This is a genomic window from Paenibacillus sp. J22P169 (assembly GCF_059691995.1).
In genome coordinates, this window is record NZ_JCAUAO010000001.1 from 230686 (window position 1) to 288356 (window position 57671).

54 protein-coding genes (1 of these 54 running past the window's edge) are annotated in these 57671 nt (G+C 42.5%); all 54 read left to right on the top strand.

The genetic code is table 11. The features are described 5' to 3' along the window. Positions 1 to 158, top strand: the 3' end of a protein-coding gene (locus AC58QG_RS01185) for a FliA/WhiG family RNA polymerase sigma factor (RefSeq protein ID WP_497362752.1). 631 nt of this gene lie to the left of the window's left edge; 158 of the gene's 789 nt are visible here — the last part of the coding sequence; the start codon falls outside the window, past its left edge; it ends in the stop codon at positions 156 to 158. A 28-nt stretch (positions 159 to 186) separates the two neighbouring features. Next, positions 187 to 1602 carry a flagellar assembly protein A gene (locus AC58QG_RS01190; RefSeq protein WP_497362753.1) on the top strand — a complete coding sequence of 472 codons (1416 nt, stop codon included), beginning with the start codon at positions 187 to 189 and terminating at the stop codon, positions 1600 to 1602. Between the two features lie 19 nt (positions 1603 to 1621). Further along, positions 1622 to 1942 carry a hypothetical protein gene (locus AC58QG_RS01195; protein ID WP_497359982.1) on the top strand — a complete coding sequence of 107 codons (321 nt, stop codon included), beginning with the start codon at positions 1622 to 1624 and terminating at the stop codon, positions 1940 to 1942. A 31-nt stretch (positions 1943 to 1973) separates the two neighbouring features. After that, on the top strand, positions 1974 to 2549 hold the full coding sequence (locus AC58QG_RS01200; protein ID WP_497359984.1) for a hypothetical protein: 576 nt from the start codon (positions 1974 to 1976) through the stop codon (positions 2547 to 2549). Further along, positions 2542 to 3057: a hypothetical protein gene (locus tag AC58QG_RS01205; RefSeq protein ID WP_497359986.1), complete on the top strand. Its 516-nt coding sequence runs from the start codon at positions 2542 to 2544 to the stop codon at positions 3055 to 3057. Before AC58QG_RS01200 ends, AC58QG_RS01205 begins: the two co-directional genes overlap by 8 nt. 249 nt (positions 3058 to 3306) lie before the next feature. Next, positions 3307 to 4005, top strand: coding sequence for a 30S ribosomal protein S2 (gene rpsB, locus AC58QG_RS01210; RefSeq protein ID WP_056625008.1), 699 nt, complete (start codon positions 3307 to 3309; stop codon positions 4003 to 4005). Between the two features lie 116 nt (positions 4006 to 4121). After that, complete coding sequence (gene tsf / locus AC58QG_RS01215) at positions 4122 to 4772, top strand: translation elongation factor Ts (RefSeq protein ID WP_497359988.1); 651 nt, start codon at positions 4122 to 4124, stop codon at positions 4770 to 4772. A 92-nt stretch (positions 4773 to 4864) separates the two neighbouring features. Beyond that, positions 4865 to 5590: a UMP kinase gene (pyrH, locus tag AC58QG_RS01220; protein ID WP_310500292.1), complete on the top strand. Its 726-nt coding sequence runs from the start codon at positions 4865 to 4867 to the stop codon at positions 5588 to 5590. A 3-nt stretch (positions 5591 to 5593) separates the two neighbouring features. Next, positions 5594 to 6148: a ribosome recycling factor gene (gene frr / locus AC58QG_RS01225; RefSeq protein ID WP_056625017.1), complete on the top strand. Its 555-nt coding sequence runs from the start codon at positions 5594 to 5596 to the stop codon at positions 6146 to 6148. A 68-nt stretch (positions 6149 to 6216) separates the two neighbouring features. Continuing rightward, positions 6217 to 6990, top strand: a complete 774-nt coding sequence (gene uppS, locus AC58QG_RS01230; RefSeq protein WP_497359990.1) for an undecaprenyl pyrophosphate synthase — start codon at positions 6217 to 6219, stop codon at positions 6988 to 6990. A gap of 81 nt (positions 6991 to 7071) precedes the next feature. Beyond that, entirely contained in the window at positions 7072 to 7866 is a 795-nt protein-coding gene (locus tag AC58QG_RS01235; RefSeq protein WP_497359992.1) for a phosphatidate cytidylyltransferase, read from the top strand. Between the two features lie 25 nt (positions 7867 to 7891). Next, a complete protein-coding gene (locus AC58QG_RS01240; RefSeq protein ID WP_497359994.1) occupies positions 7892 to 9037 on the top strand; it encodes a 1-deoxy-D-xylulose-5-phosphate reductoisomerase in 1146 nt (381 codons plus the stop codon). A gap of 268 nt (positions 9038 to 9305) precedes the next feature. Then, on the top strand, positions 9306 to 10565 hold the full coding sequence (rseP, locus tag AC58QG_RS01245; protein ID WP_497359996.1) for an RIP metalloprotease RseP: 1260 nt from the start codon (positions 9306 to 9308) through the stop codon (positions 10563 to 10565). A gap of 21 nt (positions 10566 to 10586) precedes the next feature. Continuing rightward, positions 10587 to 12035 (top strand): proline--tRNA ligase, encoded by a 1449-nt coding sequence (gene proS, locus AC58QG_RS01250; protein WP_497359998.1) that lies wholly within the window; start codon positions 10587 to 10589, stop codon positions 12033 to 12035. A 66-nt stretch (positions 12036 to 12101) separates the two neighbouring features. Then, positions 12102 to 16412 (top strand): PolC-type DNA polymerase III, encoded by a 4311-nt coding sequence (locus AC58QG_RS01255; RefSeq protein ID WP_497360000.1) that lies wholly within the window; start codon positions 12102 to 12104, stop codon positions 16410 to 16412. A gap of 232 nt (positions 16413 to 16644) precedes the next feature. Beyond that, positions 16645 to 17109, top strand: a complete 465-nt coding sequence (gene rimP / locus AC58QG_RS01260; RefSeq protein WP_497360002.1) for a ribosome maturation factor RimP — start codon at positions 16645 to 16647, stop codon at positions 17107 to 17109. Positions 17110 to 17145: 36 nt separating this feature from the next. After that, the gene (gene nusA, locus AC58QG_RS01265) at positions 17146 to 18243 is read left to right on the top strand and encodes a transcription termination factor NusA (protein ID WP_497286404.1); all 1098 of its coding nucleotides are present in this window, start codon (positions 17146 to 17148) and stop codon (positions 18241 to 18243) included. Positions 18244 to 18272: 29 nt separating this feature from the next. Then, positions 18273 to 18587, top strand: coding sequence for an RNase P modulator RnpM (rnpM, locus tag AC58QG_RS01270; protein WP_065853834.1), 315 nt, complete (start codon positions 18273 to 18275; stop codon positions 18585 to 18587). Then, positions 18577 to 18906, top strand: a complete 330-nt coding sequence (locus AC58QG_RS01275) for a L7Ae/L30e/S12e/Gadd45 family ribosomal protein (RefSeq protein WP_497360004.1) — start codon at positions 18577 to 18579, stop codon at positions 18904 to 18906. The genes rnpM and AC58QG_RS01275 overlap by 11 nt, the downstream gene beginning before the upstream one ends. Positions 18907 to 18958: 52 nt before the next feature. Beyond that, positions 18959 to 21823, top strand: a complete 2865-nt coding sequence (gene infB / locus AC58QG_RS01280) for a translation initiation factor IF-2 (RefSeq protein ID WP_497362754.1) — start codon at positions 18959 to 18961, stop codon at positions 21821 to 21823. A 6-nt stretch (positions 21824 to 21829) separates the two neighbouring features. Beyond that, entirely contained in the window at positions 21830 to 22189 is a 360-nt protein-coding gene (gene rbfA, locus AC58QG_RS01285) for a 30S ribosome-binding factor RbfA (protein ID WP_310500281.1), read from the top strand. Continuing rightward, a complete protein-coding gene (locus AC58QG_RS01290) occupies positions 22186 to 23187 on the top strand; it encodes a DHH family phosphoesterase (protein WP_497360006.1) in 1002 nt (333 codons plus the stop codon). The genes rbfA and AC58QG_RS01290 overlap by 4 nt, the downstream gene beginning before the upstream one ends. Beyond that, on the top strand, positions 23184 to 24098 hold the full coding sequence (gene truB, locus AC58QG_RS01295; RefSeq protein ID WP_497360008.1) for a tRNA pseudouridine(55) synthase TruB: 915 nt from the start codon (positions 23184 to 23186) through the stop codon (positions 24096 to 24098). The genes AC58QG_RS01290 and truB overlap by 4 nt, the downstream gene beginning before the upstream one ends. Before the next feature lie 74 nt (positions 24099 to 24172). Beyond that, a complete protein-coding gene (locus AC58QG_RS01300; protein ID WP_497360010.1) occupies positions 24173 to 25093 on the top strand; it encodes a bifunctional riboflavin kinase/FAD synthetase in 921 nt (306 codons plus the stop codon). 154 nt (positions 25094 to 25247) lie between these two features. After that, positions 25248 to 25517: a 30S ribosomal protein S15 gene (rpsO, locus tag AC58QG_RS01305; protein ID WP_028558319.1), complete on the top strand. Its 270-nt coding sequence runs from the start codon at positions 25248 to 25250 to the stop codon at positions 25515 to 25517. 266 nt (positions 25518 to 25783) lie between these two features. Then, on the top strand, positions 25784 to 27886 hold the full coding sequence (locus AC58QG_RS01310) for a polyribonucleotide nucleotidyltransferase (protein ID WP_497360012.1): 2103 nt from the start codon (positions 25784 to 25786) through the stop codon (positions 27884 to 27886). Positions 27887 to 28044: 158 nt separating this feature from the next. After that, positions 28045 to 29064, top strand: coding sequence for a polysaccharide deacetylase family protein (locus tag AC58QG_RS01315; RefSeq protein ID WP_497360014.1), 1020 nt, complete (start codon positions 28045 to 28047; stop codon positions 29062 to 29064). Between the two features lie 109 nt (positions 29065 to 29173). Next, a complete protein-coding gene (locus AC58QG_RS01320; RefSeq protein ID WP_497360016.1) occupies positions 29174 to 30430 on the top strand; it encodes a M16 family metallopeptidase in 1257 nt (418 codons plus the stop codon). Further along, positions 30417 to 30872 (top strand): dUTP diphosphatase, encoded by a 456-nt coding sequence (dut, locus tag AC58QG_RS01325; RefSeq protein WP_497360018.1) that lies wholly within the window; start codon positions 30417 to 30419, stop codon positions 30870 to 30872. The genes AC58QG_RS01320 and dut overlap by 14 nt, the downstream gene beginning before the upstream one ends. A 153-nt stretch (positions 30873 to 31025) precedes the next feature. Further along, positions 31026 to 31925 carry a dipicolinate synthase subunit DpsA gene (dpsA, locus tag AC58QG_RS01330; protein ID WP_497360020.1) on the top strand — a complete coding sequence of 300 codons (900 nt, stop codon included), beginning with the start codon at positions 31026 to 31028 and terminating at the stop codon, positions 31923 to 31925. Then, positions 31922 to 32515: a dipicolinate synthase subunit B gene (locus tag AC58QG_RS01335; protein ID WP_056625070.1), complete on the top strand. Its 594-nt coding sequence runs from the start codon at positions 31922 to 31924 to the stop codon at positions 32513 to 32515. Before dpsA ends, AC58QG_RS01335 begins: the two co-directional genes overlap by 4 nt. Before the next feature lie 37 nt (positions 32516 to 32552). After that, entirely contained in the window at positions 32553 to 33590 is a 1038-nt protein-coding gene (locus AC58QG_RS01340; RefSeq protein ID WP_497360021.1) for an aspartate-semialdehyde dehydrogenase, read from the top strand. 42 nt (positions 33591 to 33632) lie between these two features. Next, positions 33633 to 34850 carry an aspartate kinase gene (gene dapG, locus AC58QG_RS01345; RefSeq protein ID WP_497360023.1) on the top strand — a complete coding sequence of 406 codons (1218 nt, stop codon included), beginning with the start codon at positions 33633 to 33635 and terminating at the stop codon, positions 34848 to 34850. 26 nt (positions 34851 to 34876) lie between these two features. After that, the gene (dapA, locus tag AC58QG_RS01350) at positions 34877 to 35740 is read left to right on the top strand and encodes a 4-hydroxy-tetrahydrodipicolinate synthase (protein WP_497360025.1); all 864 of its coding nucleotides are present in this window, start codon (positions 34877 to 34879) and stop codon (positions 35738 to 35740) included. A gap of 171 nt (positions 35741 to 35911) precedes the next feature. Continuing rightward, positions 35912 to 37588: a ribonuclease J gene (locus AC58QG_RS01355; RefSeq protein WP_497360027.1), complete on the top strand. Its 1677-nt coding sequence runs from the start codon at positions 35912 to 35914 to the stop codon at positions 37586 to 37588. A 143-nt stretch (positions 37589 to 37731) separates the two neighbouring features. Then, on the top strand, positions 37732 to 38502 hold the full coding sequence (locus tag AC58QG_RS01360) for a ClpP family protease (RefSeq protein ID WP_497362755.1): 771 nt from the start codon (positions 37732 to 37734) through the stop codon (positions 38500 to 38502). Next, positions 38499 to 38738 carry a YlzJ-like family protein gene (locus tag AC58QG_RS01365; protein ID WP_497360029.1) on the top strand — a complete coding sequence of 80 codons (240 nt, stop codon included), beginning with the start codon at positions 38499 to 38501 and terminating at the stop codon, positions 38736 to 38738. Before AC58QG_RS01360 ends, AC58QG_RS01365 begins: the two co-directional genes overlap by 4 nt. Positions 38739 to 38801: 63 nt before the next feature. Then, positions 38802 to 41351 carry a DNA translocase FtsK gene (locus tag AC58QG_RS01370; RefSeq protein WP_497360031.1) on the top strand — a complete coding sequence of 850 codons (2550 nt, stop codon included), beginning with the start codon at positions 38802 to 38804 and terminating at the stop codon, positions 41349 to 41351. Positions 41352 to 41468: 117 nt separating this feature from the next. Further along, positions 41469 to 42254, top strand: coding sequence for a spore cortex-lytic enzyme (gene sleB / locus AC58QG_RS01375; RefSeq protein ID WP_497360033.1), 786 nt, complete (start codon positions 41469 to 41471; stop codon positions 42252 to 42254). 101 nt (positions 42255 to 42355) lie between these two features. Continuing rightward, on the top strand, positions 42356 to 43636 hold the full coding sequence (gene yfmF / locus AC58QG_RS01380; protein ID WP_497360035.1) for an EF-P 5-aminopentanol modification-associated protein YfmF: 1281 nt from the start codon (positions 42356 to 42358) through the stop codon (positions 43634 to 43636). A gap of 3 nt (positions 43637 to 43639) precedes the next feature. Then, entirely contained in the window at positions 43640 to 44929 is a 1290-nt protein-coding gene (yfmH, locus tag AC58QG_RS01385; RefSeq protein WP_497360037.1) for an EF-P 5-aminopentanol modification-associated protein YfmH, read from the top strand. Beyond that, complete coding sequence (gene ymfI, locus AC58QG_RS01390; RefSeq protein WP_497360039.1) at positions 44926 to 45681, top strand: elongation factor P 5-aminopentanone reductase; 756 nt, start codon at positions 44926 to 44928, stop codon at positions 45679 to 45681. The genes yfmH and ymfI overlap by 4 nt, the downstream gene beginning before the upstream one ends. Positions 45682 to 45785: 104 nt before the next feature. Then, complete coding sequence (locus AC58QG_RS01395) at positions 45786 to 46037, top strand: DUF3243 domain-containing protein (RefSeq protein WP_497360041.1); 252 nt, start codon at positions 45786 to 45788, stop codon at positions 46035 to 46037. A gap of 93 nt (positions 46038 to 46130) precedes the next feature. Continuing rightward, a complete protein-coding gene (locus AC58QG_RS01400) occupies positions 46131 to 46979 on the top strand; it encodes a hypothetical protein (RefSeq protein WP_497360043.1) in 849 nt (282 codons plus the stop codon). Positions 46980 to 47069: 90 nt separating this feature from the next. Further along, the gene (locus AC58QG_RS01405) at positions 47070 to 47867 is read left to right on the top strand and encodes a DUF3388 domain-containing protein (RefSeq protein ID WP_497360045.1); all 798 of its coding nucleotides are present in this window, start codon (positions 47070 to 47072) and stop codon (positions 47865 to 47867) included. Between the two features lie 51 nt (positions 47868 to 47918). Then, positions 47919 to 48794 (top strand): helix-turn-helix domain-containing protein, encoded by an 876-nt coding sequence (locus tag AC58QG_RS01410; protein ID WP_497360047.1) that lies wholly within the window; start codon positions 47919 to 47921, stop codon positions 48792 to 48794. 146 nt (positions 48795 to 48940) lie between these two features. After that, positions 48941 to 49432, top strand: coding sequence for a YajQ family cyclic di-GMP-binding protein (locus AC58QG_RS01415; RefSeq protein WP_497360049.1), 492 nt, complete (start codon positions 48941 to 48943; stop codon positions 49430 to 49432). Positions 49433 to 49560: 128 nt separating this feature from the next. Beyond that, complete coding sequence (rimO, locus tag AC58QG_RS01420; protein WP_497360051.1) at positions 49561 to 50889, top strand: 30S ribosomal protein S12 methylthiotransferase RimO; 1329 nt, start codon at positions 49561 to 49563, stop codon at positions 50887 to 50889. Next, positions 50886 to 51470 (top strand): CDP-diacylglycerol--glycerol-3-phosphate 3-phosphatidyltransferase, encoded by a 585-nt coding sequence (pgsA, locus tag AC58QG_RS01425; protein WP_056625118.1) that lies wholly within the window; start codon positions 50886 to 50888, stop codon positions 51468 to 51470. Before rimO ends, pgsA begins: the two co-directional genes overlap by 4 nt. Positions 51471 to 51583: 113 nt before the next feature. Further along, positions 51584 to 52834 (top strand): competence/damage-inducible protein A, encoded by a 1251-nt coding sequence (locus AC58QG_RS01430; protein ID WP_497360053.1) that lies wholly within the window; start codon positions 51584 to 51586, stop codon positions 52832 to 52834. Between the two features lie 171 nt (positions 52835 to 53005). Continuing rightward, on the top strand, positions 53006 to 54049 hold the full coding sequence (recA, locus tag AC58QG_RS01435) for a recombinase RecA (protein ID WP_056625124.1): 1044 nt from the start codon (positions 53006 to 53008) through the stop codon (positions 54047 to 54049). A 75-nt stretch (positions 54050 to 54124) separates the two neighbouring features. Beyond that, a complete protein-coding gene (locus AC58QG_RS01440; protein WP_497360055.1) occupies positions 54125 to 54817 on the top strand; it encodes a regulatory protein RecX in 693 nt (230 codons plus the stop codon). Positions 54818 to 55198: 381 nt separating this feature from the next. Then, a complete protein-coding gene (gene rny / locus AC58QG_RS01445; protein ID WP_497360057.1) occupies positions 55199 to 56737 on the top strand; it encodes a ribonuclease Y in 1539 nt (512 codons plus the stop codon). A gap of 118 nt (positions 56738 to 56855) precedes the next feature. Further along, on the top strand, positions 56856 to 57650 hold the full coding sequence (locus AC58QG_RS01450) for a TIGR00282 family metallophosphoesterase (RefSeq protein WP_497360059.1): 795 nt from the start codon (positions 56856 to 56858) through the stop codon (positions 57648 to 57650). Positions 57651 to 57671: the final 21 nt, after the last annotated feature.

Below are 57671 nucleotides of genomic sequence, written 5' to 3' on the forward strand. Positions count from 1 at the left end.
TAGTTTCACTATTTTATTTCGAAGAATTATCCTTAAGTGAAATAGCGGAAGTTATGTGTTTATCACCATCCCGTATTTCTCAATTACATTCGAAAGCCATCTTAAGACTTAAAGGTGTGCTTGGTCGATTTAAAAATCAACTTTTTCAAGATAATTAAACTTAATCTGAAAGCATGGAAAGGTGGTATGTCCGTGAGTGAAGGGAACATGCCTTTGGATTTCTTCATTAGTATTACCGTGTCAGATGACAAGCTATCTGCTCATCTACTCATTAGTAATACGGAAGATTCGTTTAAAGTCTCTATTGGGCAATTATTAGACATGGTTCAAAAAAATCGTATTATTCATGGTGTAAATCAAGTGGTGCTTGCAGAAATTGCAGCTAACCCAAAATCTTTTTCTCTAAAAAAGACTTTAATTGCGACTGGAACTAAACCGGTTGAAGGTCAAAATGGCTATATTAAATTATCATTTGACTTTGATGACAACGAAAAAAAACCTTTGGAGCTGGAAGACGGCCGGGTCAACTATAAAGAAGTTGTTTCAATTTATAATGTAAGAAAAGGGCAATTGATCGGTCAACGATACTTAGCTACAGCTGGCACGCCAGGTCGTGCAGTTACTGGGGAAACACTTTTTTCTAAAGCTGGCAAAGAAGCTAGATTTAAAGTAGGTAAAAATGTTGTATCCGATGCGGAGCAAATGGGGCTATATGCAACCATCGATGGTATGGTAGTCAGAACTGACCGTGACAAAATTAATGTGTTCCCTGTTTATGAGATAAATGGGGATGTTGATTATAATGTAGGCAACATTGATTTTATTGGGACTGTTGTAGTAAGAGGCAATGTGCTGCCAGGCTTCAAAGTTCGTGCAGCAGGTGACATTCGTGTTACCGGTGGCGTCGAAGCCGCGGAGCTAGAAGCAGAAGGCTCGATTGAAATTTCGGCAGGTATTGTAGGTCAGAATAAAGCCTTCATTAAAGCTGGTAAAAATGTTAAAAGCTCCTTCATTCAAGATGCAACGATTGAGGTTTCAGGTGATCTGAACGTTTCTCAGAGTATTATGCACTCAACGGTGAGGGCAGGTAGAAGTGTGAATTGTGTGGGAGCCAAAGGTTTAATCGTAGGGGGGACTATTCAAGCTGGAGAACGCGTTACGGCTAGAACAATTGGTAATTCAATGTCGACAACTACAGTAATTGAAGTAGGTGTTCTGCCTGAATTGCGTAATGAAATGATTCAACTTCGTAATCATCTCAAGTCATTGAGTGAAAACATGGAGAAAACGAGTAAAGCGCTTACTTTGTTGGATCAATTGGCTGCCGCTGGTCAGCTAAGTCCAGATAAGCTCGCTATGCGTATTAAACTTAATAATACGAAGAAGCAGGCGATAGATGAGCAAATAACAATTAAGGAACGTATTTTGGAAATCGAAAAATCCCTTGAGGATTCTGAAAATGCCAAAGTTCAAATTGTTTCTACTATCTATGGTGGCACGAAAATCGTAATAGGACGTTACACGAAATTTATTAAAGATCCCACGAACCGAATGACATTCCGATTAAGTGAAGGCGATATAATCATGAGTGCTAACGTGTAAGTGAAGGAGGGAGTAAACGATGAGTTTTAAAGCCATCGATTTACAACTCGCTGTACACAAAAACGATGAAGCGGGTATTAAGCAGAATCAATTAATGCAGAAGCCGCGGCATGATGGAACTATTTTAGAAAATCAAGCTACACAATCAACGGAACGTGATCGAGGACGGTCTAGCAAACTCGAAGAGAGTGGGCGTGCAGATATTAAGGATCGTCGTGAACAGAAGAAAGCGCAAATAGGTAAAAGTAAGACAAGACGGCCAGAAGAGAGTCTTTCTAAGGATTCGGAACACCAACCGGATCATCCCTATAAAGGTCATCATATCGACTTATCCCTCTAACTTGCTATAGAAAAAGGTGAACTTTATGGTTATGCAGCCGGTGTTATATGTCATCCTGCTCGGTCTTGTACTGATTGTATATGCAAGATTTATACCGAAGGATCAAATGACGGCTTCATCCGCAAAAGCAACAGTGGTGCAAGAAATTGAAGATACGATCGAACACTTCGCTGCTGAAATGGATGAACAAAATCAAGCAATGCTTGATCTTTTTTCAAAAACTAAGCAGGATTATGAAGTTGAACTTGCTAAATTAGCGGGTCGCTTGGAAACCTTGGAGAGACAAAAGCACGAGCTTTCCAAAGAACTCACAACCTTCCACGTTAATCAGCAGACAACACTTACTTCGAATGAGATGCTAAGTGCTTTAAATAAGCCTAATTTCGAGATTCCATCAGCGACAATTGTCCAAACCATAGTTCCTGAAGTTCTGCCAGAGGAACCAGTCTATGTGGGTTTAAGCATGAAACGTAGATATGCCGAATTATTTACCTTGCATGATCAGGGGAAAAGTGTAGAGGCTATTGCCAAGAAGCTCAGTATGAATAAAGGCGAGGTCAGTTTGATCCTTCAGCTTTCAAGACAGGAGGAGCGGACCCGTGTTTAAAAATAGAGCTCTCGTTTCAGGTATTGGATTTGGTATCATTGTAGGCGCAATCCTTCTTCAAGTTATGCTGATTCGTCCAAGCAGTCCGAGTCAGTCAGGTATATCATTGGAAGAGATGGATCCTCAGAAGCTAAAGGACGAGGCGTCCAAATACTATCTAGTGCTTGATAAAAATGTAAAGATGTATACCCAAGCAGAATTGGATGCGGCTATTCAGAAGAAGCTTAAAGAGGAAGCAGACAAGTTAGCAGCTAATAAGCCGAAGGATCAACCTGTTAACTCGCAGCCACCGGCTTCATCTAAGATCGTTATTTATGTTCAGCCTAATTTAGATGCATCAACAGTTGCTGATTTACTTTTCCGGGCAGGTGTAATTTCAGATCGCAAAGCATTCATCACGGAGCTTGATAAGCAAGGTGGTAACACCAAAATACAAGTAGGCTATCATGAATTTGAAGGTAAGATGGAATTGCAGGCGATTGTAACGAATCTTATTACTGTCCAATAGTTAGTCTGACAAAAGGATCTTTTTATAGAGATCTTTTTTTTGTTTTCTTACACATAAACTATCCAATTCAAGGGAAGAATGACATTCAGGATAAAAGGTTGCACCTTGTTTTCAGTTGTGGTATATTTATTCACGGTGTTAAAAACTCACGCCCGTCAATTTGCATAATGGTGCTTACTTCGGTAGGTTTTATGCAAAGATGCGAGGGGCGGCGGATACCAAATAAACCATTTAGAGGAGGGATTGGGGATGGCAGTTATCTCCATGAAACAGCTTTTAGAAGCTGGCGTACATTTCGGTCACCAAACACGTCGTTGGAACCCGAAAATGGACAAGTACATTTTTACTGAAAGAAACGGTATTTACATCATCGATCTTCAAAAAACGGTTAAAAAAGTTGAGGAAGCTTACAACTTTGTTAAATCCGTATCCGAAGACAATGGTACTATTCTTTTCGTAGGAACTAAGAAACAAGCACAAGATTCCGTTGCTGAAGAAGCAGAACGTTGTGGCATGTACTTCATCAACCAACGTTGGTTGGGTGGTACATTGACTAACTTCCAAACAATTCAAAAACGTATCGATCGCTTGAAAACTCTTGAAAGATGGGAAGAGGATGGCACTTTCGAAGTTCTTCCTAAGAAAGAAGTTATCATTCTTCGCAAAGAGAAAGAGCGTCTTGAGAAATTCCTAGGCGGAATCAAGAACATGAAAGGTTTGCCAAGTGCACTTTTCATTATCGATCCTCGTAAAGAGCGTATTGCTGTAGCAGAAGCTCGTAAATTGGGTATCCCAATCGTTGGTATCGTTGATACAAACTGCGATCCAGACGAAATCGATTACGTGATTCCAGGTAACGATGATGCAATCCGCGCAGTTAAATTGTTAACAGCGAAAATTGCTGATGCAGTTATCGAAGCACACCAAGGCGAGCAAACAACAGCTTAAATTATAGCAATGTGAAAAGGGTGGTTGGAAGGTGTAACAGCCTGTCACCACCCTTTTTTTAAAGAATAAACTGGTGTTACATATAGACAATAACTATTTCACAGGAGGTTTCTTCCATGGCAGTTACAGCAGCACAAGTAAAAGAGTTACGTGAAAAAACAGGTGCAGGGATGTTAGATTGCAAGAAAGCACTTGAAGAAGCAAACGGCGATATCACTAAAGCAGGTGAAATTCTTCGTGAGAAAGGTCTTTCTGCAGCAGCTAACAAAGCTGGACGTATCGCTACAGAAGGCGCTGTAGAATCTTACATCCACGCTGGTGGTAAAGTTGGCGTTCTTGTTGAGATCAACTGTGAAACTGACTTCGTTGGTAAAACAGAGCAATTCAGAACGTTCTGCAGAGACATCGCTATGCACATTGCAGCAGCAAACCCAACTTATGTTCGTCGTGAAGAAGTACCAACAGAAGCTTTGGAAAAAGAAAAAGAAATTCTTCGCAACCAAGCTTTGAACGAAGGCAAGCCTGAGAAAATCATCGATAAAATGGTTGAAGGCCGTATTGGTAAATACTACGAAGAGTTCTGCTTGATGGAGCAACAATTCGTTAAAGATCCAGACAAAACAATCGACCAATTGTTGAATGAAAAAGTCTCTGCTATCGGCGAGAACATCTCCATCCGTCGTTTCGTTCGTTTCGGTCTTGGTGAAGGTCTTGAGAAAAAACAAGAAAACTTTGCGGAAGAAGTTATGTCCCAAGTTAAACTATAATAGGCATCAAAAAAAAGATGGAACACTTGGTGTTCCTTCTTTTTTAGCCCTTAAAGACATGGAGTTATGCATGGAAACGGAGGTCATACAAGTTGGGTCAACCTTTTTATAAAAGAATAGTGCTTAAATTGAGCGGCGAAGCTTTAGCAGGACAGCAGGGATATGGCATTGATTCAGAAGTGATCACCTCGATTGCTCAACAAGTGAAGGATGTTGTCGAGCTAAATGTTGAGGTTGCTATCGTTGTTGGCGGCGGGAATATTTGGCGTGGAATCGCTGGCAGTGAGAAAGGTATGGATCGTGCAACCGCAGATTATATGGGAATGCTGGCAACTGTCATGAATTCACTTGCGTTGCAAGATGCATTGGAAAACATTGAGGTACCAACTAGAGTCCAGTCCTCCATTACTATGCAACAAGTCGCTGAACCTTACATACGTAGGAGAGCAATGCGCCATCTCGAAAAAGGTAGAGTCGTTATTTTCGCCGCGGGGACAGGTAATCCTTACTTCTCGACGGATACAACAGCTGCCCTGAGAGCTGCAGAGATTGAAGCTGAAGTTATTCTTATGGCTAAAAATAAAGTGGATGGCGTCTATTCAGCAGATCCATTCAAAGATCCAACAGCGAAGAAATTCGAGACGTTAACCTATATGGAAGTTATTAGCAATAACCTTGGTGTCATGGACTCCACTGCATCTTCCCTTTGTATGGATAACAACATTCCGTTGGTTGTGTTTAACATTACGGAAAAAGGGAATATCAAACGAGTGGTCCTTGGCGATAAAATTGGGACTACAGTTAAAGGGAGCGTATAAACCATGCCGCAATCAGTGAAGAAGAATGCAGAAGATCGGATGGACAAAGCAATTGGAGCGCTAAGAAGAGATTTGACTTCCCTTCGTGCGGGACGTGCTACGCCATCGTTATTAGACCGTATTCAAGTTGAATACTATGGCGCAATGACGCCTGTAAATCAGTTAGCTAATTTGACAACACCAGATTCACGTACCCTTCTCATTCAACCATGGGATAAAAGCTCTATGTCTTCTATTGAGAAGGCAATTATGAAGTCTGATTTAGGTTTAACACCATCGAATGACGGAATCGTTATTCGTATTGTTATTCCTGCATTAACAGAAGAGCGTCGTAGTGACTTGGTGAAAATGACGAAGAAATTTGGCGAAGAAGCCAAAATTGCCATTCGTAATATTCGCCGTGATGCAAACGACGAAATTAAAAAGCTGGAGAAAGCAGGTATTTCTGAGGATGAGTCCCGTAAGCATCAAGAGGACATTCAGAAATTTACTGATAAATTCGTAGCTGAAGTTGAGAAAGTTTTGGCTGCTAAAGAAAAAGAAATCATGGAAGTATAAGATAGATATGCCCCCGGGTATTCATTCGCTGGGGGTTTTTCATCTTTCCCTAGTTGGGAGGAACAACTGTGCTCAAGCTATTTAAGAACTGGTTAAACCAAACGCGAAAGCCTGTGACTGCGGCAGCCCCTGAAATAGAACTGGACAAAGTACCGGCGCACGTTGCGATTATTATGGATGGAAATGGTCGATGGGCTAAACAAAGAGGGTTGCCTCGTGTAGCGGGTCATCATTCGGGCATGAAAAACGTAAAGAAAATTACAATGGCAGCCAACGATATTGGGGTCAAAGTTTTGACAATGTATGCTTTCTCTACAGAGAATTGGAAACGCCCGAAAGATGAAGTAGAGTTTCTAATGAAGCTTCCACAAGAGTTTTTTCCTTTGGAAATTGAAGAGTTAATTCAGAACAACGTGCGTATTCGCATGACCGGTTGGAAAGAAGGATTACCTGACTATACGCTGAAAGCGATAGAAGGGGCGATCGAGCGGACGAAGGATAACACGGGCCTTATTTTGAATTTTGCTTTAAATTATGGCGGACGTAAGGAAATCATCGCAGGTGTTCAAGATATGATGAAGGATATGCAAAACGGAAGCTTGAAGCCGGATGAGTTGAATGAATCACTCTTTTCATCCTACATGTTAACGTCTGATTTACCTGACCCCGATTTGTTGATTCGGACAAGTGGAGAATTGCGATTGAGCAACTTTTTGCTATGGCAATTAGCTTATTCAGAATTATGGTTCACAGATGCCTATTGGCCAGAATTCACAGAGGACTTATTTATGCAAGCCATTGCTGAATATCAGCGCCGCGCAAGAAGATACGGTGGTATTTAACATCTGATTGTGTAATCAATCGTTTTGTCACTAAAAATGGATGGCTTAGAGATAAACGTTGTTCATCTAGGGGGATTCAACTTGAAACAAAGGATCATCACAGGCGTAATTGCCGGTCTCGCATTTATTACACTTCTAGTACTCGGTGATTTGTGGTATGCAGGCTTAATTGTACTCGTTTCGATTATTGGATACCGCGAGTATTTACAAATGAATGGGTATATGCCTTATAAACTAACAGCTGCAGTGGGACTCATAGCACTTCTTTGTTTAACGATCCCATGGGGGTTGTTAGGAATAACATTTACTTTTTCGTTTACAGCAGTCAGCTGGTTTGCTATGTTTTTGTTGCTCTTTGCTACAGTAGCGTCCAAAAACAAAATCACGATTGACCAAGTTTCCGTGATTCTGCTAGGTGTTGTTTACATTGGGTTTGGATTTAACTATATGATTGAAGCACGTTTGGCGGAAAATGGCTTATTTTGGACGATTATGGTATTCGTTTGTATTTGGGCTTCGGATGCTGGTGCATATTTTGTCGGTTCCAAGCTTGGTAAGCACCCATTGTGGCCTCAAATTAGTCCTAAGAAGTCTATTGAAGGCGCCATTGGTGGTGTAGTCATCGCGATGATTTTAGCGTTAGGATTCGCCTGGTATTCGCCAGATCTTCTAAGTGTAGGGAAAGCATTATTATTAGGATTTGTCATAGCGGTAGTAGGACAAATTGGTGATTTAATTCAATCCGCGTACAAACGTGTAAAAGGGATTAAAGACACAGGAACACTGTTGCCAGGACATGGCGGCGTACTCGATCGGATGGATAGTTGGTTAATCGTATTTCCGTTTATCTATCTGCTCGATTTGATTCCTAACTAATTCTCATAAGCGGGGTTGAAATCATATGAAGAAAATTGCTATCTTGGGTTCGACAGGATCCATTGGGACTCAAACCTTGGATATTGTGCAGCATTCGCCTGAAAAGTTTCAAGTCGAAGCCATTTCAGCTGGGTATAACCGTGATCTCGTCATTGAGCAGGCCAAACAGTATCGTCCAAAGCTTGTGTCTGTTGCTACTAAAGAATTGGCGGAAGAGGTTGCTAATCAAATTCCTTCAGGTATCAAAGTTTTATATGGTGAAGAAGGATTATTGGAGGTCGCCGCTTCCACAGATGCGGATTTGCTTGTAAGCGCACTTGTTGGTAGTCAAGGTTTAAAACCTACTTTAGCCGCGATTGAAGCGGGCAAAGATATCGGACTTGCTAACAAAGAGACTTTAGTAAGCGCGGGTCATATTGTAACGGAAGCGGTTGCTCGTAAGGGTGTTGCCTTATTACCGATCGATAGTGAGCATTCTGCTATTTTTCAATGTTTAAATGGTGAGAAGCGATCGCAAATCTCTCAAATTACGATTACTGCGTCTGGGGGTTCCTTTCGGGATCGAACACGCGAACAATTAGTAGGCGTAACCGTAGAGGATGCACTCAAGCATCCGAATTGGTCCATGGGTGCCAAAATTACAATTGACTCTGCTACGATGGTGAACAAAGGTCTTGAAGTGATGGAAGCACATTGGTTATTCGGATTGTCGTATGAGGACATCAAAGTTATCCTTCATCCAGAAAGTGTCATTCACTCCTATATTGAGTTTGTTGATCATAGTGTCATCGCTCAGTTAGGAAATCCGGATATGAGGGTTCCCATTCAGTATGCTTTAACTTATCCGGATCGTTATCCGACACCTACCTCAAGATTGGACCTCGCTGCTATCGGTAAACTTCATTTCCGTGAGATGGATTATACACGTTTCCCTTGCCTGCGTATGGCATTTGAAAGTGGTAAGCAAGGTGGAATCACACCTACGGTTTATAATGCTGCTAATGAGATTGCGGTGGCTCGTTTTCTGAAGGGTGACATCACATTTTTACAAATTGAAGATATTATCGAAGCTGCGTTGAACAAACATGAGACATATGCTAACCCGACAATTGAGTTCATTCACGAACAAGATCAATGGGCTAGATCATTTGCAGCATCTATCTGCTATTAAATCAGGAAGAGCAAAGGTCAGCTTGCATGGCTCAGCTCTTCTTTTCAATTTCCAACACCTAGGCTAGAAAGCAAAGTCTAATCATTTCTCTGAGTTCGTATAATGACCTGAGCAGGCATAGCTTGTATTCAGCCGTTCAATAGTGGTAATCTAAGAACAAGAACAGCTGATCTGAAGTAGATGCTTAGAAAGGCTCTGTTAGCGAAAGCGTATGGTCATTGCTACATAGAATAGTTTTCAGAAGAAAACTCGAGGGAGGAAATACGACTTGTCGGCCATTGAAGTTGGATTAAAGGTTATTCTGTTGTTTTTCGTTCTTGTTACGATTCATGAATGGGGTCATTTTTACTTTGCAAAACGTGCTGGTATTTTGGTTCGTGAATTTGCTATTGGCTTCGGTCCCAAAATTTTTTCATATAAAAAAGGGGAGACCCGTTATACGTTGCGGATTTTACCCATTGGTGGATTTGTTCGTATGGCAGGGGAAGACCCGGAAATTGTCCAAGTAAATCCTGGGCAAACGGTTGCTATCAAATTAAATAAACAAAACCAAGTTACTTTCTTATATCTAGATCAATTAGATCGACGCTCTAATGTCATCATGGGTGTCGTGGAACAAATTGATCTAGATAGATCACTTCGATTATCGCTTGATGTCGATGGTGAGAAAGTGACATATCCAGTTGATCCCCAAGCGATGATGGTTACGAAAGGGACGGAAACACAAATCGCTCCTTACGATCGTCAATTTGGTTCCAAATCAGTTGGGAAACGTGCCCTAGCCATTGTTATGGGGCCTGTAATGAATTTCATCTTGGCTATTGTTTTGTTCTTCATTGTAGTGATTATGTCAGGTGTTTTCACGAATGTGAAGCTGGATTCTGTTCTTGCTGGCAAAGCAGGTGAGAAGTCAGGTTTGCAAAAAGGTGACATCATCATGTCCATTGATAAGCAACCTATCGGGGATGATCGTGAGAAGCTCGTTACCGCGATACAATCTTCTGCCGGGAAGCCGATGACATGGGTCATTGATCGTGCAGGTAATCCAATTACACTTCAAGTAACACCAGAAATGGAAGCAGGAGCTGGGAAGCTTGGAGTTGTCATAAGTGGAGATCGTAGAAGTGCAACGCTGGGAGAAGTTTTCACTGGGACCTATGATCAAGTTGTAGGTACAACCATTGGAATCGTAACAGGTCTCCAGAAACTTGTTATGCTGCAATTCAAATTAGATGATCTCGGTGGTCCTGTGAGAACTGCTCAGGTATCTGCTGAATTTGCCAAAATGGGACTGAGCTATTTAATATCTTGGGCAGCGACATTAAGCTTATATCTTGGTATTTTTAATTTATTGCCAATCCCAGCGCTAGACGGAAGTCGTCTGCTTTTCATGGGCTTAGAAGCATTACGAGGTAAACCGATTGACCCGAACCGAGAGAGTATGGTTCACTTCGTTGGTTTTGCATTGCTTATGCTGCTAATGGTTGCTGTTACGTACAATGATATTTTACGATTGATTAAGGGTTAGTCCTAATCTGTGGGAGGGTTTATGTCAAACGAAAAGCAATTTGTCAAAGAAATTACACCACAAGGAGAAGATTTCTCTAGATGGTACATAGATGTTATTAAGAAAGCAGATTTAATGAGTTACTCCCCGGTACGCGGATGTATCGTATTTAAACCGGATGGGTATGAAATTTGGGAAAATATTCAGCGTGAACTGGATAGCAAATTTAAAGAGACAGGTCATCGCAACGCGTACTTCCCGTTGTTTATTCCAGAAAGCTTTTTCCAAAAGGAAAAAGAGCATGTTGAAGGTTTTAATCCTGAGCTTCCATGGGTGACTGAAGCAGGTGGAGAGAAATTAGAAGAGCGTTTGGCGATTCGTCCAACCTCCGAAACGATGATCGGACATATGTATGCCGAGTGGATTAATTCCTATCGTGATCTGCCTTTGTTGATCAATCAATGGGCAAACGTTGTTCGTTGGGAGAAGCGGACACTGCCATTCCTTCGTACAACTGAGTTTTTATGGCAGGAAGGCCATACCGCTCATGAAGATGAGCAGGATGCCCGCCGCGAAACGATGCAAATGCTGGACGTTTACCGTCAATTTGCGGAAGAGTTCCTTGCTATTCCAGTTATCGTAGGTCAAAAGACACCATCTGAGAGATTTGCTGGTGCGATTGATACCTTCTCTATTGAAGCGATGATGAAAGACGGTAAAGCCGTTCAAGCAGGTACTTCCCATTACCTAGGCACCAAATTCGCAGTTGCTTTCGATATCAAATTCTTAGATCGTGAGAATCAGCATCAATTTGCTCATACAACTTCATGGGGTGTGAGTACACGTTTAATTGGTGCCCTAATCATGGTTCATGGAGATGATCGTGGCTTAGTTCTACCGCCGAAGGTTGCTCCTACGCAAGTAATCATGATACCGATTGGACCTCCAAAAACACGTGAACAGGTGATTGGACGTGTAGACGAGTTGTATGCTGAACTGAAGAAAGCTGGCGTTCGCGTTAAAGTGGATGATCGTGCTGATCAAAGTCCTGGTTGGAAATTCAACGAGTATGAAATGCGCGGCGTTCCAATTCGTGTAGAGCTTGGTCCTCGTGACATGGAAAATGGCGTAGTTGTTCTTGTTTCTCGCGTAAGTGGGGAAAAGAAAATCGTGCAACAAGCTGACTTCGTGCAAGAAGTTCAAAATTTACTTGCTGAGATTCACCAGCAGATGTATGATAAAGCGAAGCAATTCCGTGACGAGCATTACATCGCGGTAGATACGATCGATGAATTTAAGACATTCTTGGAGACGAAACGCGGATTTGCCTTGGCTGGCTGGTGTGGATCTGACGCTTGCGAATCGCAAGTGAAAGAAGAAACAGGAGCAACAAGTCGTAATATCCCGTTCACACCATCTGAAACTAAATCGACTTGCCTTGTATGTGGTGAAGCTGCCAAGCATACGGTTGTTTTTGGTCGAAGCTATTAATTACAATCAAGGGCATATGGAGGGTCTATCTCCATTGCCCTTGGTATGTTTATGGGGAGGCTGTTCATGAGTAATTTGGCTGATAAACGGAATCGCTTTGAGCTTTTGATGCAGCAAGCCGAGATTCCAGCCGATGTTGTACGGTCATATTTTGCAGATGGCTACATTGATCAAGTAGAAATTAGTCGAAAAAACCGCGACTGGACGTTCTATTTGGTTAAAAATGACCTTGTGCCTCTGAACATTTATCGTTCATTTTGTAAAATGATTCAAGAGAAATTCGCGCAAATCGCAAAAATTCGTTTTATTTGGAAGTATGAACAAGCAGAGCCAGCTGCTCTAGTTGAGGAGTATTGGGGTTTGTTTATGGAATGGCTGCAGCGGGAAGTCCCTTCTGTTAATGGTTGGATGTCGAAGGCTAGGTTCGAGGTTCAGGGGCATGCACTATCCTTGATTATGCTAGATGCCATTGGACTAGAATTAGCGAAGAAAAAAAATATCGATATGTTTATCCGGAATTTTTTCCATAATTTTTTTCAGACGGAATTATCAATCAAGTACGCAATGAGTGATTCAACCGAAATAGTTGCGGAATATGAGAAGTTTGCGAAGCAACGTGAGCAAGGTGAAAAATCATACACGCAAGAAATCATGATGTCCATCGACATGGAGGAAGAAGAGTCTTCATTACCAGAGGGTGATTTGAAGCTAGTCATGGGCATTGATATAAAGGAAGTTCCGACGCCGCTGAAGGATATCCAGGAAGAAGAGAAGAAAATTGCGGTACAAGGTACAGTATTTGGGCTAGATGTTAAAGAATTAAGAAACGGAAATACGTTATTTACGTTTAATATTACGGATTTCAGTGATTCATTGGCTATGAAGGTTTTTGCGAAGACTAAAGACGATGTGAAGATCATGAGCCTTCTCGCCAATGGAACTTGGATTCGAGCAAGAGGGAAAGTTGAGTATGACCGGTTCATGCAAATCCCTGAGCTTGTCATGATTCCGAATGATCTGTACGAAGTGATGGCGCCGAGGGATCGTATGGATGATGCGGCGGAGAAGCGTGTAGAGTTTCATTTGCACACAACAATGAGTACGATGGACGCACTGACACCGATAGATCAATATGTGAAAATAGCGGCCAAATGGGGACATAAAGCGATCGCAGTTACGGATCATAGCAATATTCAATGTTTTCCTGATGCCGGAAAAGCAGCCAAAAAGCATGGGATTAAAGTGATTTATGGCGTTGAAGCGAATGTCGTCAATGATTCTGTTCCTATCGTTATGAATGGACAAGATCTCGATTTAAAACAAGCAACTTATGTGATTTTTGACGTAGAGACGACAGGGCTTTCGGTAACGAATAATCGCATCATCGAGCTCGCTGGTGTGAAAATGCAAGATGGCAAAGAAATTGATCGGTTTGCTACCTTCATCAATCCGCACGAAAAGATTCCTTATAACATTCAGCAGTTAACGAATATTAATGATGATATGGTGAAGGATGCCCCAGATATTGAGGATGAGCTTCCTAAATTTGTTGAGTTTATTGGGGATTGCGTGCTGGTAGCGCATAACGCGCGGTTCGATATGGGCTTTCTTCAAGCCAATTTAAAGCGAATGGATCTGCCAGAAGTAACTAACTCGGTGCTCGATACGCTGGAGCTTGCGAGATTTCTCTTTCCATCCATGAAAAATCATCGACTAAATACATTGTCAGATAAATTTAAAGTAGGTCTCGATAACCATCACCGGGCGATTGATGACTCCATTGCGCTTGGCTATGTCCTTTATCATTTAATAAATGAGGCAAATGATCGTCAGATTACGAACCTTGTCAAATTGAACGATTATGTGGGGAAAGACTTATCTAATCAACGGCCATTTCATTGCTGTATTTATGCTTTAAATGCTGTTGGTAAGAAAAACCTATTTAAATTAATCTCCATGTCTCATACAACTTACTTGCAGCGTGCAGCTACGATGCCCAAAAGTGTGCTTGTTGAGCATAGAGAAGGTCTCTTAATTACCTCTGGTTGTGAAAAGGGAGAATTCTTTGAAGCTGTTCTGAACAAGTCGATTGAAGAAGCTGAGCAAGTTTCGGAATTTTATGACATTCTGGAAATTCAACCGGTTAGCTATAACATGCATCTTGTAGAAAAAGGGTTGGTTGGCTCTGTAGAAGATCTTGAAAATGCGGTACGGCGTGTATGTGAAATCGGTTATAAAACAGGTAAGCCGGTTATCGCAACTGGGAATGTTCATTATCTTAATCCACGCGAAAAAGTTTGTCGGGATATCACGATTAATGGGATTACAGGGTTTAGCCCATTGAAGGCGATGAAGAAGCCTGATGCGCATTTCCGTACAACGAAAGAGATGCTTGAAGAGTTTAAGTTTTTGGGTGAAGAGAAAGCGATTGAAGTGGTTATTCGCAGTACGAATGATCTTGCAGATCGTTTTGAACCCATTGAACTTTTTCCAGACAAGCTATTCACACCGATTATCGAAGGTGCAGATGAAGAAATTCGTACAACTTGTTATGACACCGCGAAAAGTATGTATGGTGAAGAGCTTCCCGAAGTCATTATTGCTCGATTAGAGAAAGAACTTGTTCCTATTATTAAATTCGGATTTTCTGCCAACTATTTGATTTCAGAACGGCTCGTAAAGAAATCAAACGCGGATGGCTATCTGGTAGGTTCTCGAGGATCCGTTGGTTCCTCTGTCGTTGCGATGATGTTGGGGATTTCAGAAGTTAATCCTTTGCCTCCGCACTATATATGTCTTTCCTGCAGGCACAGCGAGTGGTTCTTAGACGGAAGTGTACCGAGTGGTTTCGATTTGCCTAATAAAGTATGTCCTTCCTGCGGCGGGAATTTAAAAGGGGATGGACATGACATTCCATTCGAAACATTCCTTGGTTTTAAAGGGGACAAAGTTCCCGATATCGATTTGAACTTCTCGGGTGTTTATCAGCCGGTTGCGCATAACTTCACGAAGGAGATCTTTGGACCTAAGAATGTATTCCGTGCAGGGACGATTGGTACTGTCGCTGAGAAAACAGCATTCGGATTCGTGAAGAAATATGAAGAAGAACAGGGCCAGAAATGGCGTGGGGCAGAAATTGCTCGACTAGCTTCAGGCTGTACAGGGGTTAAAAGAAGTACGGGGCAGCATCCAGGCGGCATTGTTGTCGTTCCTGATTACATTGAGGTTGACGATATAACACCGGTTCAATTTCCAGCTGATGACAAGAACTCGGAATGGATGACGACTCATTTTGACTATCACGCCTTCGATGCGAACTTGCTTAAATTAGATATTCTAGGACACGACGATCCGACGATGATGAGGATGCTTCAGGATTTGACTGGCATTGATCCGACAACGATTCCAATGAATGATGCGAAAGCCATGAGTATCTTTAATTCCACGGATGCCTTAGGGGTAAGACCTGATCAAATTCGTTCTCCGGTTGCTACGTATGGCGTTCCAGAGATGGGGACCAAATTCGTTCGTCAGATGCTTCAGGAAACGCAGCCGTCCTCTTTTGCCGATTTATTGCAAATCTCAGGCTTGTCACACGGAACGGGTGTTTGGTTAGGGAATGCTCAGGAGCTTATCAAAAAAGGGATTTGTAACATTAAGACGGTTATTGGCTGTCGGGATGATATCATGCTTTATCTGATTTACAAAGCGGGAATGGATGCGGGTCTTGCTTTTAAAATTACGGAGAGCGTTCGTAAAGGGAAAGGCTTGACTGACGAATGGAAAGATGAGATGAAGCGCTGTAATGTTCCCGCTTGGTATATTGAATCCTGCGAACGGATTGAGTATATGTTTCCAAAAGCGCATGCTGCAGCTTACGTTATCTCCGCCGTTCGTACTGCTTACTTCAAGGTGTACCATCCGATAGCTTACTATGCTACTTACTTTAGTGTTCGTGCTGCTGATTTTGATCTTGAACTGCTTTGCCAAGGATATGATGCGATTCTCAGACAATTAGTAGAGATCGAAGCGAAAGGTTTCCAGGCTCTGCCGAAAGAGAAAGCCATGGTTTCGATTCTTGAAATGTCCCTGGAAATGACGTCACGCGGTTTTAGTTTCAAGCCGATCGATATCTATCGTTCTGATGCAACGAAGTTTATCATTGATGGCACATCCTTAATTCCACCTTTTGCTGCGATGTCAGGGATTGGTGAAAGTGCCGCTAAGAATATTGCTGCCGCCAAGGATGAAGGAGATTTCCTATCTATTGAGGATTTCCAGAATCGTTCCAAAGCCTCCAAAACGGTCATTGAATTATTGAGTCAAATGGGATGCTTCCGCGGTTTGCCTGAATCCAATCAACTCTCATTATTTTAGTGGGAGAATGGTTTCGAAGTCAGTTTTTCTTCGGAAAACTTTTAGCTGTCAAGTGAAAATGATTAACAAGTTTGCTATTGTAATGCAAAGAATGGTTATGGTATAATTTTTATTGGCAATAATGAGGATATCATCTTGTGATTAAAGAGTGGGGAAACCCACTCTTTACATTTTGATATAGGACTTTTCCGGTTAAGACAAGGAAAAGTCAATTTAGGAGGTACACATATCTGTGGCTACACAAGAGCAAATCAAATCCATCATTGAGGACATGCTGAAGGATTTTGTTGAACAAAATGGGTTTGAAATCGTGGATATTGAATATGTCAAAGAAGGCAGCAATTGGTTCCTTCGTGTCTATGCTGACAAAGAAGGCGGAATTGATATAGATGATTGCGGCCGCATCAGTGAATACTTAAGTGTTCAATTGGACGAGAAAGATCCAATTACTGATGCTTATTTCTTGGAAGTTTCTTCACCTGGAGCTGAACGTCCACTCAAGAAAACTCAAGATTATTACAAAGCCGTAAATAGTCACGTATTTGTTACCACGTATGAAGCGATCGACGGTTCTAAGGAATTTGAAGGATTGTTGCAGTCTTATGACGAGGAAGTTCTCGTGATTGGGATTGGTAAAAAGAAAATCAGCATTCCGGTTACCAAAGTAGCTAGTGCACGTCTCGCTATCGTATTTTAGTAATCGTTACTTATTGAAGGGGGGGACTCAGTTCAAATGAACACGGATTTTATTGAAGCGCTGTCGGAAATTGAACGAGAGAAGGGTATCTCCAAGGAGCTACTCATTGATGCTATTGAAGCGGCGATGATTTCAAGTTATAAACGTAATTTCAACACGGCACAAAACGTGCGTGTAGATATCAATCGACATACGGGTCTTATCAAGGTATATGCACGGAAGACCGTTACAGAGGAAGTATTGGATCCAAGATTGGAAATTTCTGTTCACGCTTCGCGTGAGATTAATCCGAACTACCAATTGGAAGATATTGTTGAAATTGAAGTGACGCCTCGTGATTTTGGACGTATTGCAGCACAAACCGCTAAACAGGTCGTAACGCAACGAATCCGCGAAGCCGAGCGTGGCTTAATTTATAATGCTTTTATCGATAAAGAAGAAGATATCGTAACAGGTATCCTACAGCGTCAAGATCAACGAAATATTTATGTTGACCTGGGCAAAGTAGAAGCAGTTCTTCCACTTACGGAGCTTATGCCAACGGATAAGTTCAAACAAGGTGATCGCATTAAAGCCTATATTACGAAAGTTGAGAACACAACAAAGGGTCCTCAAATTATTTTATCAAGAACTCATCCAGGTTTGTTAAAGCGTCTATTTGAGCTTGAAGTGCCTGAGATTTTTGATGGCGTCGTTGAGATTCGTTCCGTTGCACGTGAAGCAGGCTTCCGTTCGAAGATCGCAGTTCATTCCCGTAATCCAGAGGTTGATCCTGTCGGTTCTTGTGTAGGACCTAAAGGTTTGCGTGTTCAAACGATCGTAACTGAACTGCGCGGAGAGAAAATTGATATCGTTCGCTGGATGGAGAGCGTGGAAGAGTATGTGGCGAATGCGCTTAGCCCTTCTAAAGTGCTTGAAGTTCAGATTCATGAAAATGAAAAAATGGCGCGTGTCATTGTCCCTGATTATCAGCTATCTCTGGCAATTGGGATTAAAGGTCAGAATGCCCGTTTAGCTGCCAAGTTGACAGGTTGGAAAATCGATATCAAGAGCGAAACACAAGCAGAACAAGAATTTGGTAGAGTGAAAACTTACTCGGAAGAGATGCACCAAGATTCGATTAGCATCGATTAAGTTGTTGTTAGGAACAAGGGGTGATCGGAATGAAGCAGAGAAAAATCCCTCTGAGAAAATGCGTTGCCTGTCAGGAAATGATGCCGAAGAGGGACTTGATCCGCGTCGTCAAAACGCCTGAGGATGACATTCTCATTGATCTCAAAGGGAAGAAGTCTGGGCGCGGTGCCTACCTGTGCGGTAAAGTTTCTTGTTTTAAATTGGCAAAGAAAAGCAAAGCCCTGGATAGAGCTCTGAAGCATGCTGTAGGCGCAGACATTTATGACCAACTGGAACAAGATTTCATTCGTGTGGAAGATGAATTCCTTTCTTCGAAAGAGGAGGAATCCGAAGATGAATCCTAAATTTTATTCGCAATTGGGATTGGCAATGAGAGCCGGGAAACTCGTAACGGGTGATGAAGGTGTTTTCAAAGCAATTCGCGCGGGTGATGCCAAGCTTGTTATCATGGCGGAAGACGCATCAGCTAATACACGTAAGAAATTTCAAGATAAATGCCTATTTTATGGGGTTAAACTCATGGAAGTCGGTACGAAGTATGAATTGGGCCGCAGCATTGGGAAAGAAATGCGTGTCACCATAGGTGTATTGGACGGAGGCTTCGCGCAGATGCTGCAGAAGAGTCAAGAAAATCCTGCGGAGGTGAAACATATTGACCAATAAACAAGATAATAAAGACAAGACACGCGTGTACGAATACGCGAAGCAGCTCAATATGAGCAGCAAAGAAATTATTACCATTCTCAAACGATTAAATATACCTGTTAACAACCATATGAGTGTAATGGAGAATGATGCTGTTAGCAGTGTGGAAAAGTTTTTTAGAGATATCAAAGCAAATGCGGCTGCCAAACGAGCAGCTACGGACGGAGGAAATGTGAGTTCATCTACGACGAATCAGAATCCTGCATCGCAGGCTCCAGCACAAGAGAATAAAGGTGCAGTAACTCCGGCGGCAACAAAGCCGTCATCAGTTACGGAACAATCAACTAGTCAACCGACTACACCAACAAGTTCGGTGACGCCACAACAAGGTCAGTCTACGCAAAACACATCTAGTCGCCCTCCACAGTCACGTCCAAGTGGTCAAAGCAGCAACTACCAAGGCAATCGCCCTAATAATAGTCAAGGCGGACAACGTACGGGCTATCAAGGTTCTAATCCGAATGGTGCGCGTCCTAGCGGTCAAGGCTCCAGCCAAGGCGGACAACGCACAGGTGGTTACCAAGGCTCCAATCCTGGTGGACAGCGTCCTGCAGGGCAAGGCTCGAGCCAAGGTGGGCAACGTACGGGTGGTTACCAAGGCTCTAATCCTGGTGGACAACGTCCAGCGGGTGGAAGCAGTGGTGGATATAACAGCAGTCGTCCAGCTAGCCAAGGCTACAGCCAAGGTCAAGGACAAGGCGGAGCACCAAGAACAAATAGTAACTATGCAGGTTCCCGCCCTAATCAAGGCGCAGGCAGCCCAGGAGCAAGTAGTGGTCAAAGCGCGAACAGCGGGCGTCCACAATCCAGCCCGAATCGCAGTGCTGGCCCTAATCGTCAGTCCAAGCCATTTGAGAACCGCAACAACAACCAAAGTGGAAGACCGGTTGTTCAAGAAGCTAAACCGCAATTCCATGTTGGTGCAACAGCAGCTGAGTTGGATGATGCAGCAGCAAAAGCTGGTATCATCACAACAAAGAAATCCAAACCAACGCCAAAACGTTTTGATGATAACAGATCTGGTGGTAATCGTGGTCCTGGCGGCAACAACAGAGGCAACCAACGCGGTAACAACAGAGGTCGTTACCAACAAGATATGGTTAAGAAAGAAAAAGTGGATAATACACCTAAGAAGATCATCGTTCGTGGCAATATGACTGTTGGTGAAACAGCAAAATTGCTTCACAAGGATGCTTCTGAAGTTATTAAGAAGCTTCTATTCCTTGGCACGATGGCTACGATCAACCAAGAGCTAGATTTGGAAACCATTCAATTGATTGCAACTGAATTTGGTGTTGAAGTTGAAATCAAGATCAAAGTCGAAGAAGATAACTTCGAAACTTTCGAAGAAATCGATGACGAGGCTGATTTGCTTGAGCGTCCACCTGTTGTTACCATCATGGGGCACGTTGACCATGGTAAAACAACTTTGCTTGATGCCATTCGTAAAACGAGTGTTACAGAAGGCGAAGCAGGCGGAATCACACAGCACATCGGTGCTTATCAAGTCGAAGTTAATCATAAGAAAATTACTTTCTTGGATACGCCAGGTCACGAAGCGTTTACTACGATGCGTGCCCGCGGTGCTCAAGTTACAGATATTACGATTATCGTTGTTGCAGCAGATGACGGTGTAATGCCACAAACCGTAGAAGCGATTAGTCATGCTAAAGCGGCTGGCGTACCCATCATTGTTGCTGTGAACAAGATTGATAAAGAAGGCGCTAATCCTGATCAAATCAAGCAAGCTCTTACGGCTTACGAGCTAGTTCCAGAAGAGTGGGGCGGCGATACGATTTTCTGCGAAATTTCCGCAAAACAACGTATTGGTCTAGAAAACTTACTTGAGATGATTTTGCTAGTTGCTGAAGTACAAGAGTACAAAGCGAACCCGAACAAGCGTGCAAGAGCAACCGTTATTGAGGCTGAATTGGATAAAGGAAGAGGCCCAGTGGCTAGAATCCTAATCCAACATGGTACTTTAAAAGTTGGAGATAGCTTCGTTGCCGGTGTATGTTTCGGTCGTGTGCGTGCGATCGTTAATGATAAGGGTAAACGTTTAAAAGAAGCGGGTCCTTCAACGCCAGTTGAAATCACGGGTCTGACAGAAGTACCACAAGCTGGGGATCCATTCTTAGCTTATGAAGATGAGCGTAAGGCAAGAGACATCGCGGATCGTCGTGCGATTGCACTTCGTCAATCCGAGATGACAGCTAATTCACGTGTTACACTTGAAGACCTCTTTAAACATATTAAAGATGGCGAAGTGAAAGATCTGAATGTTATTATCAAAGGTGACGTTCAAGGTTCTGTTGAAGCACTGAAAAGCTCTCTTGAGAAGATTGAAGTTGAGGGTGTTCGCGTTAAGATTCTTCACAATGGCGTTGGTGCCGTAACAGAATCTGATATCATTTTGGCTTCTGCTTCAAATGCAATTATTATCGGATTTAACGTTCGTCCTGAACCAGCTGCGAAAGCAACTGCGGATCAAGAGAAAGTGGATATCCGTCTGCATAACATCATTTACAACGTAATTGAAGAAATCGAGCAAGCAATGAAAGGCATGTTGGATCCAATCTTCAAAGAAGTTGTTCTTGGTCAAGCTGAAGTACGTAATGTATTCAAAATTACAGGTTCAGGAACTATTGCAGGTTGTTACGTAACTTCAGGTAAAATTGCCCGTAATGCACAAACTCGCTTGGTTCGTAGCGGAATTGTTGTTCATGAAGGCAAAATTGATTCTTTGAAACGATTCAAAGATGATCAAAAAGAAGTTGCACAAGGCTATGAGTGTGGTATATCTCTTGAGCGTTATCATGATATTAAAGAGGGCGACATCATCGAAGCCTTTATCATGGAGTCCGTTGAGAGGTGATTATAAATGGCTAGAGTTCGTGTAGGTCGAGTTGGTGAACAAATTAAGAAAGAGTTAAGTCAAATCATTCAAGCAGAGCTGAAAGATCCGCGTATTGGTTTCATGACCGTTACGGGAGTTGAAGTGACGAATGATTTGTCCCTAGCTCGCGTTTATCTAAGCGTAATGGGAACTGAAGAAGAGAAAGCTGCCACCCTTAAGGCGCTTTCTGTTGCTTCAGGGTATATTCGTTCTGAATTAGGCAAACGAATTCGTTTACGTAAGGTTCCAGAGCTTCAGTTTAAATTTGATGCTTCTATCGACTATGGTAGTCATATTGACCAGTTGTTGTATAAGCTCAATCAGGAAGGAAATACAAACGTATGAATATCGGAATGAACCATGCCACCGAATACTGTCAGCAGCTGGCAGCAGCAGCTGCATTTATCGAGCAGCATGATGATTTCTTGGTGGTATCTCACATCCAACCGGATGGAGATGCTGCCAGTTCAACGTATGCAACAGGTTGGATTTTAAGTCAACTTGGGAAGTCATTCACGATGATCAATGAGGGCGCTATGCCCTCTAAATTTTCGTATTTAGCAGGTAGTAATCAAACGATTGATTATAGTGAACAGGCACCTAATCGACTATACCAAACCATCATAAGTGTTGATTGTGCTGATTTCTCCAGAATGGGTAGGATCAGCACTCTTTTTGATGAGCAGGTAAACCTGCTCAATATTGACCATCACCCAACTAATGATGAATTTGGTTCCTGTCATTTGATCAAGCATGACGCCGCGGCTACCGTTCAAATTCTGTTTGATTTGGCGCTACATATGAATCTGCAACCAGACATTACGTTTGGTGAATGCATCTATACGGGCTTGTTAACGGATACTGGCGGTTTCCGATATTCGAACACTTCTTCCGAGGTTATGAAGATTGGCGCATCCATGTTGGAGTTAGGTGTCAAAGGTGCTGAAATCGCTGAGCATGTGCTAGAACGAATGACGTATGCACAAATTGTTCTTCTCCAAAAAGCGCTATCTACGCTTTCATTTGCTTATGATCGGAAGTTGGCCTGGCTTGCTGTTTCACTTGAAGACCTAGAATTAACGGGTGCTTCGAGCGATGATTTGGATGGCTTGGTGAACTATCCTCGTAATGTGGAGGGTGTCGAAGTGGGCATGTTGATTAAAGAGAAGGCATCGGGCGTCATTAAAGTAAGCCTACGCTCCTCTGGTTTAGTCGATGTTGCTGCAATCGCACAATCACTAGGCGGTGGAGGTCATGTTCGGGCTTCAGGATGTACAATTCATGGTACGTTAGATGAAGCTATTGCTAGAATGGTTCAGGAAGTAGGGGACAAGCTGAAATGACGTTAGAAGGCATTTTGCCTGTTTGGAAACCTGCGGGCTTTACATCCCATGATGTTGTTGCCAAAGTTAGAAGGATTTTGAGTATCAAACGAATTGGTCATACGGGTACGCTTGATCCGCAAGTGACAGGTGTTCTGCCACTTTGCATTGGTCGCGCGACACGGATGGTTGAATATATTCAAGAGTTACCTAAGGAATATGAAGCAGTTTTGCGAATTGGCTTATCTACAGATACCGAAGATATGACGGGAGAAGTAGTTGAAGAAGTTCCTCTTGTTTCACTCGAAGAGATTCAAGCGCGTGAAGTGCTTGAATCCTTTGTTGGGGACATAGAGCAGATTCCTCCAATGTTCTCTGCTGTCAAAATAGATGGTAAACGCCTTTACGAATTGGCGAGAGAAGGTAAGGAAGTAGAACGAAAAGCAAGGAAAGCCACGATCTTTGAAATAGAAATTCTTGAGCTCAACTTGAATCAGAAGCATCCTGAAATTCGTTTCCGTGCCGTGTGCTCCAAAGGTACATACATCAGAACGTTGTGTGTAGATATTGGAAAAGCACTCGGATATCCTGCCGTTATGGTAAGTTTGATTCGCACATCAACAGGGAATATTCGCAAGGAGCAATGTTTAACGTTTGAGCAAATTGTTCAAATGAAAGAAGATGGCTCGTTGCAGCAACATATGATTCCTATGGACATTGCCATCTCACATATTCCATCTATTTCTCTCACTGATCAAGAAGCTGTTCATTCGTCACAAGGAAAGAAAATAGCTCTAGCTGCGAATCGAGTGGCTCATGCAGATGCATCTCAAACCATATTTCGGGCCTATTCACCAGATGAACGATTTTTGGGTCTGTTTGAATGGAAAAGCACTAGCCACGTCTTGGTCCCGGCCAAAGTTTTCCTTTAATCATAACGTCGCGGGACGGGTTGAAATGGGTAGGTGAACGAACTTATATGCAAATAATACCAATATCATATCCGATGGATTTGGATCGGCTGGCCCAGTTTGTAGGAAAACAAGTGGTGGCTATAGGTGACTTTGATGGTGTACATCTAGGACACCGAGAAGTTATTGGACGGGCTTTGCTAACGGCTAAGACCCTTGGACTAAACTCAGCCATCATGACCTTCTATCCTCATCCTAGAGCGGTAATGGGTCAAGATAAATATGTGGATCTACTGACTCCCATGAAAAAGAAGATGGAGATTTTTGAAAGCATGGGCATAAATCATGCTTACATTGTAACGTTTGATGCTTCACTCATGCGATTATCTCCGGAACAATTTGTGGATCAAGTGCTTGATCGACTTGGCGTTGATAGCGTCATATGCGGTTTTGATTTTACCTTTGGTTTTCAGGGTAAAGGTACTCCGGATTCACTCTGCGAGTTGAGTCACGGAAAATTCTCTGTTGAAGTGGTGAGACCTTTTCATATGAATGGTGAAAAAGTAAGCAGTACGCGTATTCGTGAAGCCTTGCAGCTAGGAGAAATGGAAACCGTGACAAGGCTATTAGGACGTCCATACAGCTTAAGTGGTACTGTTGTAAATGGTGCGAAGCGAGGGAGAACACTTGGTTTTCCTACAGCTAATCTCCAATTGGATGAACCCTATGTCAGTCCTACGAATGGAGTTTATGCGATTAAAGCGACCGTTCGCGGGGAAGTTTATCAAGGTGTCATGAATATTGGTGTAAAACCAACATTTGAGACAGGGGAACTAAAACCATCATTTGAAGCGCATTTATTTGAATTTTCCGAGCAAATATATGGAGAAACCGTCATGGTTGAGCTTATTGCTTTTCTTAGACCAGAACGTAAATTCACTTCATTAGAAGATTTAGTTGCTCAAATAAAACTCGATGCAGCAGAAGCTAAACAGAAATTGACGTTAGAGTCGTAATCTTACATTTACTTCTACTAGTCAATTGTGATATACTGATTAACGTTGTCGAATGGACTTGTTCATTTGGCATGAACCTTAGCTTGGATTGACGTTTTCATCGGCGCTTTCTAGGCTAGCGGGGATACTAATAGAATTTAGGAGATGAACGATTATGGCAATTACGCAAGAGCGCAAAACACAACTGATTCAAACACACAAAGTACACGATACCGACACAGGTTCACCTGAGGTACAAGTAGCAATCCTTACAGAAAACATTGTTAACCTTACAGACCACCTACGTACACACAAGAAAGATCACCACTCCCGTCGTGGTTTGCTTAAAATGGTTGGACAACGTCGTAAGTTGCTAGCATATGTTAAAAACAAAGATGTAAGCCGCTATAGTGCTTTGATTGCAAAGCTTGGTTTGCGTCGATAAAACCGACAATGAGAAGCAACCTGTTGCTCCTTTGCTAGGCTTGATAAAGCTCTGGCAGAGAGCAGCAAAAGGTTGCTTTTTCTTGTATTTTTAAAACAGGAAAAGAAGGAAATACTAGACATAACGCAGAAATAGAGGATAACTCCATAGCTTGTCTATTTTGCATACATACGGAGTAGATTCGGATTGGTCTCTGGATCTTTTGATTTCTGTACATGTTTATCAACACATATTTTGAAATTCAAACCATGCCTTAGGAGGATTTTATGGAGACAAGGGTACAAATGGAACTTGGCGGTAAGCCGTTCATTCTTGAAACAGGCCGACTAGCCAAACAAGCCAATGCAGCAGTAACTGTTCGTTATGGCGACACGGTTGTGCTTAGCACAGTAACGGCTTCCAGCGGACCGAAAGATTTAGATTTCTTTCCGTTAACAGTGAACTACGAAGAAAGATTATACGCAGTTGGTAAAATTCCTGGTGGTTTTATCAAACGTGAAGGACGTCCAAGTGAGAAAGCGATTCTTGCGAGCCGTTTGACGGATCGTCCAATTCGCCCTCTTTTCCCAGAAGGCTTCCGTAATGATGTTCAAATTGTGTCGATCGTCATGAGCGTAGACCAAGAATGTCCGCCAGAAATGGCTGCAATGATCGGTACATCCGCTGCACTTGCGATCTCTGATGTTCCATTTAATGGACCTGTCGGTGGCGTGATTGTTGGTCGTGTTGATGGGCAATTCGTTATCAATCCTACAGGTGAAGTAGCAGAGAAGAGTGATCTTCACTTAACTGTTGCAGGGACCAAAGATGCAATTATGATGGTTGAAGCAGGGGCGAAAGAAGTTTCAGAGGAAGTTGTCCTTGAAGCGATTATGTTTGGTCATGATGAGATTCGTAAGATTGTTGCAACGATTGAAGAATTGGTTGAACAAGTTGGTAAACCAAAAATGGAAGTTAAACTCCATGCTGTCGATGCTGAAGTGAATAGCGCGGTGCGTGAATTTGCTCAAGCAAGATTAGTGGATGCGATCAAAATTCCTGAAAAGCATGCTAGACAAGAAGCTATCGATGTTGTGAATGCAGATGCGGTTGGACATTTCACTGCATTGTATGTTGAAACACCGGGTCTTCTAGGTGATGTGAAAGAAACACTTTATGATATTGTGAAAGAGGAAGTTCGTCGCCTGATCACACATGATAAAGTAAGACCGGATGGACGTAAACCAGATGAGATTCGACCAATCGAATGCGATATCAACTTATTGCCGCGCACACATGGTTCTGGCTTGTTTACACGTGGTCAAACACAAGCACTTAGCATTTGTACATTAGGTGCTCTTGGCGATGTTCAAATCTTGGACGGTTTAGATCTGACTGAAACCAAACGTTTCATGCATCACTATAACTTCCCGCCGTTCAGCGTTGGGGAAGCTAGACCTTTGCGTCCTCCAGGCCGTCGTGAAATTGGACATGGTGCGTTAGGTGAACGAGCTATTGAGCCGATCATCCCGAACGAAGTTGAGTTCCCTTACACAATTCGTCTTGTATCTGAAGTGTTGGAATCAAATGGTTCAACTTCCCAAGCGAGTATTTGTGCAAGTATACTTGCGCTTATGGATGCTGGTGTTCCGATTAAAGCTCCAGTTGCGGGTATTGCAATGGGTCTCATCAAAGACGGCGATCAATTCTCTATCTTGTCAGATATTCAAGGTATGGAAGATCACCTTGGCGATATGGATTTCAAGGTTGCAGGAACAGCTGAAGGGATCACGGCTTTACAAATGGATATCAAAATTGATGGCATCGATCGCAGTATTTTGCAACAATCCTTGCAACAAGCGAAAGAAGGCCGTTTACACATTTTAAGTAAAATGGTTTCACGTATTTCCGAGCCAAACAAAAACCTTTCTCAATATGCACCAAAAATCCTCACAATGAACATTAATCCGGATAAAATCCGTGATGTTATTGGAGCAGGTGGTAAAATCATCAATAAAATTATTGAAGAAACTGGTGTGAAAATCGACATCGAGCAAGACGGTCGCGTATTCATTGCATCGTCAAATCAAGAAATGAACGAGAAAGCTCGTTCCATTATTGAAGGCATTGTTCGTGAAGTGATTGTTGGTGAAACATACCTTGGTACAGTGAAGCGCGTAGAGAAATTTGGCGCATTCGTTGAGATTCTCCCTGGTAAAGAAGGTCTCGTTCACATTTCACAAATTTCAACTGAGCGTGTTGCAAAAGTAGAAGATGTTGTGAATGTTGGCGATCAAATTACAGTTAAAGTTACAGAAATTGATCAACAAGGAAGAGTTAATCTTTCACGCAAAGCAACGTTAACTTCACAAGTCTCTGCACAAAGCTAGAGATTCGTATTCCGTGAGGACGTTTCATTCATAGTTCAGGATAAAGAGTCAGATCTATCTGTCTCTTTTTTGCTTTTCGCAGCATAGAAGGACATGCACGGGTTCTACTCTTGTCCCAATCTTCATACAATCAGGAGATGAAGAAAGGGGACCTGTGTATGCTCCACAAAAAATGGATATTGCTTGGGAGTTTTTTTGCTATGGTTCTAATTGGTGTGAATTCGATCCCTAGTGTTGGAACCTATATAGAAAGTGTAAAAGGTTATCAAACGATTTTGGTTAATGAAAACAACTGGACGAAGAATGAAGCCCGTCCTGTTTTTGCTTCAGTTAATAAGTCTGTCTTATTAGAAATGATAACCAAAGAAGCAGCGAACCGTAAGGTTGCTCCAATTAATGCAAAAGTAGATTCCGTTTGGAAAGCTATCCCTGGTTATAATGGACTTGAAGTGGATATTGAGGAAACTCTAAAGTTAGCGGAGCATCAATTGACACCTAATCAAATTAATTATGTGATGAAGGAAATAGAGCCAAGTATTCAATTAGACGACCTTGCTCCCAATCCTGTGTATAAAGGTAATCCGAAGAAACCAATGGTTTCATTTATGATTAATGTCGCATGGGGCAATGAATTTTTGCCTAGTATGTTAGAAACGCTGCGTAACGAAAATGTCCACGCGACATTCTTCTTTGATGGTTCTTGGTTAAAGAAAAATACAGAAATGGCCAAACGGATTCTAAGCGAAGGTCACGAAGTATCAAACCACGCCTATTCGCATAAAGACATGCGTACGATTTCGCGGAGCAAAGCGGTAGAGGAAATTTCAAAAACAGAAGAATTGCTGAAGCAGCTCGGTGTAAAGAACACATTATTTGCTCCTCCCTCAGGCTATTTTAATCAAGAAACCATACAGGTAGCCTCAGAATTCAGACTGCAAACGGTGTTGTGGACCTTTGATACGATAGATTGGAAAAATCCAGGTGCAGGTCGTATTCTTGAACGTTTATCAAACAATGTTGAACCTGGAACGCTAATTCTGATGCACCCAACGGTTTCGTCACGCGATGCGCTGCCAGGTATGATTAATTTGATTAAGAAAAAAGGGTTGGTACTAGGAACTGTTTCAGACCTACTTTCCTCAAAAAGAATTACAGGACAAGGGCAAATCACGAAGTAGTCATGCTTTTAATGGCGCTAATTTGAGTATATGGCACATTTTTGTTAGACTGAGGAAGTATAATAGGAGAATTGGACTTTTAGGTGTACCATTTCGAGGAGGAACCTTGGTGATCAAATATCGCTTACATAATGGCTTGAGAGTCGTCATGGAACAAATCCCCACATTTCGATCAGTAACATTCGGCATCTGGGTGAAAACAGGCTCGCGTAACGAGTCACAGATGAATAATGGGATTTCACATTTCATCGAACATATGTTGTTCAAAGGAACAGAACGGCATTCGGCGAAGGATATCGCAGAAATTTTTGATGGTATTGGCGGGAATGTGAATGCCTTCACGTCCAAAGAATATACGTGCTATTACGCCAAAGTGTTGGATGAACATTTGCCATTAGCGATGGATGTACTTTCGGATATGTTTTTCAATTCGACCTTTGATGAAGGCGAGCTAGAGAAAGAGAAGAATGTCATTTACGAAGAAATCTCCATGTATGAAGATACGCCGGATGACCTCGTTCATGACTTGTTAGCGAAGGCTTCATATGGCACTCACGCATTGGGTTATACGATTCTAGGGACGCAAGATAATTTGTCTAAAATGAAGTCAGACGATCTTCGTTCGTATCTAAAACAAAATTACAATACGGAGAACACCGTGTTAAGTATTGCTGGAAATATTGATGATAGTGTGAAGGAATTAATTGAAAAGCATTTCGGTGGCTTCTCCCAATCAGGTGTTGAAACAAGCTATGATGCTCCAGATTTCATGAGCGAATTGATTTTCCATGCAAAGAAAACTGAACAAAATCATATTTGTTTGTCGTTACCTGGATTGTCGCTTCAAGAGGAAAATTTGTATCCAATGGTTTTATTGAATAATGCCATTGGTGGTGGCATGAGCTCCAGACTGTTTCAAGAAATTCGGGAGAAACGCGGATTAGCTTACTCCGTATATTCGTATCATTCTTCTCATATCGATAGCGGGATGTTCACGATTTATACAGGGACAGCGCCTAAACAGACGGAAGAAGTGCTGAAAGTAACCATGGAACTGCTGCATGATATTACTGTGAATGGTATGACTGATTCTGAACTGAAGAAGGGGAAAGAGCAGTTGAAAGGCAGCCTCATTCTCAGCTTAGAGAGCACAAGCAGCCGGATGAACCGTTTTGGTAAAAATGAATTGATGACAGGCAAGCATTATAGTCTAGATGAGATGATCCAGCGCATCGAAAGTGTGAACATGGAGCATATTCGTCAATTGACGAAAACGTTGTTCGGGGCACCATTTGCACTATCTATGGTTGGGAATGCGGATGATGTAATTAGCGGCTTCAGGAGGGATCAGCTTGTCTCTCTATGATTTTGAAGTGCAAGTAAAACGCATCGAAGGACAAGAGGACATTCTCTTACCGCAAAAAATGTCCGAAGCGGCTAGTGGATATGATTTGCACGCGGCAGTTACTGAACCAATCGTGCTTGCACCAGGTGAGCGTCAATTGATTCCAACTGGCTTTGCGTTGAGCATGCCGCCTGAGCTTGAAGCTCAGATTCGCCCAAGAAGCGGGTTAGCTTATAAACATGGCATCACAACGCTCAATTCACCGGGTACTATTGACGCTGATTATCGCGGTGAAGTGAAGGTATTGCTGATTAATCATGGTCAGGAGCCCTTCGTAATCCAACGAAATGAACGCATCGCTCAGATGGTATTTCAGCGTGTGCCACAAATTCAATTGAACGAAGTAAGCGAATTGTCAGAAACAGTACGTGGCTCTGGTGGTTTCGGCCATACAGGTCGTTAAGACTGCTGCATACATAGCATGAACAAGAAAGAACCTCTTCTTTGGAAGGGGTTCTTTCTTGTTTGAGAGGACACAAAGACAGAAGTCACCCATCCTTAGGCGAACGCATACTATAACTTATCGAAACGGACCGAGGAAGGGGTGTAAGCAAGAATGCTTACTGGGATTTCGGTTGCTATCATGGGGGGAGACGCCCGGCAACTTGAAGTAATTCAGAAATTTACTGAGCTAGACGCTACCGTTATATTACTCGGATTTGACAATCTTGGGAGGCAATTTCACGGTGTTACGAATGTGAAGTTAGATCCGGAATTGTTTCAACATGTGGATGCACTTATTTTGCCAGTTGTAGGTACGGATGAGACAGGACAAGTGGAATCTATTTTCTCGAGCGAGGAAATGATTCTTACGGATGAGCATATTTCTTCATTGCCGAAGCATGCCAAGGTGTATACAGGTATGGCTAAAAGCTATTTGAAGAAGCTCGTTTCGGCGCATGGCATTGAGCTTGTAGAACTTTTAGATCGTGATGATATTGCCATTTATAACTCAATTCCAACTGCAGAGGGTGCGCTAATGATGGCCATCCAGAACACTGATATTACAATTCATGGATCCGTGTGTATGGTTTTGGGTTTTGGTCGAACAGGGTTTACAATGGCCAAAACTTTGCAAGGATTAGGGGCAACCGTGAAGGTTGGCGTCAGGAAGCCTGAGCATTACGCGAGGGCGTGGGAGATGGGTTTTCAGCCTTTTTATACGAAGGATCTGTACCCGGAAGTGGGGAATATTGACTTGCTTTTTAACACAATTCCGACTATGATAGTCACAGCGCAAGTTATTACCAATATCCCACATCGCGCGCTTATTATCGATTTAGCTTCAAAGCCCGGCGGAACGGATTTTCGATTTGCCGAGAAGAGAGGTATTAAAGCGATGCTAGCGCCCGGTTTACCTGGAATCGTCGCCCCCAAAACAGCTGGCCGAATTATGGCTAACACGTTAAGTCAGCTGATCGAGGAAGACTTCAAAGACAGGAGCGATGTGGAATGAATTGGCAAGGGAAAACAGTCGGTTATGCGTTAACCGGTTCTCACTGTACACTTGAAGAGGTCATGCCTCAAATTAAGAGGTTTGTAGATGCGGGTGCTCGCGTTATTCCGATTGTATCGAATACGATTATGACGACCGACACACGTTTTGGTAAGTCCGCCGATTGGCAGCAAATGCTAAAGGATATTACAGGGAATGAGATCATATCTACCATCGTAGATGCCGAACCGTTAGGTCCATCTAAGTTATTGGATGTGATGGTGATTGCTCCTTGTACGGGTAATACGACTAGTAAACTAGCAAATGCAATGACAGAAAGTCCAGTTCTTATGGCTGCAAAAGCACAAATGAGAAACTTGAGACCGCTTGTATTAGCGATTTCTACGAATGACGGATTAGGGTTAAATGCAATGAATATTGCGAAGTTGTTGATTACGAAAAATATTTATTTTGTACCGTATGGTCAAGATGCACCTGGAGCAAAACCAAATTCGTTGGTGGCTCGGATGGATCTGATTATGGAAGCTTGTGAAGCTGCACTTGAAGGCAAACAGTTGCAGCCCATGATTATTGAGAGATTTCAATACTAACTGATAGATGTCAACTTGAGGGGGAGAAACCAGCAAAATGTCCAACCAGAAACTTTTCAATGTTGCAGTTGTAGGCGCTACTGGCGCTGTAGGCGAGCAAATCATCCGTCTATTAGAAGAACGGAATTTCCCCATCAAGGAATTGAAATTACTCTCTTCCGCTCGGTCTGCGGGCGTAAAACTTTCTTTTAAAGGTCAAGAAGTTGTTGTACAAGAAGCAACACCTGAAAGCTTTCAAGGCGTTGATATTGCTCTCTTCAGTGCAGGAGGCGATGTCACAAAAGCATTAGCTCCGCATGCAGTAGAAGCAGGTGCCATTTGTATTGACAATACAAGTGCATACCGAATGGACCCTGAGACGCCGCTTGTTGTTCCTGAAGTAAATGTAGATAAAATAAATGAACATAAAGGGATTATTGCGAACCCGAACTGTTCCACGATCCAAATGGTAGCAGCATTAAAACCGCTTTATGACCGCTATGGGATTTCACGCATTATTGTCTCTACGTACCAGGCTGTTTCTGGTGCCGGCGCTAAAGCGATTAATGAAATGCTTAGACAATCAAAAGAAGTATTGGCAGGTAATTCGGCAAATCCGGACATTTTACCTGTTGGCTCTTTGCCAGTCAAGCATCAAATTGCATTCAATGCTATTCCACAAATCGATAAATTCTTAGATAATGGGTTTACGAATGAAGAAATGAAAATGATTCTTGAAACGAAGAAAATTATGGGCGATGAGTCCATTGAAGTAACAGCCACATGTGTGCGTATTCCTGTTGTTTACGGGCACTCGGAATCCGTTTATGTCGAATTGAAAGAAGATTTTGATGTTGAAGAAGTGAAAACACTGCTTGCGAATGCCCCTGGCATTGTTCTTGTTGACAATCCAGCAGAGCAACAGTACCCGCTTGCAACAGATGCTGCAGGTAAGCTCGAAACTTTCGTAGGGCGTGTACGCCGCGATTTGAGTAACCCTAAAGCGCTTAACATGTGGATTGTTTCAGATAATTTGTTAAAAGGTGCTGCCTGGAATGCGGTACAAATTGCTGAATATATTGCTATAGAGCAATAATCAGCATACTGCTTACTTAAGCAGTGAAAATGGGGGAAACTCATGCGAATTTTAGTCCAAAAATTTGGAGGTACTTCGCTTTCCACCGCACAAGCTAGAGAACACGTTATTGGACATATTCAAGACGCACTAATTCAACATTATAAACTAGTTGTTGTTGTATCTGCGATGGGAAGAAAAGGGGAACCCTATGCGACTGACACGCTCCTAGATCTTGTTCGTAAGAATGGGGAAGGGCTGCCGGCACGGGAACTCGATATGCTGATGGGCTGCGGAGAATTAATTTCTGCAGTACTTTTGTGTAGTCTATTGAACAAAACAGGAATCCGTGCAACAGTGTTGACAGGTGGGCAAGCTGGTCTGATCACGAATGAAAACTATGGCAATGCACAGATCATCGCGATGAAGCCCAATCGGATTCTTGAATTGTTAGAGCAAGACCAGGTGGTTATTGTAACTGGGTTTCAAGGCAAAACGAGTAATGATGAGTTGACTACATTGGGCCGCGGCGGCAGTGATACATCAGCAACCGCACTTGGCGCTGCTCTTAAGGCAGAAATCGTAGACATCTTCACAGATGTGAATGGTATTTTGACAGCGGATCCAAGAATCGTTGATGATGCTAAACCACTACAGCGTGTGAGCTTTAGCGAGATATGCAATATGGCTCATAACGGCGCGAAAGTCATTCATCCGCGAGCGGTTGAGGTAGCTATGCAGGCGAATATCCCGATTCGTGTGAGGTCAACCTTCACCAAAGAGGAAGGAACGCTTGTTACTGCATCCGATAACACAACAGCTGACATTAACTACGTTAAAGATCGCTTTGTTACGGGGATTGCTCATTTCACGAATATTACGCAGATCCAGGTCGCTGCCGTTGATGGAGAATTCGATCTTCAACTTCGTGTATTCAAAACGATGGCTCAGCATCAGATTAGTGTTGATTTTATTAATGTGAACCCCTCAGGCGTTGTATATACAGTCTTTGATCACGAAGCTGAACGTGCAGTTCAATTACTTAAGACACAGGGCTATGAGCCCAAGTTCATAAGTGGCTGTGCGAAGGTTTCCGTGATTGGTGGCGGAATGAATGGTGTACCAGGTATTATGGCGCACATTGTTGAAGCATTAACTGTGGAAGATATCCGAATTCTTCAATCTGCGGATTCGAACACAACCATTTGGGTGCTTGTTCAAGGTGTCGATATGATCAAATCGGTTCGTGCCCTTCATCGAAAATTTAATTTATTTAAATAAATACAAGAAAGTCAGGAGGCGTACCAGTGAGTTTTGGAAGAGTAGTCACGGCAATGGTTACACCATTTGACGAGCAATTGCAGGTCAATTGGGATCAAGTAGAGCCATTAATTAATTATTTAATTGAAGAACAACATTCGGACAGCCTTGTGATCTGTGGGACGACAGGGGAGTCGCCAACCCTTTCCGAGGATGAAAAGTTACGACTCATTGAACTTTCCGTTCGTGTTGCTGCTGGTCGTTGCAAAATTATTGCAGGTACTGGAAGCAATGACACTGCTCATACAATCGCTTTTTCGCGCAAAGTAGAACAACTTGGCGTGGATGCGCTGCTTCTCGTTGCTCCTTATTACAATCGTCCGTCACAGGAAGGGTTGTATCAGCACTTTAAAGCGATTGCTGAGGCTGTAACCGCTCCAGTCGTACTTTATAATGTGCCTGGCCGAGCAGGTGTAAACCTGGATGCAGACACAACGATTCGTCTTTCCCAAATACCGAATATCGTGGCAACCAAAGATTGCTCGAATACGGATCAAATGACACGTATACTTACGCATGCTGCGCCTAATTTCCTTGTATATAGTGGAGATGATAGTAATACCTTACCTGCATTGGCTATTGGATGCGAAGGAATTATCAGCGTTGCGAGTCATGTGATTGGAAAAGAAATGCAAACTATGATAAAGTATTATCTAGAAGGCAACATTCAGCAAGCTGCAGAGCTTCATCGCAAGCTTCATCCTGTATTCACTGGTATTTTCTGTGCACCGAGCCCTGCACCAATTAAGCATGCTCTAGCACTCAAAGGCATTGAAACAGGTGGCGTGCGACTTCCGTTAGTTCGTGTATCCGAGCAAGAAGGACAATTCATTCAATCACTTTTTGTATGATCATGCCTAATGAATCGGTGCTTCCGGCATCGGTTTTCTTTTTTTGGGAAATCTAAACGTATTCAGTATTAACTTGTATTTGCTGTTTTTTTTCATGTATAATGGTTGCAAGTGACTAGTTCGGTTTTTTCATTTAAAATTCGTCGTCCAATCTATGAAGGAGGTATATTCTTGTCCAAAAAAAATATTGATAAACTTTTGATCTTCGCTCTTGGCGGCGTGGGCGAAATCGGAAAAAATATGTATTGCGTTCAGTATGCGAACGATATTATTGTCATTGACAGTGGTTTGAAATTTCCTGAGGAGGACATGCTCGGGATTGACATTGTCATTCCAGATATCGGGTACTTAACAGAGAATCGGGATAAAGTACGCGGCATCATCATCACTCACGGCCATGAGGATCACATTGGTGGCTTACCTTACGTGCTTAAACACCTTAACGTTCCCCTCTATGCAACGAAGTTAACGATGGGACTTATTGAAGCTAAGCTGAAGGAAGCTAACTTGCTCGGAACAACGAACCGAATTTTAATCAATTCGGAATCTGTACTTCCACTGGGCGTTCTTACGGCAACTTTCTTTAAAACCAATCATAGTATTCCGGATTCTGTGGGTGTCGCACTTGATACGCCAGAAGGTGTTGTTGTTCATACAGGAGATTTTAAATTTGATCAAACTCCAGTTAATGAACAATATGCAGATTTGCATCGTATGGCTGAGATCGGAAAGAAAGGTGTTCTTGCCTTGCTTTCAGACAGTACGAATGCAGAACGTCCTGGCTACACGGGCTCTGAGCGCGGTGTAGGGATTGAGATTGAAGAAGTGTTCCGTAAAGCGAAACAAAGGGTTGTTATTGCGACATTTGCATCGAATATTCACCGTGTACAACAGGTGTTTGATGCAGCTGCAGCAACGAATCGCAAAGTGACAGTAATTGGTCGCAGTATGGTTAACGTGGTTTCGATTGCTAGCGAATTAGGTTACCTGCACATTCCAGATGGCATGCTGATTGAGCCAGAGGAAGTTAATAAGCTTGCAGCTGATCGTGTAGTTATCCTTTCTACGGGTAGCCAAGGCGAACCGATGTCTGCTCTAACAAGAATGGCACGTTCAACCCATCGTAAAATTGATATTTTACCAGGGGATACGGTTATTATTGCGGCAACTCCGATTCCAGGAAATGAGCGTTACGTAGGCAGAACGGTTGATGAGCTCATGCGTATCGGTGCCCACGTGATTTACGGACCGGGATCAGTAACGGGTGTTCACGTATCAGGTCACGGAAGTCAGGAAGAATTAAAGCTGATGCTGAACCTGATGAAGCCAAAATACTTTATTCCAATTCATGGTGAATATCGCATGCTGCGTCAACATGCTATCCTTGCCGAATCTGTCGGCATTACTAAAGAAGATATTTTTATGTGCGATATTGGTGATACCGTTGAAATTCAAAATGGTGCTGCTCGCAAAGGATCTAAAGTTCAAAGCGGCAACATCCTAATTGATGGACTAGGTGTTGGGGATGTAGGCAATATTGTATTGCGTGACCGTAAATTACTGTCGCAAGATGGGATTTTAGTTGTCGTGGTTACTCTAAGTAAACAAGATGGCAAAATTTTGTCAGGCCCAGATATTATTTCACGCGGATTTGTTTATGTTCGTGAATCCGAAGGTCTTCTGGAAGAAGCTAATCGTATCGTAACAAATACTTTAACAAAACTTATGAATGAAAATGTAAATGAATGGGCATCTTTAAAAACAAATGTGAAAGATGTTCTCGGACGCTTTTTATATGAACAAACCAGAAGAAGACCAATGATTCTTCCGATCATTATGGAAGTTTAGGTACTCGAACAAGTCACTTGAGCCTATGCAAATAGTAAAGCTCTCTCCAATTGGAGGGAGCTTTTTCTTGTTACCGCAAAGTGAAGTATGCATGAAAGCATGCAAGTTTATTCATACTATGGGAGATCTTGAACAACTTGTCTTTGCAGCAAAATTTGAAAGGGGATTATGAAGTGGCATCAGCACCAGGCTCGAAAGAACAGGAACAAGAACCGGGAACAGAGGAAGTCAAGAAAAATGCGGTTCTCGAAAATATCCAACAATTAGGACAAACGAACACGGTTTCTGGTGAATCCAATATTTTTTGTCTAACGATAATAGGACAGATAGAGGGACATATTGTGCTCCCACCTCAGAATAAAACGACCAAGTATGAACATCTGATTCCTCAACTTGTAGCCGCCGAGCAGAATTCCAAAATTGAAGGTGTCATGATCATATTAAACACTGTAGGGGGCGATGTGGAGGCTGGTTTAGCTATTGCTGAAATGGTTGCGACGTTATCGAAACCAACGATTGCATTAGTCTTGGGTGGCGGACATAGTATAGGCGTTCCAATCGCCGTATCTGCGGACTATTCGATCATCGCAGAAACAGCGACCATGACGATTCATCCGATTCGAATGAATGGCTTAGTGATCGGTGTGCCGCAAACCTTTGAATATTTAGATAAAATGCAAGAGCGTGTTGTACGATTCGTAACGAAACATTCCAATGTAACAGAAGAGAAGTTTAAAGAGCTAATGTTTAAGACGGGTGAACTTACAAGAGATATCGGTACAACGGTGATTGGGATCGATGCAGTTAAGTATGGTTTAATCAATCAAGTAGGTGGTATCGGTGATGCGATCAGGGAATTGAACAGTCGGATAGAAGCAAAGAAAGCAGCGAACTCTGGGGGACTTGTTCAATGATTCATTATTCTGTCATTCCGATGGAAGTCATATTTGATGGGTTCGATACCTATACTCCTCAATTCTTAGATATTGAGCAGGATGGCTTCATGATGCAAATTGAGCCATTAAGTAGTTATCGAGCGCGTATTGTAAGGCTGTATAGCTGCAATCCACAAGACTATTTGAATGAGCAATATGCACCCGGTACTATCATTTCTTATCGTCCGCAGTTTGAGTCAATTTCAAGTAGGTAGGCTCTGTTCCCGTATCATCCCTCGAGTCAATTATGGTATAATGTGGACTTGGGGGTGACAATCTTGGCGAAACGCAGGAAAAAAACGAAGGCTGTAAAGACCAGCTTATTATTTGAGCTATATGGAATCCTCATCTTGATTTTCTCAGTGATTGCCCTTGCACATCAAGGTCATGTGGGGAATTCTTTGATTTATTTGTTTCGATTTTTTGTGGGGACTTGGTATTCACTCATACCACTTATTTTCATCTATGTGGCTTTGTATGCAATGATCAAACGAGCATGGCCGCAAATGGTAACTCCCAAGAAAGCGGGTATTTTGTTATTCATTCTTGGATTACTAATCAAGAATCATATCGATTTATTCGCTCAGCTGTACCCTAATAATGATTTCACATCTGGTAAAGTCATTTCTTCAACTTGGGCAGCCATGTTGGAGGGATTGCACCCAACGGAGGCAGGTAGGGCTTCTTTAGAACACGGCATTGGTGGAGGTATGGTAGGCGCATTTTTATACAGCATACTTTATTTCTTGTTTGATTACCTTGGAGCCAGATTGATCCAATATATGCTTTTTGTTATGGGTTTTATTCTTGCGACAGGTGTTTCGTATGTGGATCTAGGTAATATCGTGAAGGGTCGTTTCAGCAATGTTGGTCAAAATTTTAAAGACAGAATGAAAGAATGGTTGCAAGACAGAGAAGGACGTCAATCCCAGCCTGCCTCAGCAGGAGCTACGCCTAGTAAGGCAAAGAAGCCAGCTTATGTGCCTGTAGATGATGAATTTGACGAAGAGGTTTTTCAACCTGTGAAGAAGGCGAAGAAATCACCATTGTTTATGGAACTCCTTCGTCCGATCAAGGAGAACCGCAAGAAATCTGCAGCTAGAGAACGAGATGATATTGAGGATCCATTGTCAGATTCAGATGCTGAAGTGCTCGAGGAAGAAGTTGTTTACTCGAACACGGTTCATCAAACGGCAGAACCTATACATAATTCTGGTGAACAACCAGGCGCGCCGATTATTCGTGATTTTCAAGAACAGGTTATTCAAGAGGCTCAGCAGGCCGTTAGACCTTCAGCTCCTCTTACATCCAATGTAACGACTACGGCTCCGACTAGTGTTGATGACGATGAGAATGAACCGATAACTCTTGAATTTCAAGAGGAAGCCCCTGTTATTGTGTCACGACCATATGAAATACCTTCTCTTGACTTACTAGCCAGACCAGCTCTAGGTAAGGGAAGCGAGATGGCGGACTATAAGGCTAATGCAAGGAAGCTTGAGGCCACACTGGAGAGCTTTGGTGTTCGAGCGAAGGTCCTTGAAGTAGTTAGGGGCCCTGCGGTAACTCGATATGAAATCCAACCAGATGTTGGTGTGAAAGTCAGTAGGATTGTTTCATTGACCGATGATATTGCTTTAGCGCTTGCAGCAAAGGATATCCGGATGGAAGCGCCGATTCCTGGTAAATCTGCGATTGGTATCGAGGTGCCTAACTTAGAAGTATCTATTGTTACAATGCGTGAGGTCATGGAAACGTCTGCTTTTCAGGAATCAAGCTCACGATTATCGGTCGTGCTTGGCAGGGATATCTCTGGTCAGCCGATTGTTGGCAATTTGGCCAGAATGCCGCATTTACTCGTTGCAGGTGCTACAGGCTCAGGTAAATCGGTTTGTATCAATGGGATTATTACTAGCATTTTGTATAAAGCTAAGCCAAATGAAGTGAAATTCTTAATGATCGATCCGAAGATGGTTGAGTTAAATGTGTATAATGGCATTCCGCATCTATTAGCGCCTGTCGTTACGGATCCGAGACGAGCATCCCTAGCGCTCAAGAAAATCGTTGTCGAGATGGAGAAACGGTATGAGTTATTCTCCAAGAGTGGGACGCGAAATATTGAAGGCTATAATGCCATGTTAGTTGAAAGTGGAACGTCTGCGCCGTTACCTTACTATGTAATTATCGTAGATGAGTTAGCAGATCTTATGATGGTTGCTGCAAATGATGTTGAAGATTCAATTTGTCGTCTTGCTCAGATGGCGCGGGCTGCCGGAATTCATTTGATTATTGCGACGCAACGTCCATCTGTTGATGTAATTACAGGTGTTATCAAAGCCAACATTCCTTCCCGAATTGCATTTGGTGTGTCGTCACAAGTGGATTCACGGACGATTCTGGATATGGTAGGAGCAGAGAAGCTGTTAGGTCGAGGTGATATGCTTTACTTGCCAGTAGGTGCTTCCAAGCCAGTTCGTATCCAAGGGGCATTCCTCTCGGATGGTGAAGTTGAACAGGTTGTTGGCTTCGTACGTACCCAAGAACAAGCGAATTATCGCGAGGAATTAGTTCCTCAAGTTGAGGAAATGCCAGAGCAGCAGAATGAATTCGAGGACGAGCTCTATGATCAAGCTGTACAAATTGTGTTGGAAGCGAAGCAAGCTTCGGTTTCATTGCTCCAAAGGCGTATGAGAGTCGGCTACACACGTGCAGCAAGACTTGTAGATGCAATGGAAGCCAAGGGGGTTGTTGGCCCCTATGAAGGCAGTAAACCGCGTGAAGTGCTCCTCTCACTAGAACAATATCATCATAATCGGATTAGTTCCTAATCCGTCTCAGACAAGCACTCTCCAATGGAGAGTGTTTTTATTTGTATAATCATTGACTCGCTTTCTCATAATAAGCAAGAAAAGGCTGTAATTTGAAAAGTGAGGTTGAGAAGGGGAATGAATAAACGACTCATTGTCATTACATTTTGTATCGTCTTTGTCTTGGTGGTTTCTTTTCAATTGAAGGGAAGATTGAATCCGCCGACGGAAGAAACGTTTAGTAAAAATGAAGTTCGCTACGGTGCCACTGGTTCTGATGTATATGAACTACAAGGCAGATTGAAATTTATTGGCTTTTATAACGGCGGCATAGACGGTGATTATGGTTACAAGACCTTAACTGCCGTGAAACGATTCCAAGGCGAATTTGGCATGAAGGTTGACGGGATTGTAGGACCGAAAACCAAGTTGAAGCTATGGGAAGCAACGAAAAGCTGGAAACCTACTGCGCCCGAAACAGCCAATAATAATCAAGGTGCCAATAATAAGGGTACAGGAGGCGCTGATTCCAAGCCCGCCAATTTAACACCCTCCAATAATCTTGGTTATTCAGAGCAAGATATCAATTTAATGGCTAATGCCGTCAATGGTGAAGCGCGTGGTGAGCCGTTTATTGGACAAGTTGCCGTCGCGGCAGTTATCTTAAACCGAGTGAAATCGGCAAGTTTTCCGAATACTGTATCTGGTGTTATTTTCCAACCTGGTGCTTTCACAGCCGTAGCCGATGGTCAAATATGGTTAACACCGAATGAATCATCCAAAAAAGCGGTAAGAGATGCTTTAAATGGATTGGACCCGACAGGTGGTTGTATCTATTACTTCAATCCAGAAACGGCAACGTCCAAGTGGATTTGGACTAGAAAACAAATTAAAAAAATTGGCAAACACATTTTTTGTGTGTAATTTTGCGTAGGACAAGGAGAAGGAACCGGCATTGGTTGCTTCTCCTCTTCGTATAGGAATATAATGGATTTATTACACGGACATAGAAGGGAGACTGACCTTTGAAGCCTAATCAATTTGAGCGCAGCAGTTGGAAGCATATCCGAATGCATGTTTTGCCGACAGACCGTTTCAAAACATTTGCCATTTCTGTATACATAGGACGTCAACTAGATGAGGAGACGGTCACAAGTACCGCATTAACACCATTTATTCTTCGCAGAGGTACAGAACTACGTCCTGAAACAAAGCAATTCCGGGAGTATTTAGATGATTTATACGGTGCTGGGTTTGGCTTTGATATTTATAAGCGCGGCGACTATCAAATCGTTCAGTTACGAATGGATATTATCAATGATCGTTTCGTCAAATCGGCAGATTCCTTACTGAAGCAGGGACTTGAATTCGTGGGGGAAACGTTAACTCGCCCGGCATTAGAAGATCAGCATTTTCGTACGAAATATGTAGATGCAGAGAAGCAAACACTGCGCAAACGAATTGAATCCGTCATCAATGATAAAATCCGCTATGCTGCAGAGCGTTGTATGGAAGAAATGTGCAGCGGGGAACCTTATCGACTTCATCCTTTAGGTAAAATTGAAGATCTCGACGGAATGAATGCGCAGCAGCTATACGAACAATATAAAGAATGGCTCCAAACTTCCCCAATGGACATCTATGTCGTTGGTAACACAACGCTTAGCGAAGTTGAAGAAATTGTGAAGCAATCGTTCGCTATCGAGCGAAACACGGATGTTAGCTACGTAACATCTGCACCGCGTGGCGTAACAGGTGAAGTAAAGACTATTGTCGAACGTTTGGATGTAAATCAAGGCAAGTTGAATATGGGGCTGCGTACGAACATTTCATACAGCGATGATCTGTATCCAGTTGCACTGATGTACAACGGGGTGCTTGGCGGATACCCACATTCCAAATTATTTACCAATGTTCGTGAGAAAGCGAGTCTCGCGTATTATGCGTCATCCCGTTTTGATGGACATAAAGGCATTTTAACGATTCAGTCGGGTATCGAGATGGCAAACTATGAGAAAGCCGTTGATATCATACGTAAACAATTGAAAGCGTTGGAACAAGGAGAAATTACTGACGTTGAATGGAGTCAAACGAGGGCGATGATTTCCAATCAATTACGTGAGATACAGGATTCCGCATTTGAGCTGATTTCCTTTGACTTTAATGCTATTTTATCAGGAAAAGAGCGTACGGTTGCGGGTTTGATATCAGCGGTCGAACAAGTCGATATTCCTGCTATTGCAGAAGCTGCCAAACGAGTTCAATTGGACACGATATACTTTTTACGGGATCAGAAGGGGGAGTAGACCATGCAGAGTATTCCATATCCACATCTCGGTGAAACCATTTATCATGAAAAGCTTGATAATGGGCTGCATGTGTTTGTGTTACCCAAAGAAGGTTTCCAGAAAACGTATGCAACCTTTACAACCCAATATGGCTCCATCGATAACCATTTTCAGGTGACCGGTAAAGATGCTGTGCGAGTACCTGATGGGATTGCCCATTTCTTAGAGCATAAAATGTTCGAGGAACCGGAGGGTGACATCTTTGCAACTTTTGCAACGAATGGTGCATCGGCCAATGCATTTACAAGCTTTGATCGAACAGCTTACCTGTTTTCATCGACGGATCGTTATTTAGAAAACTTAACAACATTAATTAATTTCGTGCAAAACCCATATTTTACAGATGAAAATGTTGAAAAGGAAAAAGGGATCATTGGGCAAGAGATTAAGATGTACGAGGATAATGCGGACTGGAGAAGTTATTATGGCTTAATTGAATCCTTATATGTCAAACATCCGATTCACATTGATATTGCGGGAACTGTTGCATCTATTGCTGAAATTACCAAAGAGACGTTATATGAGTGTTATAACACGTTCTATCATCCGAGCAACATGAGTTTATTCGTCGTAGGAGGCGTAGATCCGCAAGAGGTTATTACCTTAGTCAAAGACAATCAAGCAGCCAAAACTTTTCCGCAACAAGGCGAAATCCACAGGTTCTTCCCGGAAGAGCCAGTCGATGTCAAGGAAGCCCGCAGGCTTATTTTACTTCCAGTTTCATTGCCAAAATGTTTAATGGGCTTCAAGGAAGCGGCACCAGCAGTTACAGGTAAGCCTTTATTAGTAAGAGAACTAACAACGAAATTAATGTTAGATATCTTATTTAGCTCTAGCTCGGAAATGTACCAAACACTCTACGATGATCAGCTTATTTCGGATAATTTCGGCCATGAATACAATTGCAGTGACGGGTATGCTTTTTCCATTGTTGGAGGAGATACGAAGGATCCAGAACAGTTAATTGCAAGGATTCGTGAAGAAGTTGAAAAAAGAAAAGCGAATGGACTCGATGAGGTTACTTTCGAACGCAGTCGGAAGAAGAAGATCGGCAGTTTCCTCCGCATGATGAATTCACCGGAATCCATTGCGAATGAATATACCAAATATCGTTTCAAAGGGATCGATCTCTTTGATATTTTACCGGTATACGAGCAACTAACGCTAGAAGATGTGAATCGTCGCTTCCGCGAGCATTTTGATTGGAGTAAGCTCGCAGTTTCCATTGTACAGAGTCGTGAACCATCGTGAGTGTTGTAAAACCATTTAGTGAACAAACCGTGCTTATTACGGGAGCTAGCAGGGGAATTGGAGCTGCTATAGCGCAACGTTTTGCCGCGGTAGGCATGCAGATAGTGATTCATTATCGTGACTCACATGAAGCTGCAAATGAAATTGCTCGATCTTGTATGAAGCAAGGAGCAACGGTGTTAACCGTATCTGCGGATATACAATCCCATGAGCAGATTCTTAAGATGAGAGATAAGCTTGAGCAAATGAATATGATCCCAGATATAATCGTGAACAATGCGGGTATCTCTCATTATGGCATGCTCTCTGATGTGACGGAAGAAGATTGGGATCGCGTCATGAATGTCAATCTCAAGGGTTCCTTCCTTTGTACACAAGCTTTTATGGCTGCTATGGTTAAACAAAAATACGGAAGAATCATCAACGTATCCTCGATATGGGGAATCTCAGGTGCTTCGTGTGAAGTGTTATATTCAACGGCCAAGGGTGGATTAAATGCCTTTACGAAAGCTCTGGCCAAAGAACTCGCTCCATCAGGTGTTACGGTGAATGCCGTAGCACCTGGGGCTGTTCAGACAGATATGATGGCTGGTTTTCAGGCTGATGAAATCGATGCCATTACCAACGAAATTCCCGTTGGGCGGCTTGCGTCCCCGCATGAGGTGGCATCGCTCGTATATTTCTTAGCTTTGCCTGAATCTGGGTATATAACAGGTCAAATCATATCTCCCAATGGAGGCTGGCTTACTTAATTACATGAACTGATGGCAATGAAGCCCACGCATAATTCCGTTTTGAGAAGCGCATATTACGTATGTAATGACCATTTCTCATAACTCAAAGGAGGCTTCTTACAATGGCTACTGTACTTAAGGTGTTCGACAAATGGAAAGAATTTTTGGCTGAACGCGTGAGTCAGGCTGGACATGCAGGGATGAGTGATGAAACCATCTCCAAGCTCGCTTTTCAAATTGGGGAGTTCTTGGCAGACAAGGTTGATCCTCAAAATGAGCAAGAACGAGTTCTCAAAGAGTTGTGGGATGCTGGGGATGATCAGGAAAAGCACACTCTTGCGCGCCTCATGGTAAAATTAGTAGACAAAGGTTAATAACCGTTTTACAATTCAATAGGGTATGATGTGAAAGCCTCCTCTTTCGGAGGCTTTTGCATGCTTTAGAAGCTGGAAAGGAATTATCACTTTATGCACAAGAAACGATTCTTACTCACTATAATCATTTTATTATCTTTACTTGCAGGTTGCGGGAACCGTGGAATTCCAGTCATTAAGCAAGAACTGCTTGATCAGAAAATGTCTGTTTTGATGCTATCTAGTGCAGGGTTAACACCATCTGCGAAAGAAGCCCTAGGTCAAGCTCTCAAGAGTTGGCGAGACGCGAATTCGATTGCATATGACTGGGTGAAAGATTTGAACGCCTTGGATGACAATGTGGTTTCAAAGTTGAAAACGAAATCATATGATTACATATACGTTGTTGGAAATGAGCTTTTCCCTTCGGCTAATGAAAAGATGACGTTAGGTCTATCTTCGAGCAAATGGACATTTTTACAAAGTCAGCCATTTGCTTCAGGCAGTGCAGTTACTGTGAACGAACAGGCAGCATTGCTGCAATTAGATCCTCAACAGATGGAAACTCTGAAAAACAAGACGATTCAAGATCTCGTTTTTCAAAATGTGGTCATAGAATGGGTAACACAAGCTGACCGTCCAATTCCGTCTAATTGGGCGCCTTCAGAAGAAGCTGATCACATTGTTTTGCTAAACAACACTCAATGGTTTCAGCAATTGACTTTTCAAGTACGTCAGCATCATGCATCTTGGGTTGTTTTTTACAGCCCCGTGGAGGAAGCGCAACTTCAGAGAGCCAAATCACTTGGAGTCTCGGTGATGGATTTTACAGGTGCACTAACCGCCGATCTAAATTGGCCGCAGGTTTTGGATAATCGACTTGCCATGATGAAAACGCATGCGTGGCAAAAAGGCATCCAAACCTACAATCCACAAGAGCTAAAGGAACTAAAAATGAAATAATGTCCGTTTTGTGAGGTTTTTGAGAAGGAAATTGGCGGAATTTGTAGAAATTAATTAAAAGGACGTAAACAGCCTAGTTTATTTACAGATATGTGTGACAGAGACGATGATGAGGTGGAAGAATTGGACGTTAAAGAATGGTATATGGAGTATAAAATTCACAAGAACCGTCCTGGTTTATTAGGTGATATAGCTTCATTGATGGGGATGCTGGATATTAACATCGTAACGATTAATGGGGTTGAAGATCGTACACGCGGTATGCTGTTACAAACAAATGATGAAGAAAAAATTGATTTAATGGGTAAAATGTTGAGAAAAGTAGATAATATTACTATTACTGCTTTGAGACCCCCTAAATTAGTTGACATACTGGCTGTTCGTCACGGTAGGTATATTGAACGCGATTCCGACGACCGCAAAACGTTTCGATTTACGCGAGACGAGCTAGGCCTATTAGTTGATTTTCTTGGTGAGATATTCAAGCGGGAAGGTAATCAAGTTGTAGGACTGCGTGGTATGCCTCGTGTTGGTAAAACAGAGTCAATCATCGCTGGCAGTGTATGCGCGAATAAGCGTTGGACTTTCGTTTCTTCCACATTATTAAGGCAAACGGTTCGCAGCCAGCTTTCTGAGGATGAAATGGCCCCTAACAATGTTTATATCATTGATGGCATCGTTTCAACGATTCGTTCCAATGAAAAGCATTACAGCCTTTTACAAGAAATAATGGGTCTGCCTTCGACGAAAGTTATCGAGCATCCAGACATTTTTATTCGCGAATCGGAATACACCTATAATCACTTTGATTATATCATTGAGCTTCGGAATAGCCCGGATGAAGAAATTAACTATGATTCATTTACGTATACGTCCGAACCTTTTTAACCGTTGAAACGTCAATAACAGGATCCATAATTCCTTCGGGGAGGTGACCATATGTCTGACTTAGGCTATATTTTGCGCAAAACACGTCTGGAAAAGAAGATATCGCTGGATGATCTTCAAGAAGTAACCAAGATCCGCAAACGCTATCTAGAAGCTATAGAAGAAGGAAACTACAAGGTGTTACCAGGGAGTTTCTATGTGAGGGCTTTTATCAAAAGTTACGCGGAAGCCTTGGGGCTTGATCCGAATGAAGTTCTGAATATGTATCAGTCGACGCTTCCTGCCCCTACGATTGAGAAGCCTGTTGTCGAAGCGATTCGCAAGAATAGATCAAGTGTTCGTAATACTGAAAAGATGAGCCGCTGGGCTTCCAGTCTTATGTTTGTTTGTTTTATTTTGCTTATTTTTGGGATCGTATACTACTATACATATAAGAATTATAAGGGAACGCCAGCGGATGAGAAGCCTGCACAATCGCAATCGCCGCGCATTACGGATTCGACGAATCCTTCGCCGAGCACATCTGTTAATGCCACGGGGGATGGCAAAGCGACGGTTCTTTCAACGCCAACACCCACACCAGTTCCGACACCTACACCGCCTGCCGTTCAGGTTAAATTCAGCGCTAATGAAAAGGGTGTAGATAACTACATTATTACAGGGACTGCGAATTTGAATATTCAATTTAAGATCACAGGATCTTGCTGGATCGCTGTTAATGCATTAACTCCTGAGGGTGAGAAGGGAGCTTTGCTAAGACAGAAGCTGTATAATGCTGGTGATACGGATACATTTGAATTAGCGAGTTCGGCTTACTTAAATGTTGGCGCAGCTAGTGCGTTGCAGCTCATGGTCAACGGCACACTCGTACCTGTTGGAGATACGCCGAATCCGAAGCGGGTTCAACTGAATTTGCAAAAAAGCTAGCAATTTGGCAGTTCCTGCGCTTTCCCGGGTAATTAAAATAGCTTGATAGGGAAATATTCGAAGCCATTGGCGGTTGGATATTTCCTTTTTTATGTGTTCTTGCTATAATGCTAATGTAATTTGATGGAAGGGATGTTGGGATGTAGATGAGTTCAGAGAGTTCGTTTGATATTGTATCCAAAGTAGATATGCAAGAACTAAATAATGCGATTCAACAAGCGGAGAAAGAGATTTTGACCCGTTTTGATTTTAAAGGAAGTAAAAGCAGTATTAAACTAGACAAAGATCAACTTGTTGTCACTTCGGATGATGAGTTTAAGCTTCAGAACGTCCTTGATATTATGCATGCAAAAATGACGAAGCGTGGAATCTCCATTAAAAATCTCGAATATTCCAAAGTAGAGCCAGCCGCTGGTTCCACTGTAAGACAGAAAATTAGCATGAAACAAGGTGTTGATCAAGACAACTCCAAGAAAATTAACATATTGATTCGTGACTCAAAGTTGAAGGTGAAAACGCAAATTCAAGGTGATCAAATCCGTGTAACTGGGAAGAGTCGTGACGATTTACAGGCCGTTATTGCTCTGCTTCGGAAAGCAGATATTCCATTGGATTTGCAGTTTGTTAATATGAAATAATCAGGAAAATAAGGTTTGTGTATGGAAAACCCCCTGGATGCAGGGGGTTTTTACATTTTGACACCCCATTGGGCTTGTATTATACTGGTAGGGAGTGTTTTTTAGGACTATTGGAGGTTGTTTCTTTCATGACAGAAAAGGTTAAAGTAGTTACTCTCGGATGTGAGAAGAATTTAGTTGACTCCGAGATTATGTCAGGTTTAATTCATGGCCGTGGTTTTCAACTTGTCGACAACAAGGAAGATGCCACAGTTATTATTGTGAACACTTGCGGGTTCATTGATGCGGCTAAAGAAGAATCCGTAAATACAATTTTGGATATGGCAGAACTGAAGCAAACAGCGAATCTTAAGGCGCTTATTGTTTCGGGCTGTTTAACACAACGATACAAAAAGCAATTGATGGATGAGATGCCTGAGATTGATGGCATTGTGGGTACGGGCGATTTTGATAAAATTAATCATATTGTGGATGAAGCGCTTAGAGGGAAGAAACCGGTTCTAGTAGGGAATCCGGTATTTAACTATGACGCTGACCTGCCTAGATTGATGACGACACCACGTTATACGGCTTACGTGAAAATTGCGGAAGGCTGCGATAACGCTTGTACATTCTGTTCTATTCCAATTATGCGTGGTAGCTTCAAAAGCAGAAGTATGGAATCTATCGTTGCTGAAGTAGCGAATCTTGCTTCTCAAGGGGTTAAAGAAATCAGTTTAATCGCTCAAGATTCTACAAACTATGGTACGGATCTCTATGATAGCTTCATGCTTCCTACTTTGCTGAACAAAGTAAGTGAAGTTGAAGGTATTGAGTGGGTGCGTCTGCACTATGCATACCCAGGCTTCTTCAGTGATGAACTGATTGAAGTGATGGCAACGAATCCTAAAGTATGTAAGTACATTGATATGCCTTTACAGCATAGTGAAGATTCCATTCTTAAACGCATGCGCAGACCAGGTCGGCAGAAGGATACACGCGAACTCGTTCGGAAAATTCGCGAATCCATTCCGGATGTTGCCCTGCGTACGTCTTTGATTGTTGGTTTCCCTGGCGAGACTGAACAAGATTTTGAGAACTTGAAACAATTCGTGCGTGACGTTCAGTTCGATCGTCTTGGTGTGTTTGCATACTCCAAGGAAGATGATACGCCAGCAGCAAGACTGCCGGATCAAGTTCCAGATGATGTTAAAGAATACCGTGCCAATGCGATTATGGAAATTCAACGTGAAATTTCGAATATCCGCGGCGGTCGCCGAATTGGTCAAGAAATTGACGTGCTAATTGAAAGATACGATGGCAGAAGCGACGTTTATATCGGTCGTTCCCAATTCGACGCACCTGAAATTGATGGTGAAGTATTCGTGTCGAACGCGAAATTGAATATTGGTGAACTTGCGAAGGTTCGTATTACCCACTCCTATGAGTTTGACTTATCCGGGGAGGTAATTGCATGAACTTAGCTAACCGCATCACCGTAGCGAGAATTTTATTAGTACCAATCATCATGTTCTTTTTGTTGATTAAGGTAAAATTTCCTCAAATACGGATAGAGGAGTTTAGCATAACGTATAATCAAATTATTGCTGCTTTAATTTTTATTATTGCTGCGAGTACAGATAGCTTAGATGGTTACATCGCTAGGAAACGTAATCTTGTCACGAATTTGGGCAAGCTATTGGATCCTTTGGCAGACAAGCTGCTTGTTACCGCTGTACTTGTTTCATTAGTAGAAATGGATAAAGTTGATGCTTGGATTGTTATTGTCATTATTAGCAGAGAGTGGGCAGTTACTGGACTTCGTCAAATTGCGCTCTTAGAAGGTACTGTTATGGCGGCCAGCAAATGGGGTAAGGCGAAGACGGCGGCTCAGATTACGGCTATCATTGCACTGCTAATCAATAATTTTCCATTTACGTTCCTAGATTTTCCCTTTGATGTAATAGCGAGTTGGGCTGCAGCAATTATTACCGTTTATTCAGGTGTGGAATATTTCGTTAAAAATAAGCATGTCATAGATTTTTCGGAAAAATCATAGTAGGGCAACCTAATATTGTTTTTCTACATCCAAATAAACCTGCCTCTACATGCGGTCGATCAACAACGAGCGATCACGTTAGAGGTTTTCTCATTTTAAGGAGGTTCCAGTCGATGAAAGCTGAAATCATTGCAGTAGGAACAGAGTTGCTGCTTGGTCAAATCGTGAATACCAATGCGCAGTTCTTATCAAGAGAATGTGCTGCATTAGGGATTGATATTTACTTTCAAACTGTCGTTGGGGATAATGAACAGCGGTTGTTAGCAAGTCTCCAACTAGCTGCATCACGAGCTGATGTAGTGATTTGTACAGGTGGCTTAGGGCCAACGCAAGATGATTTGACCAAGGATGTATTAGCTTCATTTACAGGGCGTAAATTGGTGCTTCATGAGCCTTCGATGGAGGCAATTACCGCGTTGTTTACTTCAAGAGGGATTCATATGGTGGAAAGCAATCGTCGCCAAGCCCTTATGCTAGAAGGCAGCGATCCCTTGCAGAATGATACTGGTTTGGCAGTCGGTAATGCACTTACATACGACGGGACACATTTCGTACTTTTACCCGGACCGCCTAAAGAAATGAAACCGATGTTTATGAATTATGCGGTGCCTTGGCTTCAATTATTAATGACGGATGAAGTACCATTGTATTCGAAAATGTTGAAGTTTGCAGGGATCGGGGAGTCCAACTTAGAGCATCAACTATTGGATTTGATTCAAAAGCAGTCTGATCCGACAATTGCACCATATGCCAAAGAGGGGGAAGTCACGATTCGTTTAACAACGCGTGCACATACCGCTGCTGAAGGCGAGCTGAAATTGAAAGCAACAGAACAAGAAATTAACAATCGACTAGGTGAGTATCTCTATGCGGACCAGGACGTTCCTATCGAGACAACTGTTTTGCAGTTGCTAGCAGCAAGTAAGAAAACATTGGCAGTTGCTGAGAGTTGTACGGGAGGTTTACTCAGTGATTTAATTACCGCGGTACCAGGCAGCTCAGAATCTTTCCTTGGCGGTATCATCGTTTACTCAAATGCTCTAAAACATAAGCTGTTAGGTGTTCCTATGGAAGTTTTGGAGGGGGAAGGCGCTCCAGGTGCTGTTAGCAGCGAAACAGCAGTCATTTTAGCCGAAGAGCTGCTTGTTAGGATTGGTAGTGACTTTGGCATCTCGGTGACTGGTGTGGCGGGTCCAAGCCCGTCTGAAGGGAAGCCTGTGGGGCTTGTCTATGTTGGATTGGCACAAAAACATGCAAAGACCGAAGTATTTACCCTCCAACTTTCTGGAAACAGAGAGTTCATCAAACAAAGAGCTGCTAAGCGTGCTCTCTATCAATTGTGGAAACAGTTGAAAGAAAACTAGAAATCCTCTATAATCAGAGTTAGTTGACGGAAGAACCGTAGCAAAGCGATAACTTTGTTACGGTTTTTTGTTTGCTCGCAAATAAAAACGAATGTATGTTCGAAAAAATGCTTGGCAAACATGCCAAAACAAGTTATCATATACCTATAATGATAGAAGGAAGTGGTCGTTTTGTCAGATCGTCGTGCCGCACTTGATAACGCATTACGTCAAATTGAGAAACAGTTCGGAAAAGGCTCCATTATGAAGCTAGGAGAATCTACACATATGCAAGTTGAAACGATTTCTTCGGGCGCGCTTGCCCTTGATATCGCACTTGGAATAGGTGGATTCCCACGCGGAAGAATTATTGAAGTATACGGACCAGAGTCATCAGGTAAAACAACTGTAGCACTACACGCAATTGCTGAAGTACAAAGAGTAGGTGGACAAGCTGCGTTTATCGATGCAGAACATGCGTTGGATCCTTCCTATGCAAGTAAGCTTGGTATTAATATAGATGAATTGCTTCTCTCCCAACCAGATACAGGGGAGCAAGCTCTAGAGATCGCGGAAGCACTTGTTCGAAGTGGCGCGGTAGATATTATTGTAATTGACTCTGTTGCAGCTCTAGTACCTAAAGCGGAAATTGAAGGCGACATGGGGGATTCTCACGTAGGTCTTCAAGCACGTTTGATGTCACAGGCTCTTCGTAAGCTATCAGGTGCAATTAATAAATCTAAAGTTATTGCTATTTTCATCAACCAATTGCGTGAAAAAGTTGGCGTTATGTTTGGTAACCCAGAGACGACACCAGGTGGCCGTGCGTTGAAGTTCTACTCTTCTGTACGTTTGGATGTTCGTCGTATTGAAACCATCAAACAAGGCAATGACATGGTTGGTAACCGTACGAGAATTAAGGTCGTTAAGAATAAAGTAGCACCTCCATTTAAACAAGCTGAAGTCGATATTATGTATGGTGAAGGCATCTCACGTGAAGGTAGCATTATTGATATCGGAACTGAGCTGGATATCGTGAATAAGAGCGGCGCTTGGTATTCCTATGAAGGTGAACGTCTTGGTCAAGGTCGTGAGAACGCGAAGCAATTCTTGAAGGATAACAAAGCGATCTCCGAAACGATTGAACTTAGAATTAGAGAAAACAGCAACTTGATTAAAGTGGTTGGTCCGAACATGGATGAAGAAGAAGATGAGTTGGAAACAGCTTTTGAATAGGTTTGAAATATAGGATAGAAGAAGCACCTTAACCTTGTGTTGGGGTGCTTTTTCTCCATTTGGGAGATTGTTGATATGAATCACGAAGAGGAAGAGTTACAGGTAATCACCAAGGTGGAAAAGCAAAAACAAGGAAGACATCGCTATAACATTTATCTAAATGAAGAGTACGCTTTTTCTGTTCATGAAGATATTCTGATCAAGCACCGTCTGAACAAAGGCGAATCTCTATACCAGCAAGCGATTGAAGCTATTATTTTAGATGAAGAGCGAAATTTGGCGTATGTGAAGGCACTCCATATGGTTGGAAGACGTCCGCATTCCATCTCAGAGGTGAAACGTAAGTTAAAAGAAAAGGGATTTGAAGCACCTATCATAGATTGGGCGAGTGACAAACTTATTGAAAATAAGTACGTCAATGATGAAGAATTCGCGAAGATGTGGGCGGACAACCGAGTGGTTGCTCAACGCAAAGGGCGTAATCTAATTCGACAAGAACTTCAACAAAAAGGGATTCATCAAGATGTGGTTAAAAGTACCATGGAATCAATTGATCCTGAAGATGAGTATGCAGGTGCATTGAAAATAGCGAGAACGAAATGGAAGCAAACGTCAGGAAAGATGATGGATAGAAAGCGTAAGACTGCGGCATTTCTAATGCGAAGGGGATATACAGGTTCTATTGTTACAAAGGTTTTGGGATTGATCAGTAATGAAACTGATGATGAGGAAATGGATTTTATTGAAGATGAATTTAATGAAAGTTAATGGCATTAATTAATTCTTATATTATTTAATGTCATTAAATATATCTCCAAGTATTTTGGGTCTAAATGATCAACTCTTGGACAATCGCTTGACAAGCTTCTTCGACAAAAGATAAAATAACAGTGTATATTTTCATAATGTATTCAAAATCATACTAATTTCATTGATTTTGAGAGGGCAGCTGTAAAAACCGCCAATTTTTACACTGTTGATTATGGATTATTAGCACTATAGTGCCCTAACGCACTGTGCGCATTCATTTAAAAGCCATACTCTTACTAATTAAGGGTATGTATGACTAGTCAAACAATTAAATCGGATTAAAAAACCGAAGGTACCCCAGGCTAACACCTTGGAGAAACCAACGAGGAGGTGAACAAGATGACTGTCATCTGGATCGCGATCATTCTCGTTGTTGGAGCTGCATGCTTAGGGATTGGTTATTTTATCCGTAAATCTCTTGCAGAAGCGAAAATTTCCAGTGCTGAAACGGCCGCTGAGCAGATAAGAGAATCTGCCAAAAAGGAAGCAGAAGCACTGAAAAAAGAAACGGTTCTGGAAGCAAAGGACGAAGTTCACAAACTTAGGTCCGAAGCTGAAAAAGACATTCGTGAACGTCGGAATGAAATACAACGACAAGAAAGACGATTGTTGCAAAAAGAGGAATCGCTGGATAAAAAATTAGAATCTCTCGAGCGTAAAGAAGAGTTAGTAGCCAACAAAGAGAAGCGAATCGAGGATACACAAACACAAATTGATCAGTTGTATAAAAGCCAAGTTTCCGAATTGGAACGAATTTCTGGTCTTACTATGGAAGAAGCGAAAAGCATTATTCTTACTAATGTAGAGCAAGAAGTTCGTCATGAAACTGCGCAGCTTATCAAAGAGATTGAACAACAAGCCAAAGAAGAGGGCGATAAGAAAGCGCGTGAGATCATCACACTTGCTATTCAGCGTTGTGCGGCAGATCACGTAGCTGAGACCACGGTATCAGTTGTCTCGTTGCCTAATGAAGAAATGAAAGGCCGCATTATCGGTCGTGAAGGTAGAAATATCCGTGCATTGGAAACATTGACTGGTATTGACCTCATTATTGATGATACGCCAGAAGCAGTAATCTTATCAGGTTTTGACCCAATCCGTCGTGAAATTGCTCGTACATCACTTGAGAAACTTGTGGCGGATGGACGTATTCATCCAGCACGTATCGAAGAGATGGTTGAGAAGTCCCGCAAAGAAGTGGACGAACGTATCCGCGAATATGGGGAGCAAGCGACGTTTGAAGTTGGGGTTCACGGTTTGCATCCTGACTTGATCAAAATTTTGGGGCGCCTGAAGTTCAGAACAAGTTACGGACAAAACGTGTTGAAACATTCCATGGAAGTAGCGTATCTGGCTGGTTTAATGGCCGGAGAGCTCGGGGTAGACGTAACTTTGGCGAAACGTGCCGGGCTGCTTCATGACATTGGTAAAGCGTTAGACCATGAAGTTGAAGGGTCTCACGTCGAAATCGGTGTTGAGATAGGCAAGAAGTACAAAGAGCATCCAATCGTTATTAACAGTATTGCTTCACATCACGGAGACGTGGAAGCAACATCTGTAATTGCCATGCTAGTCGGTGCTGCAGACGCATTGTCAGCAGCGAGACCTGGTGCTCGTAGAGAAACGCTAGAAACGTATATCAAGCGTCTTGAGAAGCTGGAAGAGATTTCAGAGTCATTTGAAGGTGTTGAGAAATCATACGCCATTCAAGCAGGTCGTGAGGTTCGCGTCATGGTGCAGCCAGAGAAAGTGGATGACACTGAAGCGTTCCGTTTAGCCCGTGATATTACGAAGAAAATCGAGGGTGAACTCGATTATCCAGGACATATTAAGGTTACGGTCATTCGTGAAACAAGAGCAGTTGAATACGCTAAATAAGTACCAAATGCGAAAAGTGGCTATTATAGCCACTTTTCCTTATTTTCAAGGCCGAATGCAGACTACCTACAAGACAACTTAGATAAATTCGGTCATATAAAGGAGCTAGTTTTACGTTATGAAAATTGTGTTTATTGGTGACATCGTGGGTTCTGTCGGAAGAAAAGCATTGAAAAATATCATGCCAAGACTGAAGCAATTACATCCGCATGCCGTGTTCATTGCTAACGGGGAGAATGCTGCCGCGGGCAAAGGCATTACAGCTGCAATTGCCAAAGAAATATATGAAATGGGCATTCAAGCTATTACAATGGGAAATCACACATGGGATCAAAAAGAAATCTTCGATTTTATTGATCGAGACGATAAAATGGTTCGTCCTGCGAACTTCCCGCCAGGGACACCCGGTAGGGGGCATACAGTAATAAAAGTGAAGGACCAAGAACTTCTTATTATCAATTTACAAGGACGAACATTCTTGCCCCCTATTGATTGTCCATTCCGTAAAGTGGATGAAATCTTGGAAGGCGATAAGAAAAAACATAAATTTGTATTTGTCGATTTTCACGCGGAAGCTACTTCGGAGAAAATAGCTATGGGTTGGCATTTGGATGGCAGGGTGTCTGCGGTCGTTGGAACACACACTCATGTACAAACGAATGATAACCGTGTATTGCCTCAAGGGACAGCATATGTGACGGATGTGGGGATGGTAGGGCCTCGTGATGGCATTCTAGGGGTAGAGCGTCAAGCCGTACTTCAGAAGTTCAAAACGCAGCTCCCAGTTCGTTTCATTACAGATGAAGGGAAATGGCATTTCCATGCTGTTGTCATTGAATTAAATGATCAAACAGGATTGGCGAAAGGGATTAACTTGATCCGATATGATGAAGATCAGGTATTTATGGATTAGTTAGCAAGCGTGTCGGTAGTA

Bases quoted from the DNA above. Each gene is read 5' to 3' on its own strand.
- AC58QG_RS01190 (WP_497362753.1), top strand. From the start codon at position 187: ATGTCCGTGAGTGAAGGGAACATGCCTTTGGATTTCTTCATTAGTATT.
- AC58QG_RS01195 (WP_497359982.1), top strand. From the start codon at position 1,622: ATGAGTTTTAAAGCCATCGATTTACAACTCGCTGTACACAAAAACGAT.
- AC58QG_RS01200 (WP_497359984.1), top strand. From the start codon at position 1,974: ATGCAGCCGGTGTTATATGTCATCCTGCTCGGTCTTGTACTGATTGTA.
- rpsB (WP_056625008.1), top strand. From the start codon at position 3,307: ATGGCAGTTATCTCCATGAAACAGCTTTTAGAAGCTGGCGTACATTTC.
- tsf (WP_497359988.1), top strand. From the start codon at position 4,122: ATGGCAGTTACAGCAGCACAAGTAAAAGAGTTACGTGAAAAAACAGGT.
- frr (WP_056625017.1), top strand. From the start codon at position 5,594: ATGCCGCAATCAGTGAAGAAGAATGCAGAAGATCGGATGGACAAAGCA.
- AC58QG_RS01240 (WP_497359994.1), top strand. From the start codon at position 7,892: ATGAAGAAAATTGCTATCTTGGGTTCGACAGGATCCATTGGGACTCAA.
- proS (WP_497359998.1), top strand. From the start codon at position 10,587: ATGTCAAACGAAAAGCAATTTGTCAAAGAAATTACACCACAAGGAGAA.
- AC58QG_RS01255 (WP_497360000.1), top strand. From the start codon at position 12,102: ATGAGTAATTTGGCTGATAAACGGAATCGCTTTGAGCTTTTGATGCAG.
- nusA (WP_497286404.1), top strand. From the start codon at position 17,146: ATGAACACGGATTTTATTGAAGCGCTGTCGGAAATTGAACGAGAGAAG.
- rnpM (WP_065853834.1), top strand. From the start codon at position 18,273: ATGAAGCAGAGAAAAATCCCTCTGAGAAAATGCGTTGCCTGTCAGGAA.
- AC58QG_RS01275 (WP_497360004.1), top strand. From the start codon at position 18,577: ATGAATCCTAAATTTTATTCGCAATTGGGATTGGCAATGAGAGCCGGG.
- infB (WP_497362754.1), top strand. From the start codon at position 18,959: ATGAGCAGCAAAGAAATTATTACCATTCTCAAACGATTAAATATACCT.
- rbfA (WP_310500281.1), top strand. From the start codon at position 21,830: ATGGCTAGAGTTCGTGTAGGTCGAGTTGGTGAACAAATTAAGAAAGAG.
- AC58QG_RS01290 (WP_497360006.1), top strand. From the start codon at position 22,186: ATGAATATCGGAATGAACCATGCCACCGAATACTGTCAGCAGCTGGCA.
- truB (WP_497360008.1), top strand. From the start codon at position 23,184: ATGACGTTAGAAGGCATTTTGCCTGTTTGGAAACCTGCGGGCTTTACA.
- AC58QG_RS01300 (WP_497360010.1), top strand. From the start codon at position 24,173: ATGGATTTGGATCGGCTGGCCCAGTTTGTAGGAAAACAAGTGGTGGCT.
- rpsO (WP_028558319.1), top strand. From the start codon at position 25,248: ATGGCAATTACGCAAGAGCGCAAAACACAACTGATTCAAACACACAAA.
- AC58QG_RS01310 (WP_497360012.1), top strand. From the start codon at position 25,784: ATGGAGACAAGGGTACAAATGGAACTTGGCGGTAAGCCGTTCATTCTT.
- AC58QG_RS01315 (WP_497360014.1), top strand. From the start codon at position 28,045: ATGCTCCACAAAAAATGGATATTGCTTGGGAGTTTTTTTGCTATGGTT.
- dpsA (WP_497360020.1), top strand. From the start codon at position 31,026: ATGCTTACTGGGATTTCGGTTGCTATCATGGGGGGAGACGCCCGGCAA.
- AC58QG_RS01335 (WP_056625070.1), top strand. From the start codon at position 31,922: ATGAATTGGCAAGGGAAAACAGTCGGTTATGCGTTAACCGGTTCTCAC.
- AC58QG_RS01340 (WP_497360021.1), top strand. From the start codon at position 32,553: ATGTCCAACCAGAAACTTTTCAATGTTGCAGTTGTAGGCGCTACTGGC.
- dapG (WP_497360023.1), top strand. From the start codon at position 33,633: ATGCGAATTTTAGTCCAAAAATTTGGAGGTACTTCGCTTTCCACCGCA.
- AC58QG_RS01365 (WP_497360029.1), top strand. From the start codon at position 38,499: ATGATTCATTATTCTGTCATTCCGATGGAAGTCATATTTGATGGGTTC.
- sleB (WP_497360033.1), top strand. From the start codon at position 41,469: ATGAATAAACGACTCATTGTCATTACATTTTGTATCGTCTTTGTCTTG.
- yfmH (WP_497360037.1), top strand. From the start codon at position 43,640: ATGCAGAGTATTCCATATCCACATCTCGGTGAAACCATTTATCATGAA.
- AC58QG_RS01395 (WP_497360041.1), top strand. From the start codon at position 45,786: ATGGCTACTGTACTTAAGGTGTTCGACAAATGGAAAGAATTTTTGGCT.
- AC58QG_RS01400 (WP_497360043.1), top strand. From the start codon at position 46,131: ATGCACAAGAAACGATTCTTACTCACTATAATCATTTTATTATCTTTA.
- AC58QG_RS01405 (WP_497360045.1), top strand. From the start codon at position 47,070: ATGTGTGACAGAGACGATGATGAGGTGGAAGAATTGGACGTTAAAGAA.
- AC58QG_RS01410 (WP_497360047.1), top strand. From the start codon at position 47,919: ATGTCTGACTTAGGCTATATTTTGCGCAAAACACGTCTGGAAAAGAAG.
- AC58QG_RS01415 (WP_497360049.1), top strand. From the start codon at position 48,941: ATGAGTTCAGAGAGTTCGTTTGATATTGTATCCAAAGTAGATATGCAA.
- rimO (WP_497360051.1), top strand. From the start codon at position 49,561: ATGACAGAAAAGGTTAAAGTAGTTACTCTCGGATGTGAGAAGAATTTA.
- pgsA (WP_056625118.1), top strand. From the start codon at position 50,886: ATGAACTTAGCTAACCGCATCACCGTAGCGAGAATTTTATTAGTACCA.
- AC58QG_RS01430 (WP_497360053.1), top strand. From the start codon at position 51,584: ATGAAAGCTGAAATCATTGCAGTAGGAACAGAGTTGCTGCTTGGTCAA.
- AC58QG_RS01440 (WP_497360055.1), top strand. From the start codon at position 54,125: ATGAATCACGAAGAGGAAGAGTTACAGGTAATCACCAAGGTGGAAAAG.
- rny (WP_497360057.1), top strand. From the start codon at position 55,199: ATGACTGTCATCTGGATCGCGATCATTCTCGTTGTTGGAGCTGCATGC.
- AC58QG_RS01450 (WP_497360059.1), top strand. From the start codon at position 56,856: ATGAAAATTGTGTTTATTGGTGACATCGTGGGTTCTGTCGGAAGAAAA.